The sequence below is a fragment of the Marinibacterium sp. SX1 genome (genome assembly GCF_050389775.1).
In the GTDB taxonomy this organism is placed as follows: Bacteria; Pseudomonadota; Alphaproteobacteria; order Rhodobacterales; family Rhodobacteraceae; genus Marinibacterium.
In genome coordinates this window covers 228,975-285,951 of the sequence record NZ_CP177145.1, presented here as the reverse complement: position 1 = coordinate 285,951, position 56,977 = coordinate 228,975, and the positions used below count along the sequence as shown (strand labels likewise).

Annotated in this window: 49 protein-coding genes and 1 pseudogene (2 of these 50 only partly in view); 34 read left to right on the top strand and 16 right to left on the bottom strand. The window is 68.1% G+C overall.

The annotated features are described in order from the left end of the window. The 16 genes from ACK3BB_RS22650 to ACK3BB_RS22575 form a co-directional block, all read left to right on the top strand. Window positions 1-1,065, top strand: the final stretch of a protein-coding gene (locus tag ACK3BB_RS22650) for a hydantoinase B/oxoprolinase family protein (RefSeq protein ID WP_428928912.1). It extends 2,730 nt beyond the left edge of the window; only the last 1,065 of its 3,795 coding nucleotides appear in the window; its start codon lies off the left edge, out of view; it ends in the stop codon at window positions 1,063-1,065. Between the two features lie 72 nt (window positions 1,066-1,137). Then, window positions 1,138-1,833 carry a helix-turn-helix domain-containing protein gene (locus ACK3BB_RS22645; RefSeq protein ID WP_428928911.1) on the top strand — a complete coding sequence of 232 codons (696 nt, stop codon included), beginning with the start codon at window positions 1,138-1,140 and terminating at the stop codon, window positions 1,831-1,833. Beyond that, window positions 1,830-2,327 (top strand): GAF domain-containing protein, encoded by a 498-nt coding sequence (locus ACK3BB_RS22640; protein WP_428928910.1) that lies wholly within the window; start codon window positions 1,830-1,832, stop codon window positions 2,325-2,327. Before ACK3BB_RS22645 ends, ACK3BB_RS22640 begins: the two co-directional genes overlap by 4 nt. Then, window positions 2,324-4,426, top strand: a complete 2,103-nt coding sequence (locus tag ACK3BB_RS22635; RefSeq protein WP_428928909.1) for a hydantoinase/oxoprolinase family protein — start codon at window positions 2,324-2,326, stop codon at window positions 4,424-4,426. Before ACK3BB_RS22640 ends, ACK3BB_RS22635 begins: the two co-directional genes overlap by 4 nt. Beyond that, complete coding sequence (locus tag ACK3BB_RS22630; RefSeq protein WP_428928908.1) at window positions 4,426-6,084, top strand: hydantoinase B/oxoprolinase family protein; 1,659 nt, start codon at window positions 4,426-4,428, stop codon at window positions 6,082-6,084. The genes ACK3BB_RS22635 and ACK3BB_RS22630 overlap by 1 nt, the downstream gene beginning before the upstream one ends. Further along, entirely contained in the window at window positions 6,084-7,187 is a 1,104-nt protein-coding gene (locus tag ACK3BB_RS22625; RefSeq protein ID WP_428928907.1) for a M24 family metallopeptidase, read from the top strand. The genes ACK3BB_RS22630 and ACK3BB_RS22625 overlap by 1 nt, the downstream gene beginning before the upstream one ends. Window positions 7,188-7,190: 3 nt before the next feature. Then, window positions 7,191-8,189 (top strand): zinc-binding dehydrogenase, encoded by a 999-nt coding sequence (locus tag ACK3BB_RS22620; protein ID WP_428928906.1) that lies wholly within the window; start codon window positions 7,191-7,193, stop codon window positions 8,187-8,189. Beyond that, a complete protein-coding gene (locus ACK3BB_RS22615; RefSeq protein WP_428928905.1) occupies window positions 8,189-9,769 on the top strand; it encodes a hydantoinase B/oxoprolinase family protein in 1,581 nt (526 codons plus the stop codon). The genes ACK3BB_RS22620 and ACK3BB_RS22615 overlap by 1 nt, the downstream gene beginning before the upstream one ends. Window positions 9,770-9,812: 43 nt before the next feature. Further along, window positions 9,813-11,396: an ABC transporter substrate-binding protein gene (locus tag ACK3BB_RS22610; protein ID WP_428928904.1), complete on the top strand. Its 1,584-nt coding sequence runs from the start codon at window positions 9,813-9,815 to the stop codon at window positions 11,394-11,396. Between the two features lie 61 nt (window positions 11,397-11,457). Then, window positions 11,458-12,231, top strand: coding sequence for an aspartate/glutamate racemase family protein (locus tag ACK3BB_RS22605; protein WP_428928903.1), 774 nt, complete (start codon window positions 11,458-11,460; stop codon window positions 12,229-12,231). Between the two features lie 3 nt (window positions 12,232-12,234). Then, entirely contained in the window at window positions 12,235-13,269 is a 1,035-nt protein-coding gene (locus ACK3BB_RS22600) for an ABC transporter permease (protein WP_428928902.1), read from the top strand. Beyond that, window positions 13,266-14,114, top strand: a complete 849-nt coding sequence (locus ACK3BB_RS22595) for an ABC transporter permease (RefSeq protein ID WP_428928901.1) — start codon at window positions 13,266-13,268, stop codon at window positions 14,112-14,114. Before ACK3BB_RS22600 ends, ACK3BB_RS22595 begins: the two co-directional genes overlap by 4 nt. Window position 14,115: 1 nt before the next feature. Next, the gene (locus tag ACK3BB_RS22590; protein ID WP_428928900.1) at window positions 14,116-15,000 is read left to right on the top strand and encodes an ABC transporter ATP-binding protein; all 885 of its coding nucleotides are present in this window, start codon (window positions 14,116-14,118) and stop codon (window positions 14,998-15,000) included. Then, window positions 14,997-15,815, top strand: coding sequence for an ABC transporter ATP-binding protein (locus ACK3BB_RS22585; protein ID WP_428928899.1), 819 nt, complete (start codon window positions 14,997-14,999; stop codon window positions 15,813-15,815). The genes ACK3BB_RS22590 and ACK3BB_RS22585 overlap by 4 nt, the downstream gene beginning before the upstream one ends. Window positions 15,816-15,833: 18 nt before the next feature. Next, window positions 15,834-17,855, top strand: coding sequence for a hydantoinase/oxoprolinase family protein (locus ACK3BB_RS22580; RefSeq protein ID WP_428928898.1), 2,022 nt, complete (start codon window positions 15,834-15,836; stop codon window positions 17,853-17,855). Between the two features lie 3 nt (window positions 17,856-17,858). Next, window positions 17,859-19,580: a hydantoinase B/oxoprolinase family protein gene (locus tag ACK3BB_RS22575; protein ID WP_428928897.1), complete on the top strand. Its 1,722-nt coding sequence runs from the start codon at window positions 17,859-17,861 to the stop codon at window positions 19,578-19,580. Window positions 19,581-19,592: 12 nt separating this feature from the next. On the opposite strand, the gene ACK3BB_RS22570 is transcribed toward ACK3BB_RS22575, so the two are convergent. Both ACK3BB_RS22570 and ACK3BB_RS22565 read right to left on the bottom strand, forming a co-directional pair. Continuing rightward, window positions 19,593-21,386, bottom strand: coding sequence for a gamma-glutamyltransferase family protein (locus tag ACK3BB_RS22570; protein ID WP_428928896.1), 1,794 nt, complete (start codon window positions 21,384-21,386; stop codon window positions 19,593-19,595). Between the two features lie 203 nt (window positions 21,387-21,589). Beyond that, window positions 21,590-22,123: pseudogene (locus ACK3BB_RS22565) on the bottom strand (TetR/AcrR family transcriptional regulator); the annotation flags it as partial. 86 nt (window positions 22,124-22,209) lie between these two features. Here ACK3BB_RS22565 and ACK3BB_RS22560 point away from each other — a divergent pair. Then, the gene (locus tag ACK3BB_RS22560; protein WP_428928895.1) at window positions 22,210-23,694 is read left to right on the top strand and encodes an MFS transporter; all 1,485 of its coding nucleotides are present in this window, start codon (window positions 22,210-22,212) and stop codon (window positions 23,692-23,694) included. Between the two features lie 233 nt (window positions 23,695-23,927). On the opposite strand, the gene ACK3BB_RS22555 is transcribed toward ACK3BB_RS22560, so the two are convergent. Continuing rightward, the gene (locus ACK3BB_RS22555) at window positions 23,928-24,719 is read right to left on the bottom strand and encodes a molybdate ABC transporter substrate-binding protein (RefSeq protein WP_428928894.1); all 792 of its coding nucleotides are present in this window, start codon (window positions 24,717-24,719) and stop codon (window positions 23,928-23,930) included. Between the two features lie 649 nt (window positions 24,720-25,368). Between ACK3BB_RS22555 and ACK3BB_RS22550 the strand changes: the two genes are divergently transcribed. From ACK3BB_RS22550 to ACK3BB_RS22505, 10 genes are all read left to right on the top strand, one after another. Next, window positions 25,369-26,202 carry a transporter substrate-binding domain-containing protein gene (locus tag ACK3BB_RS22550; protein ID WP_428928893.1) on the top strand — a complete coding sequence of 278 codons (834 nt, stop codon included), beginning with the start codon at window positions 25,369-25,371 and terminating at the stop codon, window positions 26,200-26,202. A 122-nt stretch (window positions 26,203-26,324) separates the two neighbouring features. Next, window positions 26,325-27,062, top strand: a complete 738-nt coding sequence (locus ACK3BB_RS22545; RefSeq protein ID WP_428929050.1) for an amino acid ABC transporter ATP-binding protein — start codon at window positions 26,325-26,327, stop codon at window positions 27,060-27,062. Then, the gene (locus ACK3BB_RS22540) at window positions 27,059-27,727 is read left to right on the top strand and encodes an amino acid ABC transporter permease (protein WP_428928892.1); all 669 of its coding nucleotides are present in this window, start codon (window positions 27,059-27,061) and stop codon (window positions 27,725-27,727) included. The genes ACK3BB_RS22545 and ACK3BB_RS22540 overlap by 4 nt, the downstream gene beginning before the upstream one ends. A 2-nt stretch (window positions 27,728-27,729) precedes the next feature. Then, window positions 27,730-28,398 carry an amino acid ABC transporter permease gene (locus ACK3BB_RS22535; RefSeq protein WP_428928891.1) on the top strand — a complete coding sequence of 223 codons (669 nt, stop codon included), beginning with the start codon at window positions 27,730-27,732 and terminating at the stop codon, window positions 28,396-28,398. 22 nt (window positions 28,399-28,420) lie between these two features. Beyond that, entirely contained in the window at window positions 28,421-29,347 is a 927-nt protein-coding gene (locus ACK3BB_RS22530; RefSeq protein WP_428928890.1) for a nitrilase-related carbon-nitrogen hydrolase, read from the top strand. Between the two features lie 143 nt (window positions 29,348-29,490). Next, window positions 29,491-30,945, top strand: a complete 1,455-nt coding sequence (gene hydA, locus ACK3BB_RS22525) for a dihydropyrimidinase (protein ID WP_428928889.1) — start codon at window positions 29,491-29,493, stop codon at window positions 30,943-30,945. Further along, a complete protein-coding gene (locus ACK3BB_RS22520; protein WP_428928888.1) occupies window positions 30,945-31,601 on the top strand; it encodes an aspartate/glutamate racemase family protein in 657 nt (218 codons plus the stop codon). Before hydA ends, ACK3BB_RS22520 begins: the two co-directional genes overlap by 1 nt. Then, on the top strand, window positions 31,598-32,539 hold the full coding sequence (locus tag ACK3BB_RS22515; RefSeq protein WP_428928887.1) for a LysR family transcriptional regulator: 942 nt from the start codon (window positions 31,598-31,600) through the stop codon (window positions 32,537-32,539). Before ACK3BB_RS22520 ends, ACK3BB_RS22515 begins: the two co-directional genes overlap by 4 nt. Window positions 32,540-32,606: 67 nt before the next feature. Continuing rightward, the gene (locus tag ACK3BB_RS22510; protein WP_428928886.1) at window positions 32,607-33,530 is read left to right on the top strand and encodes a dihydrodipicolinate synthase family protein; all 924 of its coding nucleotides are present in this window, start codon (window positions 32,607-32,609) and stop codon (window positions 33,528-33,530) included. Then, on the top strand, window positions 33,530-34,279 hold the full coding sequence (locus tag ACK3BB_RS22505; protein ID WP_428928885.1) for an SDR family oxidoreductase: 750 nt from the start codon (window positions 33,530-33,532) through the stop codon (window positions 34,277-34,279). Before ACK3BB_RS22510 ends, ACK3BB_RS22505 begins: the two co-directional genes overlap by 1 nt. 287 nt (window positions 34,280-34,566) lie before the next feature. On the opposite strand, the gene ACK3BB_RS22500 is transcribed toward ACK3BB_RS22505, so the two are convergent. The 8 genes from ACK3BB_RS22500 to ACK3BB_RS22465 all read right to left on the bottom strand — a co-directional run bounded on the left by ACK3BB_RS22500 (window position 34,567) and on the right by ACK3BB_RS22465 (window position 43,041). Next, window positions 34,567-35,871 carry an NAD(P)/FAD-dependent oxidoreductase gene (locus tag ACK3BB_RS22500; protein ID WP_428928884.1) on the bottom strand — a complete coding sequence of 435 codons (1,305 nt, stop codon included), beginning with the start codon at window positions 35,869-35,871 and terminating at the stop codon, window positions 34,567-34,569. 4 nt (window positions 35,872-35,875) lie between these two features. Next, entirely contained in the window at window positions 35,876-36,637 is a 762-nt protein-coding gene (locus ACK3BB_RS22495; RefSeq protein WP_428928883.1) for a DUF1028 domain-containing protein, read from the bottom strand. 15 nt (window positions 36,638-36,652) lie between these two features. Then, a complete protein-coding gene (locus tag ACK3BB_RS22490; RefSeq protein ID WP_428928882.1) occupies window positions 36,653-38,020 on the bottom strand; it encodes an amidohydrolase family protein in 1,368 nt (455 codons plus the stop codon). After that, on the bottom strand, window positions 38,017-38,790 hold the full coding sequence (locus tag ACK3BB_RS22485; RefSeq protein WP_428928881.1) for an ABC transporter permease: 774 nt from the start codon (window positions 38,788-38,790) through the stop codon (window positions 38,017-38,019). Before ACK3BB_RS22485 ends, ACK3BB_RS22490 begins: the two co-directional genes overlap by 4 nt. Next, window positions 38,790-39,632 (bottom strand): ABC transporter permease, encoded by an 843-nt coding sequence (locus tag ACK3BB_RS22480; protein WP_428928880.1) that lies wholly within the window; start codon window positions 39,630-39,632, stop codon window positions 38,790-38,792. The genes ACK3BB_RS22485 and ACK3BB_RS22480 overlap by 1 nt, the downstream gene beginning before the upstream one ends. Window positions 39,633-39,722: 90 nt before the next feature. Continuing rightward, window positions 39,723-40,856: an ABC transporter substrate-binding protein gene (locus tag ACK3BB_RS22475; RefSeq protein ID WP_428928879.1), complete on the bottom strand. Its 1,134-nt coding sequence runs from the start codon at window positions 40,854-40,856 to the stop codon at window positions 39,723-39,725. A gap of 65 nt (window positions 40,857-40,921) precedes the next feature. After that, complete coding sequence (locus ACK3BB_RS22470) at window positions 40,922-41,992, bottom strand: ABC transporter ATP-binding protein (RefSeq protein ID WP_428928878.1); 1,071 nt, start codon at window positions 41,990-41,992, stop codon at window positions 40,922-40,924. A gap of 119 nt (window positions 41,993-42,111) precedes the next feature. Then, window positions 42,112-43,041 carry a LysR substrate-binding domain-containing protein gene (locus ACK3BB_RS22465; RefSeq protein WP_428928877.1) on the bottom strand — a complete coding sequence of 310 codons (930 nt, stop codon included), beginning with the start codon at window positions 43,039-43,041 and terminating at the stop codon, window positions 42,112-42,114. A gap of 99 nt (window positions 43,042-43,140) precedes the next feature. Between ACK3BB_RS22465 and ACK3BB_RS22460 the strand changes: the two genes are divergently transcribed. The 4 genes from ACK3BB_RS22460 (at window position 43,141) to ACK3BB_RS22445 (ending at window position 47,131) form a co-directional block, all read left to right on the top strand. Further along, on the top strand, window positions 43,141-44,076 hold the full coding sequence (locus tag ACK3BB_RS22460; protein ID WP_428928876.1) for an N-carbamoyl-D-amino-acid hydrolase: 936 nt from the start codon (window positions 43,141-43,143) through the stop codon (window positions 44,074-44,076). Continuing rightward, a complete protein-coding gene (locus ACK3BB_RS22455; protein WP_428928875.1) occupies window positions 44,073-44,744 on the top strand; it encodes a DUF1028 domain-containing protein in 672 nt (223 codons plus the stop codon). The genes ACK3BB_RS22460 and ACK3BB_RS22455 overlap by 4 nt, the downstream gene beginning before the upstream one ends. 188 nt (window positions 44,745-44,932) lie before the next feature. Beyond that, window positions 44,933-45,748: an SDR family oxidoreductase gene (locus ACK3BB_RS22450; protein WP_428928874.1), complete on the top strand. Its 816-nt coding sequence runs from the start codon at window positions 44,933-44,935 to the stop codon at window positions 45,746-45,748. Window positions 45,749-45,898: 150 nt separating this feature from the next. Continuing rightward, window positions 45,899-47,131, top strand: coding sequence for a multidrug effflux MFS transporter (locus ACK3BB_RS22445; RefSeq protein WP_428928873.1), 1,233 nt, complete (start codon window positions 45,899-45,901; stop codon window positions 47,129-47,131). Between the two features lie 70 nt (window positions 47,132-47,201). Here ACK3BB_RS22445 and ACK3BB_RS22440 read toward each other — a convergent pair whose 3' ends face one another. The 5 genes from ACK3BB_RS22440 to ACK3BB_RS22420 all read right to left on the bottom strand — a co-directional run bounded on the left by ACK3BB_RS22440 (window position 47,202) and on the right by ACK3BB_RS22420 (window position 53,908). Next, window positions 47,202-48,395 carry an amidohydrolase gene (locus tag ACK3BB_RS22440; RefSeq protein ID WP_428928872.1) on the bottom strand — a complete coding sequence of 398 codons (1,194 nt, stop codon included), beginning with the start codon at window positions 48,393-48,395 and terminating at the stop codon, window positions 47,202-47,204. A 14-nt stretch (window positions 48,396-48,409) separates the two neighbouring features. Next, window positions 48,410-50,242: an ABC transporter ATP-binding protein gene (locus tag ACK3BB_RS22435; protein ID WP_428929049.1), complete on the bottom strand. Its 1,833-nt coding sequence runs from the start codon at window positions 50,240-50,242 to the stop codon at window positions 48,410-48,412. Window positions 50,243-50,379: 137 nt separating this feature from the next. Further along, entirely contained in the window at window positions 50,380-52,008 is a 1,629-nt protein-coding gene (locus tag ACK3BB_RS22430) for a peptide ABC transporter substrate-binding protein (protein ID WP_428928871.1), read from the bottom strand. A gap of 54 nt (window positions 52,009-52,062) precedes the next feature. Beyond that, complete coding sequence (locus tag ACK3BB_RS22425; protein WP_428928870.1) at window positions 52,063-52,944, bottom strand: ABC transporter permease; 882 nt, start codon at window positions 52,942-52,944, stop codon at window positions 52,063-52,065. Between the two features lie 10 nt (window positions 52,945-52,954). After that, window positions 52,955-53,908 carry an ABC transporter permease gene (locus ACK3BB_RS22420; protein WP_428929048.1) on the bottom strand — a complete coding sequence of 318 codons (954 nt, stop codon included), beginning with the start codon at window positions 53,906-53,908 and terminating at the stop codon, window positions 52,955-52,957. A 467-nt stretch (window positions 53,909-54,375) separates the two neighbouring features. Between ACK3BB_RS22420 and ACK3BB_RS22415 the strand changes: the two genes are divergently transcribed. The 3 genes in view from ACK3BB_RS22415 to ACK3BB_RS22405 are tightly spaced (at most 25 nt apart) and all read left to right on the top strand, a layout consistent with a single transcriptional unit that may run on beyond the window. Further along, complete coding sequence (locus ACK3BB_RS22415; RefSeq protein WP_428928869.1) at window positions 54,376-55,152, top strand: IclR family transcriptional regulator; 777 nt, start codon at window positions 54,376-54,378, stop codon at window positions 55,150-55,152. Between the two features lie 25 nt (window positions 55,153-55,177). Then, entirely contained in the window at window positions 55,178-56,776 is a 1,599-nt protein-coding gene (locus ACK3BB_RS22410; RefSeq protein WP_428928868.1) for an FAD-dependent oxidoreductase, read from the top strand. Continuing rightward, on the top strand, window positions 56,769-56,977 hold the 5' portion of the coding sequence (locus tag ACK3BB_RS22405) for an NAD(P)/FAD-dependent oxidoreductase (RefSeq protein ID WP_428928867.1). It continues 940 nt past the right edge of the window; 209 of the gene's 1,149 nt are visible here — the first part of the coding sequence; it begins with the start codon at window positions 56,769-56,771; its stop codon lies off the right edge, out of view. Before ACK3BB_RS22410 ends, ACK3BB_RS22405 begins: the two co-directional genes overlap by 8 nt.

Here is a 56,977-nt window from a genome sequence, read left to right as displayed (position 1 = left end):
TACGGGCTGCGCGACCTCAGGGCGCTGGCCGCCGTGTTGCAGGACCGGTCCGAAGCGGCGATGCGCGCGGCGATCCGGGCGCTGCCCGACGGCACCTATCGCTCGACCGTCGATTTCAACCCGCTGGGCACGCGGATGACCCTGCCGATGGCCCTGACCGTGGCCGACGACCGGATCGAGGTCGATTTCGCCGGCGCTCCGCCGCAGGTGCCGCTGGGAGGGATCAACTGCACGCTCAGCTATACCGAGGCCCATGCGACCTATCCGCTGAAATGCATGCTGACGCCCGGGGTGCGGGGCAATGCCGGCTGTTACCGGGCGTTCACCGTCAAGGCGCCGGAGCGGTCAATCCTGAACTGCGCCCATCCAGCACCGGTCAGCCTGCGCACGCGGACGGGCTGGTATTCCTCGCCCAACATCTTTCGGGCCATGGCCGAAACCGTGCCCGGCGCGGTGCGGGCCTATTCCGGCCTGCCCAGCGTACTGACCTTCTGGGGCACCGATGCCGAGGGCCAGCCGTTCTCGGAAATGCTGCTGATGGGCGGTGGCCAGGGTGCGGGGCAGGGGCTGGACGGGCGCGGCGCGCTTCTCTGGCCGACCTCGGCGGCCTCGTCCTCGCTGGAGCTGCTGGAACAGCGGCTGCCGATCATCGTGCAGGAAAAGGGCTTTGTGACCGACAGCGGCGGGCCCGGCGCGGCCCGGGGCGGCCCGGCCACGCGCATCCGCGTGCGCCGGCGCGATGCGGCGGGCGAGATGACCTGCCAGGTTGCGCCCGAAGGCGTCGACCTGCCCGTCGAGGGGCTGCATGGCGGCGCGCCGGGGCTGAGCGCCCGGGCGACGATCACCTCGGGCGAGACGGTCACCGATTGCGGCACCGGCGGGATGTTCCCGCTGGCCGGGTGCGACGACGAGGTCGAACTGATCCTGAGCGCGGGCAGCGGCTTCGGCCCGGCGGCCGAGCGCCCGGTGCCGGATGTCGAGCGCGATGTGCGCCTGGGGCTGGTGTCGCCCGAGATGGCCGAGACCGCCTATCAGCTGGGCGCCCGCAAGGAGAAAGCTGCCTGAACGGGCAGTTTTCCTTGACGGAATCAGGGAAACCGTCACAAAATTTTAGTATTACTTAAAAACGGGTATCTCTTGGCAGATGAATCGACACAGAATCCGGGCAAGCCGGACGCGGGGCGGCAGGACCCCGGCAAGCCCGCGATCGGGGCCAAGCTGCGGGCCCGGCGCCGGGCGCTCAAGCTGACCCTGCAGGAAGTGGCCGAGGGGGCGGGCCTGTCGACAGGGTTCATGAGCCAGGCCGAACGCGACATCGCCGTGCCCTCGCTGACCTCATTGCACCGGATCTGTGGCGTGCTGGGCATTGCCGTGCATGATGTGCTGCCCGGCTCGGGCCCCGCGCCCGAGGCCACCCGCCACGACGCCCGGCCGAAACTGTCGCTGGGCCAGCACAACCCGGCCGTCACCGCCTATGAGCGGATCTCGACGACCTTCCCGGGATCGGTGCTGAACGCGGTCATCATCCGCGAGGCGCCGGGTTATCGCAGCGAACCGCAGAGCCACGAGGGCGAAGAGATCTTCTTTGTGCTCGAAGGCGCCTGCACCGTCGAACTGGAAGGCAACCGGGTGGTGATGGAAGCCGGCGACAGCCTGCATTTCTCGTCCCAGCGGCTGCATTCCACCTGGAACCACACCGACAGCGAAACGGCGATCCTTCATGTCTGCACGATGGATGTCTTCGGCGATCGCATCACCTCTGCCGAAGACATTCCCGGCGTCCACGCCGGCCACGAAGCCGCCCTTTTGCAAGCCGCCGGAGAGCAGGAATGACCGCCTGGACCCAATTCGCCCAAGCCGCCGCCGGCGATGACCTCGACGCGCTCTTTGCCGCGCTCTGCGCGCTGGTGCAGGAGGAAATCGGCGCCGGGCTGTTCACCGTGATGACCTTTGATCCCGGTACCCGGCTGGCCCGCCGGCGCTGGTCGAACATGGCCGCCGAATACCCGCCCGGAGGCACCAAGCCTATGCCGCCGACCGATTGGGGCACGCAGGTCCTGGACAACCACCAGCCCTTCGTCGCCCATGTCCCGGCCGATTTCGCGCCGCATTTCCCCGATCACGAACTGATCGTCAGCCTGGGTTTCGAAAGCTGCCTGAACCTGCCCGTCGTCGTCAACGGCGAGGTGCTGGGCACGCTGAACTGCCTGGACGTGGCGCACCATTACACGCCCGAAAAGGTCGCCCGCGCCGCGCGGCTGATCGCCCCGGGCGCGCTTTGCCTGATGCTGGAACGCAGGGCCAACCCGGAGGAGACATCCGCATGACCAAGACCACGACCCGTGTGGCAACCGACGTGGGCGGCACATTCACCGACATGGTCTGTTTCGAGACCGATCTCGACACCGGGGAAAGCCGCATCACCACGGCCAAGTCCGACACCACGCCGCCGAATTTCGAACAGGGCGTGCTGAACGTGCTGGCAAAGGGTGGGGTCGATCCGGCGGGCGTCGATTTCATGGCCCATGGCACCACCGTCGTCATCAACGCCCTGACCGAACGCAAGGGCGTCAAGGTCGGGCTGATCACCACCGAAGGCTTCCGCGACACGCTGGAAATCGCGCGCGGCAACCGGCCCGATTTCTTCAACCTGCATTACGAAAAGCCCGAACCCTTCGTGCCCCGTTACCTGCGTTGCGAGGTCCCCGGGCGGATCAGCTACCAGGGCGCCGAGACCGAGGCCCTGGACCTGTCGGGCCTGCCCGCGATCCTCGATGGCTTCAAGGCCGACGGCGTGCAGGCGGTGGCCGTGTCGCTGCTGCATTCCTATGCCAACCCGACCCACGAACAGGCCGTGCTGGAGGCGATCCGCGCCCATTGGCCCGAGGTCTCGGCCGTGGGATCGCACCAGATCAGCCGCGAATGGCGCGAATACGAACGGGGCAATTCGGCCGTGCTGTCGGCCTATGTCCAACCCGTCGCCGAACGCTACCTGCGCCGGCTGGAATCCGGTCTGACCGAGGGCGGCTTTGACGGCCAGCTTTATGTCATGCAGTCCAATTGCGGCGTCGACACGTTGGATGCCACCTCGCGCATCCCGATCACCATGGTCGAAAGCGGCCCGGCCTCGGGGTTCTGGGGCGCGGCCGAGCTCGGCAAGCTGATCGGCGAGCCCAACGTGCTGGCGCTGGATATCGGCGGGACCACCGCGAAATGCTCGCTGATCGAGGACGGCGAGGTCAAGATCATGACCGACTACTGGATCGAGCGGGACCGGACCAGCGCCGGCTACCCGATCATGGTGCCGGTCGTCGACCTGGTGGAAATTGGCAATGGCGGCGGGTCGATCGCCTGGGTCGATGATTTCGGCAAGCTGCACGTGGGCCCGCAATCGGCCGGCGCCATGCCGGGCCCGGCGGCCTATGGCAAGGGCGGGACCGAGGCCACGACCACCGACGCCAACCTCTGGCTGGGCCGGATCAACCGCGATTACTTCTGCGGCGGCGCGGTCGAGGCCGACATGGAAGCCACCGGCGCGGCCCTGCAAAAGGTCGCCGACAACCTGGGCGTCGACCGCGACCAGGCTGCGCAGGGCATCGTGCGGATTGCCAACAACAACATGGTCAACGCGCTGAAGCTGGTCTCGCTCAACCGGGGCCACGATCCGCGCGACTTCGTGCTGGTGGCCTTTGGCGGCGGCGGTGCAATGCATGCTGTGGCGCTGGCCCAGGAGCTGGGCGTCAAGAAGGTGGTCATTCCTACCGGCGCGTCGGTGTTCTCGGCCTGGGGCATGATGATGTCCGACCTGCGGCGCGACTATTTCCTGACCGCGCTGGCCGACATGGGCGACGGTGCGGCCGAGGGGCTGGAGGCCCGCTTTGCCGAGACCGAGGCCCAGGCCCGCGATCAATTCGCCGCCGAGGGCGTGGCCGCGGAAAAGGTCATCCTGAAACGGTTCGGCAAGTTCCGTTACCAGAACCAGGAACACACCGTTGAAGTCCCCATCGACGGCACCGTGACCGAAGCCGCGCTGGCCAAGATCGCCGCCGATTTCCACGAGGCCTATGAAAAGGAATACACCTACCGCCTGTCCGCGCCGGTCGAGATGGTGGGCATCCATGTCATCGCCTCGGCCGAGGTCGGCAAGCTGAAACCGGTCGAACACGCCCTGACCGACACGCCCGCGAGCGCGGCGCAGAAGGGTACGCGCGATGTCGACTACGCCACCGAGGGCACCCACGCGGCCGCGATCTATGACGGCGAAAAACTGTTGCCGGGCATGGCCTTCGATGGCCCGGCCATCGTCGAGGACCCGGGCACGACCATTGTCATCCATCCGGGCAACCGGGTCGAGGTCGACCGCTGGGGCAACCTGCACATCCTGCTGTCGGTCGCGGCCGAAACCCCCGTGATGGAGGCCGTCTGATGGCGCTTGATCCGATCACTTCCGAGATCATCCAGAACTCGCTGCAGGCCGCCGCCGACGAGATGTTCGTGGCAATGAAGAAGACGGCCATGTCGTCGATCATCTACGAGGTGCTCGACATGGGCACCGGCATTCTCGATGCGCAGGGCGAGATCGCGTCTTCGGGCGCGGGCATCCCGGCCTTTGTCGGCGTGCTGGACAAGGCCGTGAAGGTCATCGCCGCCAAGTTCCCGGCGGATGTGGTCAAGGACGGCGACGTTTATGCCACCAATGATCCCTTCTACGGCGGCGTCACCCACCTGAACGACATCATCGTCGCCATGCCGGTCTTTGCCGAGGGCAAGCTGGTCGCCTGGACGGCCAATATCGCGCATAACTCGGACGTGGGCGGCATGGCCCCGGGCTCGCTGACCGGCGAGGCGACCGAGATCTTTCAGGAGGGTCTGCGCCTGCCCGCGATCCAGCTGGTCGAGGCGGGCAAGCCCATCGCCTCGGTCTTCGAGATCCTGACGGTCAACAGCCGCATGCCAGACGTGCTGGAAGGCGATGTCTGGGCGGCGATTTCGTCGGTGCGCGTGGGCGCCCGGCGGCTGACCCAGCTGGCCGACAAATACGGCGTCGCGGCGTTCGAACAGGCGCTGGCCGACTTCATGGATCACGGCGAAAAGGTCTCGCTCGCCGCGCTCGCCGATCTGCCCAAGGGCAAGTTCGAGCTGGACGAGGAACAGGACGACGGGTCCGTCTTCAACGTCAAGATCGAGATCACCGACGACAAGTTCATCGTCGACCTGCGCGACAATCCCGACCAGTCGCCCGGGCCGACCAATTCCTGCCGTGACGGGGTGATGGTGTCTGCGCAGATGCTGTTCAAGTCGCTGACCGATCCGCGCGGGCTGGCCAATGCCGGGTCGTTCCGCCCGATCGAGCTGCTGACCCGCAAGGGCAGCGTCTTTGACGCGCAGGAGCCGGCGGCGATGGGGTTCTACTATGAACTCGAACTGCGCGCCTATGACATCATGTGGCGTTGCCTGGCACCCTACATGGCCGACCGGCTGGGCGCGGGGCATTTCGCATCCGTCTGCGGCACCTTCATCGGCGGCGTGCACCCGGATACGGGCCGGCATTACACGATCATCGAGCCGCAGGTCGGCGGCTGGGGCGCGGCGGCCGGGCGCGACGGCAATTCGGCGATCTTCTCGTCCTTCCACGGCGAGACCTACAATTGCCCCGCCGAGATCAACGAGGCCCGCAACGGCGTCATCATCGACCGGATGGAGCTGAACTGCGCGCCGGGCGGCGAAGGCCGCCTGACCGGCGGGCGCGGCGTGGTCATCGACTACCGGACGCGCTCCGAGGATGGCTATGTCACCATCGGCTATACCCGTTCGAAATTCCCGGCCTGGGGGCTGGACGGAGGCCATGACGGCAGCGCCAATTACGTGCGTTTCATGCCGGCTGAAGGCGAGGCCAGCGAATTTGCATTCGTGTCGAACAAGAAGACGAAACCGGGCGATGTGATCCGTGTGATCACAGGCAATGGCGGCGGGCTGGGCGATCCCAAGGACCGGCCCCGCGACATGGTCGCCCGCGACCTGCGCGACGGGCTGATCAGCCCGGAAACCGCAAGGACAATATACGGATACGAGGGAGAGGCGTGATGCCCAAGGATGTGATCACAAACCGCATGGCGGCCCTGCGCGCGTCGATGAAGGACGAAGGCGTCGAGCTGCTGGCGCTTGGTCCCGGGCCGCATATGCAATGGCTGCTGGGCTTTCAGCCCCATGGTGACGAACGCCTGCTGCTGCTGCTGGTCACCCAGGACGGTGCCGAATTTGCCATGCCCGCGCTCGAAGCCGACAGCGCCGGCCAGCACACCGACCTGCCGATGCACCTGTGGGCCGATGCCGAAGGCCCGGGCGCGGCGCTGGATGCGACGCTGGCGGCGGTCAAGGGCCAGGGCGCGATGGTCGTGGCCATCGACGAGGGCATGCGCGCCGATTTCGCGCTGACCCTGCTCGACCTGCTGCCCGGCGCAAAACATGTCTTCACCACCTCGACGCTGGGCCGTCTGCGGATGATGAAGGATGCCGACGAACTTGCCCGGCTGAAGACCAGCGCCCTGCTGGCCGACGAGGCGATGAAAACGGCCTTTGCCGCGATCAAGCCCGGCATGACGGAAAACCAGGTCAAGCAGATCGTCATCGACCGGTTTGCCCAAGACGGCGCCAAGCTGGAATTCGGCATCATCGGCACGGGCGGCAACGGGGCCTTCCCGCACCACCAGACCGGCGAGACCGTTATCCAGAAGGGCGATGCCATCGTCATCGACATCGGCGCGCGGCTGGATGGCATGCCATCCGACATCACCCGCATGTGCGTCGTCGGCGACAAGCCCGAAGGCTATGACGAGATCCATGCCATCGTCGAAGGCGCCGTCCAGGCCGCCATGCGAGCCGCCAAACCGGGCGTCACCGCGCGCGAGATCGACGAGGCCGCGCGCAATCACATCACCCAGGCGGGCTATGGCGATTTCTTCCTGCACCGGACCGGCCACGGGCTGGGGATCGAGGTGCATGAACCGCCCTACATGACCGGCTCGTCCGATACGGTTCTCGAAGAGGGCATGGTGTTTTCCATCGAGCCGGGCATCTACCTGACCGGCCGGTTCGGCCTGCGGCTTGAGGAAATCGTCTACCTGACCAAGGACGGCGCGGTGAAATTCTCGGAACTGCCGCGCGACGTGGCCGTGGCAGGGGCCTGAGACATGCCCCGCGCCTGGCAGATCCACGATTACAGCGGCTACAAGAGCCTCTCGCTTGACACCGTGCCCGCACAAGAGCCGGGGCCGGGCGAGATCCGCATCGCCATCGAGGCCTTTGCCCTGAACTGGGGCGACATGAACCTGATGGAGGACAAGTATTCGTTCTCCTTCCCCGGGTTCCCGGCCCGCGTGGGCATCGAGGCCTGCGGCGTGATCGACGCCATGGGCGCGGATGTCGCGGGCTATACGGTCGGTGACCGGGTCTGCACGCTGCCCTATTTCTACTACGACAAGGGCGCCAGCACCGAGAGCCTGGTGATGGACCCGGCCTATGTGACCAAGGCGCCCGAGGGGCTGAGCCCGGTCGAGGCGGCGTCGGTCTGGATGCAATACCTGACCGCCTATTTCCCGATCTCGGAAATCACGCCGCTTGGCGCGGGGGATTTTGCGCTGGTCACGGCCGGCACCTCGACGGCCGGCAGCGCCATGCTGGAAATCGGCAAGGCCCGGGGGGTAACGATGATCGGCACCACCCGGTCGCCCGCCCATGCCGAGTACATGCGCGCCCGGGGCGCCGACCATGTCATTGTCACCGGCCAGGACGACGTGGCCGCGCGGATCGCAGAGATCACCGGGGGCCGGGGCGTGAACCTGGTCTTCGATCCCGTGGGCGCCGGGCTGATCGGGCAATACGGGCCGGGCCTGGCCCGGGATGCGCGGGTCTATTACTACGGCTCGCTCGATGGCGAACGGCCCGAGCTGCCGTTCACCGATCTCTTCCAGGCCAACGCGGTGTTCCAGGCCTATTCGGTCTTCAACTACGTGCAGGACCCGGTGCTGCTGCCCAGGGGCATCGATTACGTGAAGGCGGCGCTGGCCGGCGGCGACCTCACGCCCAATGTCGACCGGGTCTATCCGATGGAAGACTACATCAAGGCCTGGGATTACCTCAGCCAGCCGCGAACCAGCCACGGCAAGGTCGTGATCGAGACGGGGCTCTGATGACCGACGATCCCTTCACACGCGCGGTCATCCAGGCCGGTCTGACGGCTGCGGCGGACGAGATGTTCGCCGTGCTGAAAAAGACCGCCATGAGCCCGATCATCTACGAGGTGCTCGACGTGGGCACCGGCATCACCGATGCGGCCGGAGAAATCGTGTCCTCGGGCGCGGGTATCCCGGGCTTTGTCGGCGTGCTGGACAAGGCGGTGAAGCGGATCGTCGACTTGCACGGGGACAGCGTGCAGGACGGTGATGTCTTTGTGACCAACGATCCCTACTGGGGCGGGGTCACCCATCTGAACGACGTGGTGGTGGCGCAGCCGGTCTTCGTGAAGGGCGAGTTGCTGGCCTGGACGGCCTCGATCGCCCATTGGAACGACGTGGGCGGCATGACGCCCGGGTCGATGCCCGCCGATGCGGTCGAGATCTTTCAGGAGGGCCTGCGCCTGCCCTGCATCCGGCTCTTTGATGCCGGGCGCAAGATCGACGCCGTGTTCGACATCATCGCCACCAATTCCCGCCTGCCGGATTTCTGCATGGGTGACCTCTGGGCCCAGATCTCGGCCGGGCGGCGGGCGGCAAAGCCCATTGCCGAGATGGCCGCGACCCATGGCACCGATACCTTCCGGGCCGCCATTGCCGCGGCCTTTGCCGAGGGCGAGCAGCGGGCGCGCACGGGCCTCGCCACTCTGCCCCGGGGGCGCTATCCGGTGGCCCAGGAACAGGACGAGGGCGAGACCTGGCATGCGGTGATCGAGATCACCGACGAGGCCTTCGTCATCGACCTGACCGAGGCCCCGGCCCAGAAGCCCGGGCCGTTCAACACCTCGCGCGATGGCACGCTGATCGCCTGCCAGCTGATCTTCAAGGTGCTGACCGACCCCGAGCTTTACGCCAATGCCGGGTCGTTCCGGCCGCTTCGGGTCATCACCAGGCCCGGCACGATCTTCGAGGCCACGGCCCCCGCCCCGCACGGCTATTATTCCGAAACCCGCATCCGCCTGTCGGACATGCTGTGGCAGACCATGGCCCGGGTCATGCCCGACCGCCTGCCCGCCGGGCATTTCGCCTCGATCTGCGGGACGGTCATCGCCGGGGTCCATCCCGACACCGGGCGGCGCTACACGATGGTCGAACCGCAGATGGGCGGCTGGGGGGCGACGGCCGAGCGCGACGGGCTGCATGCCATGTATTCGACCAATCACGGCGACACGTTCAACTGCCCGGTCGAGATCTGCGAGGCCCGCTATGGCATCGATGTCGGCTGGCGTCGGCTGTCGGACAGCGACGCGGGCCAGGGCCTGCACAAGGGCGGCATGGGCATGTCGACCTGCTATCGCCCGCGCGGCACCGCCACGCTGGCCGCCGGCTACAGCCATGTGCGCGTGCCCGTCTGGGGCGCCAATGGCGGCGACCAGGGCGGGCTGAACCGGATTTCCGTGCGCCGCAAGGATGGCACGGGACAGGACTTCTCCTTCGCATCGGGGGTCGTCCTGGCCCCGGGCGACGATCTGCTGATCGAAACCGCGAACGGAGGGGGCTGGGGCGATGCCGCCCCCAACAAACCTATCGAACAATGACCCAGAAGACCCGCACTCACGGACCAACAGAGGAAGTAACCAGATGAAGAACCTGACGAGGCTCGGCCTCCTTGCCTGCTCGACCGCGATGCTTCTCGCGGCCCCTGTCACCGCCCAGGAGCGCCCGTTGCGGCTGGATGAATCCGCCGTCGGCGAGATCGACCCGGCCAAGGGCACCGATTATGCCGATACCGTGCTGGGCGTGAACCTCTACGAGGCGCTTGTCTATCCCAAGCAGGGCGGCGCGGGCGTGCAGCCCTGGCTGGCCAGCGATTGGACCATCGATGGGCTGGATTACACCTTTACCATCCGCGACGGCGCGACCTTTGCCAGCGGCAATCCGGTGACGGCGGCCGACGTGGTCTATTCCTTCGACCGGCTGATGGCGTTGGGGCAGGGGCCGTCGTCGCTGTTCGAAGGCCGGGTGGCCGGGATCGAAGCGGTCGACGACAGTACCGTCAAGATCACCCTGACCGAAGCCTTTGCGCCCTTCCTCGCCTCGCTGGTGCAGCTGTCGGTCGTCGACAGCACGCTGGCCAGGGAACATGAAGTCGACGGCGACCATGCCTCGGCCTGGCTGTCGGAAACCTCGGCCGGTTCGGGCGCCTACGTGATCAAGGAACATGATCCGCAGATCGAAACGGTCATGGTGCCCAATCCCAATTACACCGGCCAGGCCATGGATGACCTGGCGCCCGACGAGGTGACCTATCGCTATTCGCTGGAAGCCTCGACCGTGCGCGCGCTGATGTCGCGTGGCGAACACGACATCTCGTCGCTGTGGCTGCCGCCCGAAGTGCTCAAGGCGATGGAAGCCGATGGCACCGTGCACCTGGCCGCCGAGCCGGGCGGGACGGGCGAATACATCATGCTCAACACCCAGCGCCCGCCGCTGGACGACGTGCATTGCCGGCTGGCGCTGACCTATGCCTACGATTACGCGACCACGCTGCAGCTGCTGGCCGTGACCGACGACATGGCCCAGGGCATCGCGATGAACGGGGCCACGCCGCAGGGGCTTTACGGGGCCGATCTCGACCGGCCGATGCCCGCGCAGGACATGGAAAAGGCCAAGGAAGAGCTGGCAGCCTGCCAATACGCGCCCGACGAATACGAACTCGACCTGGCCTGGATCGCCGAGGTGCCGGCCCGCGAACGGCTGGCCCTGCTGATGCAGGCGACGTTCACCCAGCTGGGCATGAACGTGAAGGTCACGCGCACGCCCTGGGCGCTGATCACCCAGCAGGTCACCGAGCCGGCCACCGCGCCCCATGCCATCGAGATCGCGGTGTCGACGCGCACCCCGGACACGGATTCGCTGATGTACAACATGTACAGCTCGACCGTGCCCCATACCTGGATGTCGGCATCCTACCTGGCCGATGACGAGGTCGACGGCTATCTCGAAGCCGGCCGGACCGAGACCGACCCCGAGAAGCGGGCCGAGATCTATCGCAACCTCAACGGCCGTCTGCGCGACCTGGCGCCAGCGATCTATGCCTACGAGTTCACCGGTGTCTACGGCATCCGCAACGGGGTCGAAGTGCCGAACCTGATGGATGACAGCAAGCGGTATTCGATCTCTGCGTTCTCGATGCTGTTCAAGGACATGCGCGTCACCGACTGAGGCCCTCGCGCCGCGGGGGGCATCGTTCCCCGCGGCCAACCGACCAACCCGGGAGATCCCCATGCGACTACTCTGGGTCAATCCTGTCGGCACCGACAGGGATGACGAACCGATGGCCGAGGCGCTGAAGGCGGCCGGGCGGCCGGGGCTGACCGGCACGGTGATCTCCTTCGCGCCGGGCAGCGTGCCGGCGCACCTGGAATACGATGCCTTCGAGGCCATGGCGATCCCGCAGGTCGTGCGCACCGCGCTGCATTTCGGGCGCGCGGGCTATGACGCCATGATCATCGGCTGTTTCTACGACACCGCCCTGGAAGCCGCCCGCGAAGTGTCCGGCCCGATGCTGGTCACCGGGCCCTGCATCTCGGCGCTGGAAATCGCCGGGGCCCTGTCGGCCCGGTTCTCGGTGCTGTCGCCCACGGCCAAGGCCGCGGGCCATTCCCGGCGGCGCATTCGCGGTTACGGCGCCGAAGGCCGGCTGGCCTCGATCCGGCCGCTCGGCATCCTGACCGACCAGCTGCTGACCGATCACGCCACGACCGAGGCGCGCATCCTCGAAGAAGCCACCCGCGCCGTGCAGGACGACGGGGCCGAGGCGATCCTGATGGGCTGCACGCTGGAATACCAGGCGGCGATGAAGATCGGCGACCGCCTGGGCGTGCCGATGATCGACGCCGTGCGCGCCCCCCTGATCCAGGCCGAGGGGCTGGCCCATGCCAGCCGCGCCTTCGGCTGGACGCCCGGCCGCATCGGCGGGTCGGTCGCGCCATCCGGCCCCGAGATCGAGGCCGCTTCCCTTTCCCCGCCCGATATCGGCAACCGCGTGGAGTTCTGAACCATGAACCCCGTCCTTCGACTTCTTCTGCACCGGCTGGCCATTTCGGTTCTCGTGCTGGTCGGCGTTTCGACCCTGATCTTCTTCATCGCGCGCATCGTGCCGGGTGATCCGGCGCGGATCGCCCTGGGGCCGAACGCCAGCCAGGCCCAGGTCGACGCCCTGCGCGAGGCCCGCCACCTGAACGACCCCATCGTCGTGCAATACGGCTGGTTCATCCGCGACCTGCTGCATGGTGACCTGGGCACCTCGCTTTACACCAAGCGGCCCGTGACACAGGACATCGCCACCTATTTCCCGGCCACGCTGGAACTGGTGCTTTATGCTGGGGCGATGATGATCCTGCTGGGCCTGCCGCTCGGCCGGCTCGCCGCGCGGTTCCAGAGGCGCTGGCCCGATCATGTCGCCCGGCTGTTGTCGGTCATCGCGGTCTGTACGCCGGCCTTTGTCTGGGGCGTCATCCTGCAGCTGACATTTGCCTATATCTGGCCGATCTTCCCGCTTGAAGGCCGGCTGTCCAACGGCATCGACGCGCCGCCCCTGATCACCGGGTTCTACACGATCGACGCCCTGCTCAACGGCCAGGTCTCGACGTTCTTCAACGCGCTCTACCACCTGATCCTGCCGGCCACGGCCCTTGCCCTGTCGGGCATCGGCCAGACCGCCCGGCTGACCCGGTCGTCGATGATCGAGACCTACCGCAAGCCCTTCATCGGCATGTCCCGGGCCTATGGGTTCCGCGAAGACCGCATCTCGCGCCGGTTTGCCTTCTGGCCGTCGCTGATCCCGACACTGACCATCTTGGGCCTCGATTTCGCGGCCATGCTGGCCAATGCCTTCCTGGTCGAACGGGTCTTTGTCTGGCCCGGCCTGTCGCGATACGGCGTCGAGGTCATCCTGCGCAAGGACCTGGATGCCATCGTCGGCGTCGTCCTGGTCATCGCGGCGATGTTCCTGATCACCAACCTGATCGTCGATGTCATCGTGTCGATCATCAATCCCCGCATCCGGCTGGCCGAGAGAAAGGCAAAGGCATGAGCACGAAATCCTCGTCCGTCGCCTGGACCGAATTCCGGTCCAACCCGATTTCCATCCTGGGCCTCGTGCTGGTGGTGTTCTGCATCGCCCTGGCCGTCTTTGCCGATTTCATCACGCCCTATCCGGCGCATGTCGGCCCGATCGGCGATTTCACGGCGATCAACCAGGCGCCCTCGGCGGCGCATTGGTTCGGCACCGACACCATCGGGCGCGACCTGCTGACGCGCATCGTCTACGGGTTCCGCCTGTCGCTGCTGATGGCCGTGCTGGTGCTGTCGATCTCGATGCCCGTGGGGGTGATCCTGGGGCTGCTGGCCGGCTATCTCGGCGGTTGGGTCGAATTCGTGCTGATGCGCCTGACCGACATCTTCCTGGCCATCCCGCCGCTGGTGCTGGCCATGGCCATCATGGGTTTCCTGCCCGCCACGCTGACCAATGCCATGCTGGCCGTCACGGTCATGTGGTGGCCCTGGTACACCCGGCTGGTCTACAACGTCGTCCGGTCCGAGGCGCGCGAGGGTTACGTGCTGGCCGCCGAGGTCATCGGCGCCTCGCCGCTGCACATCATGTTCCGCGAGATCCTGCCCAATTGCGCGCCTGCCGTGCTGACCAAGCTGACGCTGGATATCGGCTTTGTCGTGCTGATGGTCTCGTCGCTGTCCTTCCTGGGCCTTGGCGTGCAGCCGCCCACGCCGGACCTGGGGTCGATGGTGGCCGACGGGGCGAAATACATGCCCGACGCCTGGTGGCTGTCGATCTTCCCCGCGCTGGCGATCATGCTCCTGGTTCTGGGGTTCAACCTGCTGGGCGACGGCCTGCGCGAAGCCTTCGATGCAGAGGTGTAAGATGGCTGTCCTGACAATCCGCGACCTGGAACTGGGCTTTCGCAAGGGCCGCCAGACGGCGCAGGTGCTGCACGGGATCTCGCTGCATGTGAATGCCGGGGAAAAGGTGGCCCTCGTCGGCGAAAGCGGCTCGGGCAAGTCGGTCACCGCCCAGCTGGCGCTTGGCCGGTTGCAGCAGGAGCGTGGCACCCGGGCCAGCGGCACGATCGAGGTGGTCGGCCACGACCTGATCAAGCGCCCCGAGGCCATGGCCCCCGAGCGCGGCCACCGGGTGACGATGATCTTCCAGGATCCGACCTCGGCCCTGAACCCGGTCTTTCGCATCGGTGAGATCTTTACCGAGGTGCTGCGGTCCGGCGGGCGCAAGGTGCCCGACGCCGAGGCCCGCGACCGCGCGCTCAAGGCGCTGGCCGAGGTGCATATTCCCGATCCGGCGCGGGCGCTGGACAGCTATCCGTTCCAGCTGTCGGGCGGCATGAACCAGCGGGTGATGATCGCCATGGCGCTGGTCAACGAACCCGAGCTGCTGCTGGCCGACGAACCGGGCACGGCGCTGGACGTGACCGTGCAGGCCCAGACCCTGCGGCTGATGGATGACCTGGTCACCGAAAAGGGTACGGCGGTGCTGTTCATCTCGCACAACCTGTCGGTCGTGCGCGAATTCGCCGACCGGGTCTACGTGATCTATCGCGGCAAGATCGTCGAGCACGGGCGCACCGACCAGCTGTTTGCCGATCCGCGCCATCCCTATACCCGCGCGCTGCTGTCGGCCGCGCCCAGGCTGGTGGGCGGTGGCCTGCCGGACCTGCCCGAACATTCCGACGCCTTCCGCGATCCGCTGATCGTGCATCCGGGCTGCGGCGAACCCCACGAGGTGAGCGCATGAGCGATGTCCTTCTCCGCGCAACGCGGCTGAGCAAGATCTTCCAGACCGGCGATCACCAGGTAAAGGCGCTGGACGATGTCGATTTCGATGTGCGCCGGGGCGAATGCCATGCCGTGGTGGGCGAAAGCGGCTCGGGCAAGTCGACGCTGGCCAACATCATCCTGGGCATCCATGCCTCGAGTTATGGCGAGGTGCATTTCGACGGCAAGCCGCTGTTCCAGGACCGCCCCCGGGCCATGAAACGACGCATCCAGCTGGTCCAGCAGAACCCGCTGTCCTCGCTCAACGGGCGGCGGCGGATCGGCAAGTCGATCCGGCTGCCGATGGATGTGCACGGGCTGGGCGAGGCGCGGCACCGCAACCGCAAGGTCGAAGAACTGCTGGTCGAGGTGGGGCTGGAACCCGACATGGCCCGGCGCACGCCCTCGTCCCTGTCGGGCGGCCAGCGCCAGCGCGTGGCCATTGCCCGGGCCCTGGCGGCCGAGCCCGACCTGATCGTGCTGGACGAGCCGACATCGGCGCTCGATGTGCTGGTGCAGGCGCGGGTGCTCAAGCTGCTCGACCGGCTGCGCCGGGACCGGGGCCTGACCTACGTGTTCATCACCCATGACCTGGCCGTAGTGCGGGCGCTGGCCGACCGGATCAGCGTCTTTGCCGAGGGCCGCCGGGTGGAAACCGGGCTGGCCGACCAGATCTTCTCGGCCCCCCGGGCCGAGTTCACGCGCCAGCTGATCGGGGCCGTACCCGTGGCCAGTACCGAGGAAGAAGCCATGCGCGACGCGATCAGGGAAACCGGCCGCGCACCGCTGGCCTGAAGACAAGGAACTCCCCAAGTGGCAACACGTATCGGCGTCGACATCGGCGGCACCTTCACCGATCTCATCTATTACGACGAGACCACCGGCGAGACGGTCGAGGGCAAGGTGCCCACCGTCCCCCATGCCCCCGAGGAAGGGGTGATCAACGCGGTTCAGGCCCATGTGCCGGAAAAGGTCATCGCCGAGGCGTCCTATTTCCTGCACGGCACGACCGTCGGCCTGAACGCCCTGCTGGAACGCCGCGGCGCCGAGGTCGGGCTGCTGGCGACGGAGGGCTTCCGCGACGTGCTTGAGATCCGGCGCGGCGACCGGGCCGAGATGTACAATCTCTTCTGGGAACAGCCCCCCGCGCTGGTTCCGCGCCGGCGGCGGCTGGAGGTCCCGGGCCGGATCATGGCGGATGGGACTGTCCATGCGCCGGTCGATGAAGAGGCCACGCGGGCGGCGATCCGGGCTCTGATGGGGTTCGAGGTCGATGCCATCGCCGTGGCGCTGATCAATGCCTGGGCCAATCCCGAACATGAACTGCTGGTCGAAAAGCTGATCCGCGAGGAAGGCTTCGAGGGTGGCATTTCGCTCTCGCACCGGATTTCCGGCGAGTACCGCGAATTCGAACGCACCTCGACCACCGTGATCGACGCCTTCGTGCGCGGGCGGATGTCGAACTACCTGCGCCGGCTCGAAACCCGCCTGCGGGACCTGGGCTTTACCGGCATGGCGCTGATCACCCGGTCGGGCAGCGGGTCGATGACCTTTGCCGAGGCCGAGGACCGGCCCTTTGAAACCATCATGTCCGGCCCCGTCGGCGGGGCGCATGGCGCGTCGGAATTCGCGCGCGGTCTCGGGATCGAGGCGCTGATCACGGCGGATGTGGGCGGCACCAGCTTTGATACGGCGCTGATCCTGGATGGCGAGCCGCAGGTTCTGTACGAAGGCGTGATCGACGGCATGCCGGTGCAGACCACCTGGGTCGACGTGCGCTCGATCGGGGCGGGCGGCGGATCGCTGGCCCATGTGGATCGCGGCGGGCTGATGCGCGTCGGGCCGCAATCGGCGGGCGCCGTGCCCGGCCCGGCCTGTTACGGCAAGGGCGGCACGCAGCCGGCACTGACCGATGCGGCGGCTTACCTGGGCATGCTGGGGCCGGGCGAGCTGGCCTCGGGGATCACGCTGGACATCGCCGCCTCGCATTCCGCGCTGGCCAGCGTGGCCGACGCCCTGGGCCAGGATGTCGAAACGGTGGCCACGGGCGTCATGCGCATCGCCGCCGCCGCCATGGGCGGGGCCATGCGCGAGGTGACCGTCGAACAGGGGTTGGACCCGCGCGGCATGACGCTTCTGCCCTTTGGCGGGGCCGGGCCGCTGATGGCCTGCCTGCTGGCCGATGACCTGGGCATGAACCGCATCGTGCTGCCGCCCTTTGCGGGTAATTTCTCGGCCTGGGGTCTGCTGGGGGCCGACCGGGTGCAATCGGCGGCGCGCACGCTGGTCACCGATCTCGACGATGCCGGGCTGGCCCGGGCACAGGCCCTGCTGACCACCCTGCTGCAAGAGCTGGTCGACCGGGGCGCCCGGCCCGACCGGGCCACGCCCTCGGCCCGACTGGATCTGCGCTACAAGGGCCAGGAACATTCGCTGTCGGTCGATCTGCCCCTGTCGGGCACCGCGATCGCCATCGACGTGGCGGCCATCGTGCAGGGCTTTGCGACCGAATACGACAAGACCTTTGGCGGCACGCTGGACGAACAGGTCGAAACCGTGGCCGTGCGCGCGACCTATACCGAGGCCCTGGCCCCGCGCGAGGTCCGCGTGCCGGCGCCCGAACCGGCTCCGGCCACGCCGGGCAGCGTCGAGGCGCATTCCTTTGCCCTGGGCCGGCGCATGCCCTTTGCCATCATCCCGCGCAACACCATCGCCGGGGACGTGGCGGGGCCCTGCATCGTGACCGAAACCACATCGACGCTCTATGTCGACGCGGGCTGGACGATCCGTCCGGGCGCGCGCGGCGAGCTGATCCTCGACCGCAAGGAGACCTGAGCCATGGACACCATCCTGCACAAGGCCGGCCAGTCGCGCACAACGCAATCCGACCCGGTCGATCCGATCACCACCGAGGTCGTGCGTCATGCGCTGAACTCGGCGGCCAACCAGATGAAACGCGCGCTGGTGCGCACGGCCTTTTCGCCGGTGATCTACGAGGTGCTCGATTTCGCCGTGGCGCTCTACGACAAGGACGTGCGTCTGCTGGCCCAGGCGCCGAGCCTGCCGATGTTCATGGGCACGCTGAACTTCTGTGTCATCGAGGCCGTCAAGGGCATCGGCGGGGTCGAGAACCTCAACGAAGGCGACATCATCATCTATAACTGGCCCTATGGCACCGGCTCGCATCCGCAGGACCTGGCCGTGGTCATGCCGGCCTTTCACGAAGGCGAGCTGGTGGGCTATGCGGCGATCAAGGGCCATTGGCTCGATATCGCGGGCAAGGATCCCTATTGCACCGACACGGTCGATGTCTTCCAGGAAGGCACGATCTATCCGGGCGTGAAGATCGTCGAGGCGGGCAAGCTCGTTGATCCGATTTACCGGATCATCCTCGCCAATTCCCGGGTGCCTAAGATGATCGCCGGCGACCTGAATGCCGAGATCACCGGCGTGCGCACCGGGGTCCGGGCGCTGCTGGAGGTGGTCGCGCGCCACGGGGTTGCCGATTTCGGGCGGGCTGTGGAACAGATGTTCGACCATGGCGAACGGGTCGTGCGGAACTATTTTGCGGCGATCCCCGATGGCACCTATGTCGGCTCGGGCGTGATGGACGACAACGGGGTCGAACCGGGCCAGGTGCCCTTTGACATCACCGTCGTGGTCGAAGGCGATGCCGTGCGGCTGGATTATTCCGCCGCCCCGCCGCAACAGGCCGGGCCGATCAACTGCCCGGTGCCCTCGACGATTTCCACCAGCCGGGTGGCCATTTCCATGCTGGCCGGCATGGGCGAGGCCCCGAACGAAGGCCATTTCCGGGCCATCGAAGTGGTGACCAGACCCGGCACCATGTTCCACCCGCTGGCCCCGGCGCCCTGCTTCCTCTACGGCTGGCCGGCCGTGCAGGCGATCGAGGCGGTCTACCAGGCGCTGTCGCAGGCCTCGCCCGAGATCGTGCCGGCCATGTCGGGCGGCTGCATCTGTTCGCTGGTCCATTGGGGCACGCGCGAGGCGAGCGGAGAGCCCTGGGCCGACGGCGCGCCGCATCCCGTGGGGCAGGGCGCGTGGAAGGGCCATGACGGGGGCACGATGCTGCATATCTCGGAAAGTGCGACGCGGTTCTCGCCCGTCGAGGTCTGGGAAAGCCGCAACCCCTGGCTGGTCGAGCGGATGGAGCTGGTGCCGGACAGCTGCGGGCCGGGCGAATGGCGCGGGGGCATGGGCGTCGATTTCGCCTTCCGCATGCTGGAAGACACCTATGTGACCACCTCGGTGGAACGTACGGAAAACGGGCCCTGGGGTCTGGAAGGCGGTCTTGGCGGGCGGGCCAACGCGGTGCGGATCGACCGGGCCGATGGCAGCGTGGACAGCAGCCGGCCCAAGGCCACGCGCATCCCGATGCCCAAGGGCGACCTGCTGACCCTGCGCACCGGCGGCGGCGGCGGGTATGGCGATCCGGCCGCGCGGTCGGCCGCGGCCGTGCTGGCCGACCTGGAAGACGGCTATATCACCCGGGAGTATGCCCGGGCCCACCATCCGCAGGTGACGCTGCCCGAAGGCTAGGGCCTTCGGGGCCTAGCGGCCCACGGCATAGGCCTGCATCAGCCGGGGCGTGGCCGCCGCGCGCAGCATCCCGTCGGGATCGCGGGCGGCGGCGGTGAGCCGGCCGATCGACCAGGGCTCCGAGACCTCGATCTCGTGGCCCCGGGCGCGCAGGTCGGCGATGACATCGGCGCCGGCGGACGGTTCGATCATCATCCGCCCGGGGTTGGCCTGGCGCGGATAGAACGACGCGCTGAAATGCATCGAGTGATAGAGCGGCGCGTCGATGGCTTCCTGCAGGTTCTGGCCGCCATGGGCCAGGCGCAGGAAATAGGCCAGCTGCCACTGGTCCTGCTGGTCGCCTCCGGGCGTGCCGAAGGCCAGCCAGGGCTTGCCGTCGCGCAGGGCCAGCGAGGGCGACAGGGTGGTGCGCGGCCGCCGGCCGGGGGCCAGGCTGGTGGGCAGGCCCTCGTCCAGCCAGAACATCTGGGCACGCGAGTTCAGGGCAAAGCCCAGGCCGGGCACGACGGGCGAGGATTGCAGCCAGCCGCCCGAGGGTGTGGCCGAGACCATGTTGCCCCAGCGGTCGATGACATCCACGTGCACGGTATCGCCACGCCGGTTGGACAGGTGGGCCATGGTCGGCTCGCCGCCGTCGCTGCCGACCTCTGCCTCGTGCCGGGCCGCCGCCCGGTCGATGGCCGCCCGGGCCAGGTGGTCCAGCCCCGGTACCCGGCCGGGGCGCTGGTCGAACGAAGCCCGGTCGGTGATCAGCGCCGCGCGGTCGGCAGCATAGGCCGGCGACAGAAGGTGCTCCATCGGAATGTCGAAATGATCGGGATCGCCGTAATAGGCCTCGCGGTCGGCATAGGTCAGCTTGATCGCCTCGATCACGGTGTGGATATAGGCGGCGCTGCCCGGTTCCATGTCGGCGATGCCGGCCTCGCGCAGCAGGGCCAGCGATTGCAGCAGCACCGGGCCCTGGCTCCAGGGGCCGGGCTTGCACAGGGTCCAGCGGTCGTGATCCAGGGTCAGCGGGTCTTCCCAATGGGCCTGCCAGCCGGCCATGTCCTGGCCGGTCAGCACGCCCTTGCGCCGGGCGCCGGCGCCATCCATCACGCAGGCCTCGCGCAAGTAGGCATCAATCGTCTCGGCCACGAAGCCCCGGTAGATGCAATCGCGCGCCCGGTCGACCTGGGCCTCGCGGCCCCGGGCGGTTTCGGCCTCGCGCAGGATGCGGTCCCAGGTGTCGGCCAGAACGGGGTTGCGGAACGGCCGGCCGCCGGTCGGCACCGCTCCGCCGGGCATCCAGGTGGCGGCCGAGCTGGGCCATTCGTGGCGGAACAGGTCGGCCAGGCTGGCGATGCTGTCGGACACGCGATCCAGCAGCGGATGGCCGTGGCGGGCATAGTGGATCGCCGGTTCCAGCACGTCGCGCAGGGGCAGCGAGCCATAGTCGCGCAGCATCAGGAGCCAGCCGTCGAAGGCCCCGGGAATGACCGTGGCCAGCAGGCCCGAACCGGGGATCAGCGTCAGGCCCTGGTCGCGGTAATGGGCGATGGTCGCCCCCGCCGGCGCCGGGCCCTGGGCGCAGAGCACGCGGATGCGGTCTTCGCGGGCGGAATGGATGATCGCCGGCAGGTCGCCGCCCGGCCCGTTGAGATGCGGCTCGACCACCTGTAGCACAAAGCCCATGGCCACCGCCGCGTCAAAGGCGTTGCCGCCCTTTTCCAGCAGCCCGAAGCCCACGGCCGAGGCGATCCAATGGGTCGATGTGGCGACCCCGAAGGTGCCGGTGATCTCGGGGCGGGTCGTGAAGGCGGCCATGGTCTCTCCGAAAGGGCAGGGGGGATGGGTCAGTCGGCGGGCCAGTCGGGTGGCGTGCCGTCCGGGGTCTCGGCTGGCACGTCGCCGGGCGTTGCGGGGCCTGTGTTGCCTGGCGCAGCCTGGGGCGTGTCGCCGGGCGCAATGGGGCGCGTGCCGTCTGGCGTGGCGGAGGGCATATCGGGGGCGCCGGCCGTACCATCGGCCAGCAGCAGGCCGCGGATGTCCTCGGCGATGCCGGCCCATTCCGGTTCGGTCATGTCGCGCAGGCCGAGATAGCGCAGGAAAAACGCGCCTTCGGTGGCCAGGAAGGCCAGCCGCGCCCGCCGGCCGGCCGGGCTGTCGGGATCCAGCGCGCCGATCAGCCCGGTGTACCAGTCGCGGGTCGATCGCATGTATTCCGGCGATTGCAGCATGTTGGCCATCAGGCTGGCGGCCTTGGCCTGCGAGGTGTCCGGCTCGACGAAGGTGGCCCCGACATGGGCCCGGACCACATCGGCCGGCGTCGGATCGGGCGGCACGAGGGTCTGGAACAGGGTGTCGTAGCTCTGGAACCAGCGGTCGCACAACGCTTCGATCAAGGCGCCCTTCGAGGCAAAGGTGTACTGGATGCCGCCCTTGGTCACCCCGGCCGCCCGGGCCAGCGCGTCGATCGTCAGGGCCGCCGCGCCCTGTCCCCGCACGATGTCCTCGGCCAGGTCCAGCAGCTTTTCGCGGTCGATCGTCTTCTGTCGCGGCATATTTGCTCTTTCATTCCATACGGACGTATTTATATGAGGGTCCAAGGCCCGGCAATCCGCGGGCCGGTGTTTTCTTGGAGTACGATATGTCCCTGCACAACAGGTGGCTGGTTCTGGCGGTGATCTCCAGTGCCCTTCTGCTGATCGTGATCGACATGACGGTTCTTTACACGGCGCTGCCCCGGATCACGGCAGACCTGTCGGCCACGCCGTCAGAGAAGCTGTGGATCGTGAATGCCTATGCCCTGACCATGGCCGGGCTGTTGCCGGCCTCGGGCGCCCTGGGCGACCGGTTCGGCCCCCGGGTGATGTTCCTGGGCGGGCTGCTGGTCTTTACCGCCGCATCGCTGGTGGCCGCGCTGGCGCCCACGGCCGAAGTGCTGATCGCCGGGCGGGTGCTGCTGGCCTTCGGGGCGGCGGCGATGATGCCCGCCACCTTTGCCATCCTGCGCCACACGTTCGACGACCCGGCCGAGCGCAACCTGGCCATCGGGATCTGGGCGGCCGTGGCCTCGGGCGGGGCGGCCTTTGGTCCGGTGCTGGGCGGCGTGCTGCTGGAATTCTTCTGGTGGGGCTCGGTCTTTCTGGTCAACGTGCCGATCGGGCTGGCCGGTGTCGTGCTGGCCCGCCGGCTGATCGCCGCGCGGCCGGGCGGGGCGGGTCATCCGTTCAGCCTGCTGGGGTCGCTGCAGATCATGATCGGGCTGGTCGCCGTGACCGTGGCCATCAAGGAGCTGGGCAAGCCCGCCCCGTCGCTGCCCCTGGCCCTGGGCGGGGTTGTGCTGGGCGGGGCCTTCATCGCGCTGTTCATCCGGGGTCAGCTGCGCGCGCGCCAACCGATGCTGGACCTGCGCATGTTCGCCAACCCGGCCTTCAGCGGGGCGGTGCTGGCCGCGCTCTTTTCCTCGGCTGCGCTGACCGGGCTGTCGCTGGCCATGACCCAGCGGTTCCAGCTGGTCATGGGGCTGAGCCCGTTGCAGGCCGGGCTGGTGCTGGCGCCGCTGCCGCTGGCCTCCTTCGTGGCCGGGCCGGTGGCCGGGCGGTTGCTGGCCCGGGGCGATTGCACGCGGTTCATGATCGCCGGGCTGGGGCTGATCGCCCTGGGGCTGGGGGTCTACATGGCCGGGCTGCATTCCTGGCCGGTGCAGATCGCGGCGATGGCCGTGATCGGCGCGGGGATCGGCACGGCCATGACATCGGCCTCGGCGGCCATCATGCAAAGCGCGACCGACGACACCGCCGGCACCGCTGCGTCGGTCGAGGAAGTGTCCTACGAGCTGGGCGGCGCCCTGGGCGTGACGATCTTCGGCAGCATCCTGGCGGCGGTCTATACCCGCAGCTTCACCGCCCCCGAGATCCCGGCCCAAGCCGGCCAGATGGGCCAGGCCGCGCAGGGCATCGACCAGGCGCTGAGCCTGGCCGCACGGATGACAAGCCAGGCGTCGGCCCGGCTGGTCGAGGCGGCGGGGCAGGCCTTTGACCTGTCGTTCATGGCCGTGCTGGTCACGGCCTGTGCCCTGCTGGCCATGGCGGCCGGCCTTGTTGCGGTGATGAACCGGCGGCGGGGCTGACACGCGGGCGGGCCGGGATAGCCGGGCCGCCCGAATTGGTGTGGTCAGGCGCGGTTGGGCCGCCCGGGTTGGCGTGGTCCTGTCTTGTCGGGCCTGCCGGGTTGGGCTGGTTGGTCTGTCCCGACTGGCTTTACGCCCTGTTGGTCGCCCCGGCTGGGTCCGGCCAGCCGGGTTTGGCCGGCGGGTGCCAGCCTGCCGCAAATGTCGGACCGGGTTGGAGCCGCCGGGTGCGATCAATCGGGCTGGGGCAATCCGCCGGCGACAAACCCGTATTCGGCCAGCACGGCCTGGCCGGCCGGCGACAGGATGTACAAAGCCAGCTCTGCCGCTGCCTCGGGCGCGTCATCCATCACGATCAGCCCGTAATCGGCCCCGACCGACAACGCCTCGGGGATCTGCACGATCTGCAGGCCGGGCACTTCCTTGCGGGCCAGAACGGCATTGGTGCAATAGGTCAGGAACACGTCGGCCTGGTCGCTGTCCAGCACCCAGCCATAGGTGTTGCGCCCCTCGGGGGCGGGCGGGCTGTCGGGCCCGCCGGTCAGCTGCAGGGCCTTGGCGGCCAGGGCCTCGGCGCGGTCGGTCAGGCCGAAGAGTTCAAAGGCATAATCGCCCGAGGGATCGGCCTTGGGTGTCGAAGTGCCCAGCCGCGTGCCGGGGTCCAGCATGACATCCAGCAGGGTCTCGCTGGTGACCGTGACCTCGGGCCGGGCCAGCGCGCAGAGCCGGTTGCGGGCAAAGAGCACGACCGGCCCGCCCTTGCCGGCGGCCTCCAGCGTCATCGGGTGGCGCATGTTGGCCGAGGCGAAGACATGGGCCGTCTCGCCGCTCTCGATCCGTTCGCGCATCAGGCCCGAAGGCCCGAACCGGGTGGCAACCGCCGTGCCGGTGGCCTCGCCATAGCCCGCCACGACATCGGTCAGCGCGGCCTTGAGGCTGCCGGCGGCAAAGAGTGTCAGGTCATCGGCCATGGCAGGGGTCGTGGACAGGGCAAGCAGGGCGGCCAGCAGGGGGGGTAGGCGCATCGTGTTCCTCCCGGGGAATGCGTCAGGATCGGCCCGGCAAGGCGCCGGGGCAGGGCGGACGATCGATCCCGGCCGCTGCGGGTAGAGTCGAAAGAACAAAACACCACGTAACAGCACAAAACAGCGGTCCGGAATCGACCGGGATCAAGAAGTAGACGGAAAATCAGCGTTGTGCCAGAAAAATGACCGCCAGCTTGGTGGTTTCATCGGGATAAAATGCGCCATTTCGCGTGATTTCGACATTCTGCGGTGAGTCTCGCGGTGGCCGTATGGCGGCGGGCTTAGGGGGCCTGGCCGGCGGGTGGCCCGATCAACTGCCTCTTGAATGGGCATTTGGCCGAAGTGCCTGTTTGACGGGCATCGGTGCTGTGCGGGGGATCGCCGTGTATGGCCCGTAGTGGTGTGCAGGGGAGGGGGGTGGGATAAAAATAATAAAAACAGTGGCTTATTTGGTTGTCATCGCGCGACCTGAAGACGAACCACCGGACTGGCGCCGCCTGGATGTATAATCAAGCTTTATAATTATAGATGTATTATAATCTATCTTTCTATTGCTGCTCCCCGGGGCCGGCGGCTTTCTGACGGCACGCACCGCGTCGACCGACGCCGCCAAGACCACAAGAAACGCCTCACCAACTCGGAGCTTCCCATGATCCCCAAACACATCCTCCTGTCGGCCGGCCTGGCCGTTGCCGCCCTTCCCGCGCTGGCCGACGGTTACAAGGTCGCGCTGGACGGCACCTTTGCACCCCACGCCATGCCCAGCCTGTCGGGCGGGGTCGAAGGCTTCAACATCGACCTGGCCGCGGCCATCGGCGAGGCGCTCGGCACCGACATGGAGGTTGTCGCGGCGCAATTCTCGGGCCTGATCCCCGCGCTGCAGGCCGGCACCTACGATTTCCTGGTCGCGCCGACCACCGTGACCGAGGAACGCGCCGCCAACCTGCTGTTCACCGAAGGCTTCATGGACACCAACTTTGCCTTCACCGTGCCGACCGGGACCGACCCGATGGAAGGGCTGGACGCCTTCAAGGGCAAGACCATCGCCGTCAACAAGGGCTCGGTCTATGAAAGCTTTCTGAACGACCGCGCCGAGGAATACGGCTGGGACGTCGTGGCCTATGGCACCAACACCGATGCCGTCGAGGCCGTGGCCACGGGCCGGGCCGATGCCAACCTGGCCGGGGCCACCGTGTCGGCATGGGCGGCCAAGCAGAACCCGCGCATCGACCTGAGCTATGAATACCCCACCGGCCTGGTCTGGGCCTTCCCCTTCCGCAAGGACGATGCCGAGACGCGCGACAAGATCGACATGGTGCTCGAATGCCTCAAGACCGATGGCACCATGGCCGCGCTGTCGGAGAAATGGTTCGGCGTGACCCCGGCCGAAGGCACGACGATCGTCACGCCGACCCCGGGCTACGGCACGCCGGGCTTCGACGGCTATGACGACACGGCCCATGACGTGACCTGCGACTTCTGAGCCAATCCCGAAACACCGGGCGGGGCGCCTGTCGTCCCGCCCGCCCATCCGAAAGCCCGGCCATGTCCGCAGACCCGCACACCGCCCCGACCCGCCCGGCAGGCAAGGTCCATGCCCGCCCGATGCTGGAAATCACCAAGCTGGAAAAATGCTTCGGCGACACCAGGGTCCTGACGTCGATCGACCTGAGCGTGAAGGCCGGCGAACTGGTCTTTGTCATCGGCCCGTCGGGCTCGGGCAAATCGACCATGCTGCGCTGCTGCAACCGGCTGGAGGAACCGACCTCGGGCACGATCCTGCTGGACGGCGAACATGTCACCGCCTGCCAGGGCCGGGCGCTGGACCGGATGCGCCTGAAGATCGGCATGGTCTTTCAGGGGTTCCACCTCTACCCGCACAAATCGGTCCTGGCCAACGTGATGCTGGCCCAGGTCAAGGCGCTGAAACGCGACAAGGCCACGGCCCGCGAGCGCGCGATGGAGATGCTGGAACATGTCGGCCTGGCCCACAAGGCCGATGCCATGCCCGGCGAATTGTCGGGCGGGCAGCAGCAGCGCGTGGCCATTGCCCGGGCGCTGGCGCTGGATCCCAAGGTCATGCTGTTCGACGAACCGACCTCGGCGCTTGATCCCGAGCTGGTCGGCTCGGTGCTGAAGGTCATGAAACAGCTGCGCGACGAGGGCATGACCATGGTTGTCGTCAGCCACGAGATGGATTTCGCCCGCGAGGCCGCCGACCGGGTGGTCTTCATGGACGGCGGGGTCGTCGTCGAAAGCGGCCCGCCCGAAGAGATCTTCGGCAATCCGAAATCCGACCGGCTCAAGGCGTTCCTGTCCCGCCTGAACAAGGGCGCGGCATGAGGTTTCTGGATACATTCTTCGATGGCGCGGTCATGGCCCGCTATCTGCCCGACCTGCTGGCCGGCATCGTCACAACCCTGTGGCTGAGCGTCGTGATCGTCGTGGGCGGGCTGGCCGTCGGGCTGGCGCTGGCCTGCCTGCGCACGCTGGGCCGCTGGTACCTGACCGCGCCGATCGTGGTCTTTGCCGATCTCGGCCGGGCGCTGCCGCCGCTGGTCGTCATCCTGATCTTCTACTTCGGCCTGCCCGGCCTGGGTATCAGCCTGTCCGGCCCGATGGTTCTGATCCTGGTTCTGGGTGGCGTGCTGGCCGCCTTTGCCGAGGAAATCTTCTGGGCCGGGCTGACCTCGGTGCCCCGTGGCCAGTGGGAAGCCGGCCGGGCCACCGGGCTGAGCTTTGCCCGCACGTTGTTCGAAATCGCCCTGCCGCAGGCCGTGCGCATGGGCATCCCGCCGCTGGTCAACCGGGCGCTGGCCATCACCAAGATGACCGCGCTGGGATCGGTCATCGGGGTCAAGGAAATCCTGGCCGTGTCGTCCTCGGCCCAGAGTTTCTCGGGCTCGGCCACGCCTCTGACCATGGCCGCGCTGGCCTATCTCGCCATTTTCCTGCCGGCCGTGATCCTGTCGCGCCTGCTTGAAAAACGCTTTGCCTGGGCGGTGTGATCATGGCCAATTTCATCGATCTCTTCTTCAACATCGACATCATGATGAAGGCCTGGCCGCTGCTGCTGAAAGGCCTGGTCGTCACGCTCAAGCTCTGCGCCGTGGTCATCGGGCTGGGCCTGGTCGGCGGCCTGATGCTGGCGCTCTGCGCCCTGTCGCCGGCCCGCGCGCTGAAATGGCCGGCCATCGGTTTCATCGACCTCTTTCGCGCCCTGCCGCCGCTGGTCCTGCTGGTCTTCGTCTATTCCGGCCTGCCCTTCGCCGGGCTCGAACTGACGCCCTTTGTTGCCGTTGTCGTGGCCTTCTTCCTCAACAACTCGGCCTATTACGCCGAGGTCTTCCGCGCCGGGATCCAGTCGATCCCAAAGGGCCAGGCCGAGGCCGCGCGCGCCACGGGCCTGAGCCAGGGGCAATGCATGGTCCACGTGATCCTGCCCCAGGCCGTGCGCAACGTGCTGCCCGACCTGCTGTCCAACACGGTCGAGGTCGTCAAGCTGACCTCGCTGGCCTCGGTCGTCTCGCTGTCCGAGCTGCTCTACTCGGCCAACATGGCCCGCTCGGTCACATACAATTCCTCGCCGCTGATCCTGGCCGCGCTGATCTACATCGCCATCCTGTGGCCGCTCGTCCGCCTGATCTCGCGCTACCAGCGCGGGCTGGCCGTTCATTGAATACCCCTGAAAGGACTCTCTCATGACCAAACTCATCATCGGAGGCGCGCAGATCGGCGGCATCCAGAAGGACGAGACCCGCGCCGAGGTCGTCGCCCGGATGCTGGCCCTGATGGACGCGGCCCATGAGAAGGGCGTCCAGTTCCTGGCCTACCCGGAAATGACGCTGACCACCTTCTTCCCGCGGTTCTATGTCGAGGACCGGGCCGAGTTCGACCATTGGTTCGAAACGGCCATGCCCAACGACGATGTCCAGCCGCTGTTCGACCGGGCCCGCGACTATGGCATGGGCTTTACCTTCGGCTATTGCGAGCTGACGCCCGAGGGGCTGCATTACAACACGTCGGTCATTGTCTCGCCCGAGGGCGAGATCGTGCTGAAATACCGCAAGACCCACCTGCCGGGCCATGCCGAATACGAGGCCGAGCGCACCCACCAGCACCTGGAAAAGCGCTATTTCCTGCCCGGCGACACCGGGTTCAACGTGGTGCGCAACCAGGGCGCGATCATGGGCATGTCGATCTGCAACGACCGGCGCTGGCCGGAAAGCTGGCGAGTGCTGGGCCTGCAAGGCGTGCAGCTGGTGGCCATCGGCTACAACACGCCGTCGCAGAACAACCTGTCGGCCGAGGAAGGCATCGAACGCCGGGTCTATCACCACGAATTGTCGGTCTGCGCCGGGGCCTACCAGAATGCCACCTATGCCGTGGCCGTGGCCAAGTGCGGGCTGGAAGACGGCAACCACATGTTTGCCGGATCGATCATCGTCGATCCCGACGGGTTTGTCGTGGCCCGGGCCGAAGGCGAGGGCGACGAGCTCATCACCCACGAGGCCGATTTTGCCAAGTGCGATTTCGGCAAGTCGACGATCTTCGATTTCGCCGCCCACCGGCGGATCGAACATTACGGGCTGATTTCCAGCCAGACCGGTGTGAAACTGCCCGAATAGGGCGCGGCGACCGCAGCAGCGATCCGGGGCACATCGGGGCAATCCGGCCCCGGGCCCATATCATCGGGACGCGGCCCGGACCCGGGGCCGCGCCACCCGAACCCACAGACCCCGCCCGGGCGGGGCGGAAGGAGCAGGACAGGATGCAATTCGACACGGTGATCCACGGCGGCACCATCGCCACGGCCGATTACGTGACCAGGGGCGACATCGGCATCAAGGACGGGCGCATCGCGGCCCTGGCCGAAACCCTGCCGGGCGGTGACCGGCGCATCGACGCGGGCGGGCGCATCGTGATGCCCGGCGGCATCGAGGCCCATGCCCATATCGCCCAGGAAAGTTCCTCTGGTGTGATGAGCGCCGACGACTACCTGTCGGGCTCGATCTCGGCGGCCTTCGGGGGCAATTCGTCCTTCATTCCCTTCGCCGCCCAGCACCGCGGCCAGTCGGTCGACGAAGTCATCGCGACCTATGATGCCCGCGCCGCGCGGTCGGTCATCGACTATTCCTATCACCTGATCATCTCCGACCCGGCTCCGGAAGTGCTGGAAGACCAGCTGCCCCGGGCCTTTGCCCGCGGCATCACCAGTTTCAAGGTCTTCATGACCTACGACCTGATGAACCTGGGCGATGGCGGCATGCTGGACATCCTGTCCGTCGCCCGCGAGCACGGGGCGATCACCATGGTTCATGCCGAGAACAACGACATGGTCAAATGGATGAACAAGCGCCTGGCCGCCAAGGGGCTGACAGCGCCGAAATACCACGCCATCTCGCGGCCCGAACTGGCCGAGGAAGAGGCGATCAACCGGGCGATCCAGCTGGCCAAGCTGGTCGATGCGCCGCTCTTCATCGTCCATGTCTCGACCGCCGGCGGCGCCGAGATCGTGCGGCGCGAGAAGTTCAACGGGGCCAAGCTCTTTGCCGAAACCTGCCCGCAATACCTGGCCCTGACCCGCGACGACCTGGACCGGCCGGGCATGGAAGGGGCGAAATACATCTGTTCGCCGCCCCTACGCGACCATGCCACCCAGGACGTGCTGTGGCACCATATCGCCCAGGGCACCTTTGAAAGCGTCAGCTCGGACCACGCGCCGTATCGCTTTGACGAAACGGGCAAGTTCCTCAACGGGTTCGACGCGCCCTATCCCAAGATCTCGAACGGCATGCCCGGCATCGCCGCGCGGCTGCCCTATCTCTTTTCCGAAGGGGTGGCCAAGGGCAGGATCACGCTGGAACAATTCGTGGCGCTGTCCTCGACCAACGCGGCGAAGACCTTCGGCTGTGACACCAAGGGCCGGATCGCACCGGGCATGGATGCCGACATCGCCATCTGGGACCCCGAGGCGCAGGTGACCGTGACGGCGGCCGACCAGCATGACAACATGGATTACACGCCCTTCGAGGGGATGGAGCTGACCGGCAAGCCCGAGATCGTCATGAATCGCGGCGCGGTGATCGTCGAGAACGGTACGCTGATGGCGCAGGAAGGCCAGGGCCGGTTTGTCGCCCGCCAGCCCGTCGACCTGCGCGGCAAGCCGGGCTTCACGGCCAAGGAACTGGACCCGCAACAGAATTTCGGATCGGAGCTGCGCTGATGTCTGACCGGATCGTCATCATCAATCCCAATTCCTCGGCCGCCGTGACCCAGGGCATCCGCGAGGCCATCGCCCATCTTGCCCCGCCTTCGGGCCCGGCCTTCGACGTGTCGGACCTGCCCGACAGCCCGGAAACCATCATGTCCAGCGAAGACGTGGCGGTGGCCGGGCTGGGCTTTGCCGATGCGCTGCGGGCGCGGCCCGATGCGGCGGCCTATGTCTCGGCCTGTTTCTCGGACCCCGGGGTCGAGATGTCGCGCCGGCTGGTGCCCGCGCCGGTCATCGGCATCCAGGAAGCCGGCATCCTGACGGCCATGGCCGTGGCCGATCTGTACGGCATCATCGCCCTGTCGCCCATGTCGGTCGCCCGCCACCGGATCAAGATCCGCTCGATGGGCGTCGAAAGCCGGCTGGCCGGCGAGCTGGCCCTGCCCGGCGTGTCGGCCGAGGCCTCGGGCCGCGATCCGCAGGTCTATGACCTCTGTGTCGATCTTGGCCGCCAGCTGCGCGAGATGGGCGCGGGGGCGGTCGTGCTGGGCTGCGCCGGCATGGCCCCGATCCGCGCGCGGTTGCAGGACGACATCGGCATCGCCGTGATCGACCCGGTGCAGGCCGCGGCGGCCATGGCGCTGGGGCTGGTCGGGGCGGTCGGATGACCTCCGAGGCCGGGCTGCCCGATGTTTCCCTGCGGCTGCTCGAGATCTTCGCCGCGATGATGCGCTGCGCGACGACGGTCGAGGCGGCCGAACAGCTGCGCATCTCGCAGCCCGCCGTGTCGGCCGGGCTGCGCCAGCTGGAAACGCAGCTCGGCCTCACCCTGTTCGAACGGACCGGCCGGCGGCTGCAGCCCACGGCCGAGGCTCAGTCGCTCTACGAAGAGATCCGTCCGGTCTTCAGCCTGATGCGCGGGTTTTCCCAGCGCGCCCGCGACATGAAGCTGGGCATGGCCGGCCGGCTCAAGGTCATCGCGACGCCCCCGCTGGGTTATTCGGTGGCTCCCGTCGCCCTGCGCCGGTTCCTCGACAACCGGCCCGACGTGTCGGTGGCCTTTGACGTGCGCCGGCTGGAACAGGTCAAGGACGCGGTGCAGAGCGGGCAGGCCGATATCGGCCTGGCCCTGGACCATGACCGCGACCCGACGATCAACACCGATGTCCTGCAACGCGCCCACATGGTGGCCCTGGTGCCCCGGGGCGGCGCCCTGGCCGCGCGGCCCAACCTCACCGCGCTGGACCTGCAGGACCAGCCGCTGGTCGGGCTGGAAATGGCGTCGAACATGGGCCAGCTGGTGCGCATGGCCTATGAACAGGTCGGCGCGACCTATGCCCCGCGGATCGAGGTCCGCTATTGCGCCACGGCCACGGCCCTGGCCGCCCAGCACCTGGGCGTGACCGTTGTCGATCCCTATTCGGCCAGCACCCAGGCCACCGATGCGCTCGTCTGCAAGCCCTTCCTGCCGGCCTGCGAGGTCAAGGCCGTGATGTACACCCGCCGGGGCGTGCCCCATTCGGGGCTGCTGCACAGTTTCATGGCCGACCTGCGCGCGGCCTTTGCCGACAGCGATCTGCTGATCGCCGAACCCCAGACCGCGTGACGGCCGCCGTCGCGCCCGACCAAGCCTCGAAACACTCCCTCAAGCAACAATCCGAGGAGCAAGACCCATGACACTGACCGCGGAGGCCCGTGGCGTCTACGTGATTTCCGTCACCCCGTTCACCGACAGCGGCGAGATCGATTTCGACAGTCTCGACCGGGTGGTCGATTTCTATTTCGACAAGGGCGCCGACGGGCTGACCATCCTGGGCATGATGGGCGAGGCGCCCAAGCTGACCCAGGCCGAAAGCCGGGCCGTGGCCGAGCGGGTGATCCGCCGGGCGGGGGGCAAGCCGGTGGTTGTCGGTGTCTCGGCCCCCGGGCTGGCGGCCATCGGCGAGCTGGGCCGGGCGGTGATGGACATGGGCGCGGCCGGCTGCATGGTCACGACGCCGGGCAGCCTCAAGACCGATCCCCAGATCCACGGCTATTTCGCCCAGGTCGCGCGGACGCTGGGCGAGGACGTGCCCATCGTGCTGCAGGATTTCCCGCTGTCGACGGGCGTGCATATCTCGGATGACGTGCTGGGCCGGATCATCGACGACGTGCCCCAGGTGGTCATGCTGAAACACGAGGACTGGCCGGGCCTGGCCAAGATCTCGCGCATCCGCCAGGCCGAAGCCGCCGGCCAGCGCCGGATCTCGATCCTGTGCGGCAACGGCGGCATCTTCCTGCCCGAGGAAATCGCCCGGGGCGCCGACGGGGCGATGACCGGGTTCGGCTATCCCGAGATGCTGGCCGACGTGGTGCGGCTGGCCGCGGCCGGCGAGATGGACCGGGCGCAGGACATCTTTGATGCCTACCTGCCCATGGTGCGCTACGAACAGCAGCCCGGAGCGGGGCTGGCGGTGCGGAAATACGTGCTGGCCCGGCGCGGGGCGATCGCCTCGGCGGCGCGGCGCGCGCCGGGGGCCGGGCTGGCGCCCGAGGCCATGGCCGAAGTCGAGCGGCTGCTCGCCCGGCAGGACAAACGACTGAAGGAGCTGAACTGATGGATCTGGGACTGACGGGCAAAAAGGCGCTGGTGCTGGGCGCCAGCCGGGGATTGGGCGCGGCCAGCGCCACGCTGCTGGCGGCCGAGGGCGCGCAGGTCATCGCCGCCTCGCGCAGTGGCACGGCCCCGGCCGAGGGCATGCAGGCCATGGCGCTGGACCTATCCGACGCGGCCAGCGTGGACGCCCTGATCGCCTGGCTGGGCGACAACCCGGTCGACATCCTGGTGGCCAATTGCGGCGGGCCGGCGGCCGGCCCGGCCCGGGGCCAGACCACGGCGGCCTGGGCCGCGGCCTTCGACACGATGGCCGCGCCGATCTTTGCCATTGCCGATGCGGCCCTGCCGGGCATGATCGCCGGGGGCTGGGGCCGGATCGTGACGATCGGTTCGTCGGGCATTGTCCAGCCGATCCCCAACCTGGCGCTGTCGAACACCGTGCGCGGGGCCGTGGCCGGCTGGTCAAAGACCCTGGCCGAAGAGGTCGCGCCCCATGGCATCACGGTCAACATGGTCCTGCCCGGGCGCATCGCGACCGACCGCCTGGCCCAGCTGGACGGGATCAAGGCCGACAAGACCGGGGCGTCGTTGGAACAGGTGCAGGACGCCAGCCGCAAGACCATCCCCGCCGGGCGCTATGGCCGGCCCGAGGAATTCGGGGCCATGGTGACGTTCCTGTGCTCGCAGCAGGCGGGCTATGTCACCGGCGCGATGATGCGTGTCGATGGCGGGATGATCCGCGGGCTGTAAGGCCCCGTCCCCGCGGTCGGCCCACCCGGCCGCGGGGATGTGACACTGCCTGCGTCGCCCGGGCGGGTGGCGCAGGTGTCGTCCGGCGCGTGTCAGGGGTGTCATCCTAAGCGGATGGTGGGGCGCGGAAGCGTCCTCCGACCCGAGGAACGCAGGGCTGGGAAATGTACCCGGACAGGCGGCCTCGCGTCGCGCGAAACCACTGCAGGCCAGGAAACGGCTGACAGGGAAAATTCACCCGCACGGGTGACCTCGCGTCGCGCGAAGTCACCGCTGGGCAGGGGCCCTCAACCCTCGGCGGCGGCGGCCCGGCGCAGGTCGCGGGCGTCCTGCCAGGCGTACCAGCGGGTCAGCAGCGCCGCGCCCTGGCGCGAGAACGGGCTGAAGGGCACCTTGTCGAAGGGCAGGTCGTCGAGCGCCGTTTCCGCCCCGGGCTGGCCCAGGATCCGCCGGGCCAGTTTCATCCCCAGATAGACGCTGCGCGTCACGCCCGACCCGCAATAGCCCCCGGCCAGCCAGACCCCGTCGACCATGCCCAGGTGCGGCGAATGATCGGGTGTGTAGGCAATCTGCCCCGACCAGGCATGATCGAACCGCACGCCGTCCAGCTGGGGAAACACCCGGGCGACCGAAGGCGCAAAGGCCGCCTTGCAGGCCTCCGGCCCGGCCCCGGCCCGGGCCAGGCGCCCGCCGAAGATGAACCGCCGGCCGTCCGGCGTGGGGCGATACCACATGAACACCCGCCCGGTCTCGCCGAACATCCGCCCCCGGGGGGTCAGCTCGGCCATGCGCTCGGGCGACAATTCCTCGGTGGCCACGACAAAGGTCTCGATGGGCACGACCCGCCGGGCCATGGCCGCGCTGCGCCGGTCGGCATAGCCGTTGGTCGCCAGCACGACCTCGCCCGCGCGCAGGGAGCCGCGTGGAGTGGCCAGCGTCACGTCGGGGCCGTCGTGGCGCAGGGCGGTGACCGGGCAGCCGGGCACGACCACGGCCCCGGCCGCATCGGCCAGCCGGGCCAGTTCCAGCACCAGCTTGCGCGGATGGACCCCGCCGTCGCGCAGGTAGACCACCCCGCCGCGATAGGTGTCGCTGCCGATCTCGTCGCGCTGGTCGGCGGCATCGACCATCCGGCTTTCCAGCCCGAGGTTGCGGTGCAGCCAGTCACATTCACGGGCCATGGACTCGCGGTCGGCCAGGGTGCGTGCGCCGCGGAACCGGCCGCGCATCTGCAGGTCGCACTGGATCCCCTCGTCGCGGATCAGCGCCTCGAAATGATCCAGCGCGTGCAGCCCCTCGCGCATCAACGCCAGGGTCTTGGTCTCGCCGTAGCGGGCCAGCAGCCCGGCCGAGCCAAGCTTGTGAAAGCTGGGGCCGACCATGCCGCCATTGCGCGACGAGGCCCCGGCCCCGATGCGCCCGGCCTCCAGCACCGCCACGCTGCGCCCGCCCCGGGCCAGGTGCAGCGCCGCCGACAGGCCGGTGAACCCGCCGCCGACCACCGCCACGTCGACCCGGTCGGGCAGGGGGGCCGCGCCGTGAAGGGCCGGCTCGGGCAGGTCCCGGTCCCAGAAGATCGACTGGCCCTTCATGCCGTCAGTCCCTCAATGTCCAGTTGGCCCGCTGCTGCGCCGTGGGAAAGCGCGCTTCCAGGCCCAGCTCGGCGATGCGGTCGATGCTCTTTTCGAAGAGCCCGCGCATGACCGGCAGCCCGTCAGGTTCCAGCGCCACCTGGCGCAGCACGCCCGACCGGTCGCCATAGGCGGTGTAGAGCGCGCGCAGGTCCTCGATGGCCCGGCCGTCCGAGATGTCGACGCGCAGGTCCATGGCGTCGATGCCATGTTCGCCGGTCACCCGGATGGCCGCCGATTTCATCGGGTCCAGCACCTCGCCCCCGGCATCGCGCCCGGCTTCCAGCGCCTGCATCAGGCGTTCGCCCAGCGGGGCCTCGGCCGCCGCGACAAAGGCCGCGGCCATGGCATCGGTCACGCCGTCATTGTCCAGGATGTTGCCGAGCGCCAGGCAATCGGTGTCGATGGAATGGGTATAGATCGAATACATCCGCCGGCCGTGATAGACCGCCGCCCGCCCGCGGGCATCCAGCGCGCCCAGCTGGCGCCATTCGATGTCATCCGACGAGGCCGAGACGCGCGACACCGTGTCCTCGGCGCCCTGGCCAGCGGCCAGCAGCGAAATGCCCAGGTCGCCCAGCCGGCTGTCGGTGCGGTGCTGGGACAGGAAGGCGCCCTTGCCATGGGACAGGCGCAGGCAGCGGCTGCCCACGGCCAGGTCCGAGGTCGAGATCGCCCCGCCGAAGGCGCCGGTGCGCGGGCAGCGGCCGATGATGGAATAGGTCATGGGGTCTCCTCCTCGTCAGGCCGGGTCGGTGGCCGGCAGCGGCACGCCCCGGTCCTCGGCAGCGAACTTGCGCCAGAGGCTTTCGGTGGCGGCCTGGCCGGCGGCCAGCACCTCGGCTTCGTCCATTGTGGTCAAATGCCCGTCGCGCATCAGGAACCGGCCGTCGACCATCGTGTCGGTGACCAGCCCGGGATGGCCGTAATGCACCAGGTTCGACAGGGCCGAGACCCGGGGCGTCATCGCCGGGGCCATCAGGTTGAACACGGCGAGGTCGGCCTTCATGCCGGGCGCGATGCGGCCGATGCCGGGATGATCCAGCGCCCGGGCGGCATTGACCGTGACATAGTCGAACACCGTCTGGGGCGCCGGCGTGACCGACCGGCCATAGGCCCCGCGATGCAGGGTCATGGCCATCTTCATGGCGTGGAACATGTCCTCGGTCATGTTGTCGGTGCCCAGCGTGATCTTGACCCCGTGATCCAGGATCGCCTTCATCGGCAGCGGATGCGGGCCCTTGGCCGACATGGACGCCGGGCAATGGGCCAGCCAGGTGCCGGTTTCGGCCAGCCGGGCCACGTCGCCTTCGGTGCAGAAGGTCCAGTGCACGGCCAGCAGGTCGTCGCCCAGGAAGTCGTTGCGGTCGAGATATTCGGTCGAGGTGCAGCCATGCAGCTGTTCCACCTGTTCCTTCTCGCTGATGATCTGGCTCAGGTGCACCGTCCGGCGCAGCCCGTGGCGGCGGGCCATGTCGATCAGCTGACCCAGCATCCAGGGCGAGCAATTGTCGGGCGCATGGGCCGCGATCATCACGCGGACCCGGTCGTTTTCGGCCCCGTGGAAGCGGTCGATCAGGGCGCGGGTGCGGTCAAGGAAGGTCTCGCCGAAAGCCCGGTCGAACCGGTATCCGCCGCCCGCCACCTCGGTTGTCACCGCGTCGGCGCAGCTTTCGGCCAGCCACAGGCGCATGCCGGTTTCGATCATCGCCGGCGCGTAATCGGCCACGTGGCGCAGCGGGTCGACCATGGTTGTCGTGCCCGAGCGGATCGCCTCGGCGCAGGCGAGTCTTGCAATGGCCGCCCGCTCGGCGGGCTCCAGCAGGTAGGAGGCCGGCACCATGTACTGGTAGACCAGGTTGCCTTCGATATCCTCGATCGTGCCGCGCAGGGCCAGCAGGACGGCATGGGTATGCGAATTGATCAGGCCGGGCGAGACCAGCCGGCCGGTCATGTCGACGGGCTCGAAATCGGCGAAATCGGTGCCGGCCAGGGCTTCGGGCAGGGCGACGATGCGGTCGTCCTCGATGGCCACGTGGGCGGCGCGGATCTCGGGCGCTCCGCTGTCGTGGCTGACGATGCGGGCGTTCTTCAGAAGCAGGCGTGTCATGGGCGGCGCAGCGCTCCGATGGCCGTCACGATCAGGGTCAGGATGACCAGCAGCGTCGCGACCGAGGCAATGGTCGGATCGATGTTGTCCTGGATGCCTTCCCAGATCTTCTTGGGCAGGGTGGTCACCCGGCGCACGGTGATGAACAGCACGCCGACGATCTCGTCAAAGCTGACGATGAAGGCAAAGACAAAGCCGGTCAGCATGCCCGGCTTGGCCGCCGGCACGACAACGGCGATCACCGTCTGGCGGATCGAGGCGCCCAGCGACCGGGCCGCGCGGGGGATGTTGCGATCCAGGTTGGCCAGCGCCGCGAAAACCGAGATCGAGACATAGGGCAGCGCCAGCAGGGTATGGGCCAGGATCACGCCGAAGGACGTGTCGATCAGGCCCAGCTTGACCCAGAACCGGTAGAAGCCCAGCGATTGCACGACGGGGGGCACCAGGATCGGGGTGATCAGCACCCAGCGCGCGATCGAGGACGCCCGGTCGGACAGGAACCAGCAGCCGATGGCAAAGCTGGTGCCCAGCACGGTGGCACAGCTGGCCACGACGGTGCCGATCCAGATGCTCGACCAGGTGGCGGCCAGCCAGTCGGGCGAGGCAAAGTAATTGGCGTAGTGCTGAAGCGACAGGTGCTCCTTGGGCAGGCCGATATAGGACGTATCGGTCAGCGACACCGGGATGACGACCAGCAGGGGCAGGACGAGGAAGGCCGTGACCATCCAGGCACCGGTCTGGAAGAAGATGCGGAAGGGCGAGACGGGCATCATTTACGCTCCAGTAGCGCGTTGCGCAGGTTGACGAAGCGCGAGGCCACGAGCAGCACCAGGGCGGTGGCGATCAGCAGCATGACCGACAGCGCGGCGCCCAGGCCCCAGTTCAGAAATTCCTGGATCTGGTAGGTGATGTATTCCGAGATCATCAGCACGCGACCACCGCCCAGCAGGGCCGGGGTGACGTAGAAGCCCAGCGACAGGACGAAGACCAGCAGCGCGCCGGACATCACGCCGGGCACGGTCTGGGGGAAATAGACCTGGCGGAAGGCCGTCCATTCGCTTGCGCCCAGCCCGCGGGCGGCCTTGACAAAGGCATCGGGGATGCCGCGCATGTTGGTCAGCATGGGCAGGATGGCGAAGGGCAGCATGACGTGGATCATGGCCACCAGGACGCCGAATTCGTTGTGCATCAGGCGCAGCGGGCTGTCGATCAGGCCGGCGCCGCGCAGGCTGTCGTTGACCAGGCCGGACCGGCCCAGCAGCACGATCCAGCTGAACGAGCGGATCAGCACCGAAACCCAGAAGGGCAGGATGACCAGGGCCAGCATCAGGGGCGTCAGCCGGCCGGCGTAATTGCTGATCGCATAGGCCACGACGTAACCCAGCAGCACGCAGCCGATTGTCGTGACCGCGGCGATGCGGAAGGTCAGGATGAAACTGGTCTGCACGGCGCTCGATCCGGCGGCCTTGGCGAAATTGCCGAAACCGCTGGCCGGCTCGGTCACCGAGATCTGCCAGATGCCCAGCACGGGCACGATGTAGAAGATGACCATGATCGCCAGCGCCGGCAGAACCAGCATCCAGTATCGGGCCTTTTCACCAAGACGAGGCATGGCACCTCCGGGGTCGTCGTGTCGTCGGAGAAGGGGCGGGCCCGGGCGCCGGCGCATTGGCCGGCCCCCGGACCCGGGCGTGGTCGGGGATCAGTTGATCAGCGCGTCGACATAGGCCTCTTCGGCGGCGATCTGGTTCTTCGCGTACCATTCGTCGTTGTAGAGGATCTGGGTGGCCAGGTTCTCGGGGCTCGACGGGTTCCAGGCGGCCAGCTCGGCGGGCACCAGGGCAGCGGCCTCGGGGTTGATCGGACCCGAGCCGATCATTTCCAGCCACTTGACCTGCAGCGCCGGATCCTGGGCATGGGCGATGAACTTCATCACTTCCTCGGTGCCGGCCGGGTTGTCCTTGGGCACGACCCAGATGCCCGGGGCGATGACGCCGCCGTTGAACGAGACCTGGAAGGCGCCCTCGTCCATCTGGTCCTTCAGCAGGTGGGCACGGGTCGACCAGATGTTGCCGATGGCCACTTCTTCCTGCAGGAACAGGTTCTGGCTGTCGCTGCCCGAGCCCCAGACGATGATGTTGTCGCGCAGCTCGCGGAACTTGGCGATGGCCGCGTCGATGCCATCCTGGGTGCCCAGCACCTCATAGACATCCTGAGGGGCGACGCCCTGGGCCATGGTCGCGCTTTCCAGCTGGCCGCGCACCGACTTGCGGAAGGTCCGCATGCCCGGGAAATCCTTGACGTTCCACACGTCGGCCCAGTTTTGCGGCACGTTGCCGCCCAGCATCTTGGGGTTGGTCGCCAGGACGTAGGAATAGACGTAATTGCCCACGCCGTTGTTGTAGGCCGTGCCGTCCAGCACCTTGGACTTGTCGACGATCGAATAGTCGATCGGCTGGGTCATGCCCTGCTGTTCCAGGATGATGGCCGAACCCGCGCCGCTGTCGCACAGGTCCCAGACCACCGCGCCGCTTTCGACCATGGCCCGGATCTTGCCCGCCGAGGGGCCCGAGCCGTCGACGACAACCGGGATGCCCGTGGCTTCGGCATAGGTGTCGCACATCACTTCCTGCAGCACGTCGGCCGCCGTGCCGCCCCAGTTGACGACGACGATTTCCTTGGCCTGGGCCAGCGCGCGCGAATTCAGCGCGGGCAGCACGCCCAGGGCGCCCATCGCGGCGATGAAGCCCCGGCGGGTCAGCCGGCCCTGCTTGTAACGTTCGGCCGCGATCAGGGCGATGTCGCGCTTGGCCTCGAAATCGGTGGTATCGGTCATGGTCTTCTCCTTGTCGGGGTGCCTTGTTGTTCGGCTTTGGTGGTCGTCTGGGTCTGTGTCCGGGGTTATTCGGGGCTGAGCAGCACGCAGGCGTCGCGGTCCCAGCCGATCGACACCGGCAGGTCGGGCGCCGGGGTCAGCCCGCTTTTCCACGTCGGGCAAGAGACCAGCAGGTCGCCCAGCGTGTCATGGGTCACGATCACCTGGCAGCGTTCGCCCAGGTAGCTCACCTGGCGGACACGGGCGGGTAGGAATTCCTCGCCCGGGGCGGCCAGCCGCAGCCGTTCGGGCCGCAGGGCCACCCGGGCCTGGCCGCTGCGCGGGCCGTTCTCGGTGGCGATGGCCGGAAAGCTGGTGCCCTTGGCCTCGCAATGCAGCAGGTCGCCTTCGGTGCTCGTGACGGTCACGTCGATGAAGTTCGACTTGCCCAGGAAATCGGCGACAAAGGCATTGGCCGGCCGGTTGTACAGCTCGCCCGGCTTGCCGTCCTGCTGGATCCTGCCGTCCTTCAGGATGACGATCCGGTCGGACATCGACAGCGCCTCTTCCTGGTCGTGGGTGACATAGATGAACGTCACGCCCAGCCGGTCATGCAGCGCCTTCAGCTCCCATTGCAGATCGGCCCGCAGTTTCTTGTCGAGCGCCGAGAGCGGCTCGTCGAGCAACAGCACCTGGGGGTTGAACGACAGGGCCCGGGCAAGCGCCACGCGCTGCTGCTGGCCGCCCGACAATTGCGAGGGCATGCGGTCGGCGTACTTGCCCATCTGCACCAGGTCGAGGCATTCCTCGACCCGTGCCCGGATCTCGGCGGCCGGCCGTTTGCGCACCTTGAGCGGAAAGGCCACGTTGTCGCGCACGGTCATCGTCGGGAACAGGGCATAGCCCTGAAAGACCATGCCGAAATCGCGATGTTCGGGCGGCTGGCGGGTGATGTCGCGGTCGCGCAGGGCAATGCGCCCCTCGTCCAGCGTGATGAACCCGGCAATCGCGCTGAGCAGCGTTGTCTTGCCCGAGCCGGACGGGCCCAGGAGGGTCAGGAACTCGCCGTCGGCAATGTCCTGGCTGACATGGTCGAGCGCATGCACATCGCCATAGCGTTTCACGGCGTTCTGGACGGACAGGATGGGTGTGGTCATGAAATCCCCGGTCGGCTGGCGGCCCGGCCACAGGTGGGTTGCGGCCGATTACCGGGTCATCGGAACACGGGGGGTCAACACAATGAAATAAAAATTTCACGCCGTGAAATAATGCGCGGTTATACAGTCCGGCCCGTGGCAGCGGCCGGATCGGCCCCGGTCGGGTCTTTGGCCAGGTAGCCCGCCACGAATTCCTGGAACTGGATGGCCAGGTTCGATGTGGGGAACAGGTTCGACGTGATCGCATGCATTTCCAGCGGCAATTCCGGCTCGGTCGGACGTATCGCCGTGCCCTCGTGGCCCAGCCCGAGCAGGGCGAAGCTGTCGACCAGCGCCACCCCCAGACCGCTGCGCACCAGTTCCAGGGCGGTGGCCGTGTGACGGACCTCGCAGAAATAGCGTCGTTCCAGCCCCTGGGCCGAAAAGACCGCATCCACCGCCTGTCCCAGCGGCGTGCTGCCAGCATAAGAGATGTGGCGGACGTGGTTCAGGTCGGTGATGCGGATGCGCTGCGACAGGGCCAGTTCGTGGCCTTCGGGGCAGACGCACATCATCCGGCCCTGTCCCAGCGGCCGGACGGACAGGGCCGAGCGCCGCGGACCGGTGATCGACAGGCCCAGGTCGGCCCGCCCGCTGAGCAGCAGGCGGGTGATGACCTCGATGTTGCCCAGTTCGATCGACAGCTGAAGTTTTGGGCGGGTGCGCACGAAATCGGCCAGGACACGGGGCAGGATGCCATGGCCGATCGACGGTGTGGCCACGATGTTGAGCCGGCCGATTGTGCCTCCGCGCAGCTCGTCGATGATGTTGGCCACGCGTTTCTGTTGCATGAACAGGTGCTGGGCCTCCTGCGCGATATGCAGCGCCTCGCGGGTGGGCACCAGCCGGCCATGTTCGCGTTTGAACAGCGGGAAACCGACCAGATCCTCGGTGTGGCGAATCATGTTGCTGACCGCCGGCTGGCTGACCGACAGCAATTCCGCCGCCCGGGCCGTGGTGCCCACTTCGATCACCGTGGACAGCACTTCCAGCTGGCGGGCGTTGATCATGTCGATAACCTCAGTTTATTCCATCTGCGACAAAAATAATTTCACACTGATAGGGGCGCTGTCTAGCAACAAGGGGCAGACCCAGAACAGGAGAGTGAGATGAGCCGCAACGTGGTTTTCGCCGTGGCCCAGATGGGGCCGGTGCACCTGGCCGACACCCGGGCCCAGACCGTCGGCCGGCTGATCGAGATGCTGCGCGAGGCCCATGGCCGTGGCGCACGCTGGGTGACCTTTCCCGAGCTGGCGCTGACCACCTTCTTCCCGCGCTACATCTACGACACGCCCGAGGAATACGACCAGTTCTACGAAGAGGGCCTGCCCTCGCCGGCGATGAAGCCGCTCTTTGACGAGGCGGCCCGGCTGGGCGTGGGGTTCTACCTGGGCTATGCCGAGAAGATCACCGAAGGCGGCCAGGTGCGGCGGTTCAATACCTCGGTTCTGGTCGGGCCCGATGGCGGGATCCTGGGCAAGTACCGCAAGATCCACCTGCCGGGCACCAAGGATCCCATCGGCGATATCGAGTTCGAACACCTGGAGAAACGGTATTTCGAGGTCGGTGACCTGGGTTTCCCGACCTATGCCACCCAGGACGGCCGTTTCGGCATGTGCATCTGCAACGACCGGCGCTGGCCCGAGACCTTTCGGGTCATGGCGCTGCGCGGGGCCGAGGTGTTCATGCTGGGCTACAACACGCCGACCCGCAACATCCACCATCCCGAACCGGCCCACCTGCGCGAATTCCACCACCGGCTCAGCCTGGAATCGGCGGCCTACCAGAACGGCGCCTGGGTCATGGCGGCGGCGAAATGCGGATCCGAGGACGGCTTTGCGATGATCGGCGGCTCGGCCATCGTGTCGCCCACCGGCGAGGTCGTGGCCCGCGCGGCGTCGGAAGACGACGAGGTGATCACCTATTCCTGCGACCTGGACCTGGGCGCCTATATCCGGCGCTCGGTCTTCGATTTCGCGCGTCACCGGCGGATCGAGCATTACGGGCCGATCACGTCGCAGACCGGCGTCGAGGTGGAGGAATGACCTTTTCCATCGCCGGGCGCTGCCCCGATACCGGCCAGATCGGCTATGCCGTGACCACCTCGTCGGTCTGTGTCGGCGCCCGGGTGGGGGCCGTGGCCGATGGCTGCGTGGTGTTTTCCCAGGCCCGCACCGATCCGCGGTTGCATGCGGTCGGGTTGGCGGCCTGGGCCGAGACCGGCGATGCGCAGGCCACGTTGCAGGCGATGCACGGCGCGGCCGTGGCGCCGCACTGGCGCCAGCTGGGCGTGTTGGCGATGACCGGGCCGGGGTGGCACCTGACCGGCGAAAGCTGCCTGCCGCATTGCGGCGGCATGCTGGGCGGCCACAGCCTGGCCCTGGGCAATTTCCTGGGCAGCGCCGATGTGCTGCCGGCGATGATCGAGGGCTTCGAGACGGGCAGCGGATCGCTGGCCGAACGCCTGCTGGCCGGGCTGAAGGCGGGTGAGGCCGCGGGCAGCGAGCGCGATCCGCTGCAATCGGCGGCGCTGGTCGTGCTGGGCGCCGAGGGGCTGCGCGATGTCGACCTGCGCATCGATGCCTCGTCCGATCCGCTGGCCGCGATGGGCGAGCTGCTGGCCGACTGGCTGCCCAAGGCCCCCGCCTATCGCCTGCGCGCCCTCGATCCCGATGCGGCGCCGTCGTCGAGCAGCGTCGAACATTCCGGCTGAGGCACCTGGCCGGGCCGGACGCGATGGGGTGGGATGCCCCGCGCAACATGATCATCCGACATGAAAGGCCCGGCGAACCCGGGCCTTTCATGCATCAGGCGTATAAAGCCTTGTGGCCTGATCCGTCTAATCCCGGCGGCGAAAGCCGTTAGATCCCGTGGCAACACACCCACGAAAGGATCAGGATCATGACGGATGTCACCGTTGTTGTCGGCGCAGGATCGATCGGCCAGGCCATTGCCCGGCGTGTCAGCTCGGGCGCACATGTGGTGCTGGCCGACCTCAAGCGCGAGAGCGCCGAGGCCGCCGCAGGCGTTCTGGAGATGGCCGGGTTTCGCACGACGGCCACCGTTGTCGACGTGTCCGACCGTGCGTCGGTCCGGGCGCTGATCGCCCTGGCCCAGGGCCTGGGCCCGATCCGCAGCCTCGTCCAGGCCGCCGGCGTGTCGCCCTCGCAGGCGCCGGTCGCAACCATTCTCAAGGTCGATCTCTACGGCACGGCGATGCTGCTCGAAGAGTTCGGCCAGGTCATTGCCGAAGGCGGCAACGCGATCGTCATCTCCTCGCAATCGGGCTATCGCCTGCCCGCGCTGACGGCGGAAGAGGTCAGGCAGCTGGCCGTCACGCCGGCCGAAGACCTGCTGGCCCTGCCCGTCGTGGCCGGGGTCGAGGACACGCTGCACGCCTACCAGATCTCGAAACGCTGCAATTCGCTGCGCGTGCGGGGCGAGGCTCCGAAATGGGGGCGGCGCGGGGCGCGGGTCAATGCGATCAGCCCGGGCATCATCGTGACGCCCTTGGCCCATGACGAGCTGAACGGCGAGCGGGCGGCGTTCTATCGCGACATGCTGGCCCGGAACCCGGCCGGCCGGGCGGGCACGCCCGACGAGGTTGCCGCTCTGGCGGCGCTGATCATGGGGCCCGAAGGCGGCTATATCACCGGCAGCGACATTCTGATCGACGGCGGCGCGACGGCCAATTTCTATTTTGGTGACACGGATTGAGCCCCGGTCCGTCCGCCGTCGCCTGCGCCTCTGGGCAGGCTGCCCGGTCCCCGGCCGACCCGCCTGTCGCCCGGGGGGCATCGCCGGTGTGGAAACTGGCGGGGCATCCGGCCCCAACCACCCAACCCAGCCGATCCAAGGAGCCCGGACATGAGCGCAACATGTGAACAGCCCAGGACCACCATGGCCCCGGCCCGACCGGCGCCGGCCGTCTGGCATGCGATGGTAGTTCTGGCCACGCTGATGGCCTTTGCCGGGCTGTCGACCGACATCTACCTGCCCGCGATGCCGCGCATCGCCGAGAGTTTCGGCGTTGCCCACGGGGCGATGGAATTCACCGTGACGGCCTTTCTCATCGGCCTGTCGCTGGGCCAGCTGGTCTGGGGCCCGATCGGAGACCGCTATGGCCGCCGCTGGCCGGTCGCGCTGGGGCTGGGCCTGTTCCTGGCCGGCACCGCCGGCTGTGCGCTGGCGGGGGGTGTGCAGCAGATGATCGCCTGGCGGGTGGTGCAGGCGGTCGGGGCCTCGGCCAGTGTCGTGCTGTCGCGGGCCATGGTGCGCGATCTCTATCCCGGGGCACGCGGGGCCCAGATGATGTCGCTGCTGGTGGCCGTGATGACCATCGCGCCGCTTGTGGCCCCCAGCATCGGCGCGCAGGTGGCCGGGCTGCTGGGCTGGCGGGCGGTGTTCGTCGTGCTGGGCGCCATCGGCCTGCTGGCGCTCCTGGGCCTGCTGTCGCTGGGCGAGACCCTGCCGCGCGCCGATCGCAGCGACCGGGGGCTGGGTGCGGCCTTTCGCGACTATGGCAGCCTGCTGGGCAACCGCCACGTGATGGGCCACGCGCTGGTGGTTGGCCTGTTCTACATCGGGATGTTTGCCTATATCGCCGGGTCGCCGGCCGTGTTCATCGACTATTTCGGTGTGTCACCGCAGGGTTACGGGCTGGTGTTCGCCAGCGGGATCGTCGGCGTTTTCGGCATGAACCTGGTCAACGGGCGTCTCGTGGCGCGCACCGGCACCACGCAGCTGTTGCGCATCGGGGCCAGTGCGGCGCTGGTCCTTGGCCTGGTCTTCGCCGTGACGGCCTTTACCGGGATCGGGGGCCTTTGGGGGATCTACCTGCCGCTGATGGGTTTCGTGGCGATGGGCGGGCTGATCATGCCTAGCGCGCTGTCGGGGGCGATGGACGGGGCCGGGCGCAATGCCGGGGCGATTGCGGCCCTGTGCGGAGCGATCCAGTATGGCGGCGGCATCTTGGGCTCGGCCCTGGCCGGGGCGCTGGCCGATGGCACGCCCCGTCCGCTGGGGGGCCTGTTGCTGGTGGCTGGCCTGGTCACCTTTGCGGCCAGCCTTCTGTTGCGAGGGGGCGGGGTGAAGGGCTGATGGCGCGCGTGTAATCATGATTATGTGAACAAATCATGTGCCCGGCGACCGGTGCCGGGCACACCCCGCCTCAGGCCGGTTGCGCGGCGTCTTCTTCCAGGCAGGCCGCGATGGTCTCGGCGAAAAGCCGGATGCCGACGGGGATCAGGTCGTCGCGGAAATCGTAATGCGGCGTGTGGACCGCGGCGCAATCGGGCCCTGCGCCCAGGAACACCATGGCCGACCTGGCTCCGGCCAGCCCGAACCGGCCGAAATCCTCGGACCCGACGTTGGGAGCGTCCTGCACCACCTGCTGCACCCCGGCCCGGGTCAAACCGGTGGCCAGCACCCGCGTGGCGTCGGGGTCGTTGACGCTGGCCAGGAAGACATCGTCATAACCGCAGGCACAGGCCAGCCCGTGGCGCGCGGCGATCGACTGGGCCAGGGCCTCGGCCCGGGCCTTCAGCGCGTCCATCTCGTCGTCATGGACCGTGCGCAGGGTGACGAGGATGCGCGACTCGCCCGGGGCCACGCCGTAATTGGGCCGGCCCAGGGTGGCATGGGTCACGGTGACCAGCGCATAGCCCGGGCCGAGGGGCAGGTCGCTGGTCAGGGCTTCGAGGCCGGGCATGATCTCGGCCATGGCGTTCAGCGGCGACAGCCCGTCCTGCGGGCGCGAGGCATGGGCCGTGCTGCCCGTCAGGGTGATCCACATCCCGCGCGAGGCGCAATTGGCCGGGCCGGGGCCCAGCTTGCCCTGGCCCATGGGCACATCGGGGGCGTTGTGCAGCGAAAAGGCCCAGTCGGGGCGGATGCGGGCATAGGCCGGGTCGGCCACCACGGCCGCCGCCCCCGCGCCATCTTCCTCGGCCGGCTGGAACATCAGCACGACCCGGCCGCGCGGCGGGCGCATCCGGCCCAGCAGGCGGCCGAGGCCGACAAGGATCGTCGAATGGCCGTCATGGCCGCACAGATGCGCCTTGCCCGGCACGGTCGACCGATGGGGCACCTGGCCCAGCTCTTCGATGGGCAGGGCGTCGAGCTCGGAGCGCAGCAGGATCACCGGCCCGGGCAGGCCGCTGTCGTAGACCGCCGCGACGCCATGCCCGCCCAGCCCGGTCAGGATCTCGTCGGGCCCGGTCGGCTGCAGGGCCGCCACGACCTGGCGGGCGGTCTCGCGCTCTTCGCCCGACAGCTCGGGCGTGCGGTGCAGCTGGTGGCGAAAGGCGGTCAGCTCGGCGATGTCCGCGGCGGTGGGCAGCGGGAAGGGGCAGGCATTGTGCATCGGGCAGGTCCGGTTCAGGAGGCGGGCCCGGCCTGCAGGTCGTCCTGCATGACCAGGTGGCCCTTGGAAAGTTCACGATAGATCCGTTTCGGCGGCTGGTAGTCGGGGGCGCGGATCGGGCTGCGGATCTCGCCGGCGGGTACCTGCCGGGGGGCATGGCGGCGGGCCGGATCGGGCACCGGCACGGCATCGAGCAGCCGGCGGGTATAGGGATGGGCGGGCCGGCCAAAGATTGCCTCGCGCGGGCCGATCTCGACGATTTCGCCCAGGTACATCACGGCCACGCGGTGGCTGATGCGTTCGACCACGGCCATGTCGTGGCTGATGAACAGGTAGGCCAGGCCCAGCTGTTCCTGCAGGTCGAGCATCAGGTTGACCACCTGGGCCTTGACCGAGACATCCAGCGCCGAGACGGCCTCGTCGGCGATGACCAGCTGCGGATCGGCGGCCAGGGCTCGGGCGATGCAGATCCGCTGGCGTTGCCCGCCCGAGAATTCATGGGGAAAGCGGCTGGCCATGGACGGGTCCAGCCCGACCTGCCCCAGCAGGGCGGCCACCCTGTCGGTGCTTTCGCGGCTGGTGGCCGTGCCGGCAATGGCCATGGGCTGGGCGATGGCCGCGCCGATGGTCATGCGCGGGTTGAGGCTGGCAAAGGGGTCCTGAAAGATCATCTGCATCTGCCGCCGCTGCGCGCGCAACTCGGCTTCGGGCAGGTTCAGTACCTGGCGGCCGTTGAACCGGACCGATCCGTCGGTCGGTTCGGTCAGGCGCAGGATCGACCGGCCGGTGGTCGACTTGCCACAGCCGGATTCCCCGACCAGCGCCAGGGTCTCGCCGGCATGCAGGTCGAAGGACACGTTTTCGACCGCATGCACCTTGCCCCGCACCCGGCCCATCAGCCCGCCGCGGATCTCGAACCGGGTGGTCAGGCCTTCGACCTGCAGCACCGGCGGCGCCTCGGCCCGGACGGTCGGTTGCGACGGCGCGGGCGGGGTGGACAGGCCGGTGTCGCGGTCGACATGGGGAAACCGCAGCGGCAGGGTCTCGCCGCGCATCGAGCCCAGCACCGGCACGGCCGACAGCAGCGCCCGGGAATAGGGCCGTTCGGGCGCGCGGAACAGGGTATCGGTGGCATTCCGTTCGACGACATCGCCGTGATACATCACCACCGTCCGGTCGGCGATCTCGGCCACCACGCCCATGTCATGGGTGATGAAGAGCACGGACATGTCCTCTTCCTGCTGCAAGTCGCGGATCAGCTGCAGGATCTGGGCCTGGATGGTCACGTCCAGCGCGGTTGTCGGTTCGTCGGCGATCAGCAGGCGCGGCCGGCAGGCCAGGGCCATGGCGATCATCACCCGCTGGCGCATGCCCCCGGAGAACTGGTGGGGGTAATCGTCGTAGCGGGCGGCGGCCGAGGGGATCCGCACCCGATCGAACAGGCGGATGGTCTCGGCCCGGGCCTCGGCGGCGGTCATCGCCCGGTGGGTGACCAGCACCTCGGCCACCTGCGTGCCGACCCGGTGCACCGGGTTGAGCGAGGTCATCGGCTCCTGGAAGATCATCGCCGCCTCGTTGCCGCGCAGATCCTGCATCCGGGCTTCGTCCAGCGCCAGCAGGTCGCGCCCGTCCAGCCGGATGCGCCCGCTGACCCGGCAGCTGTCGGGCGGGTTCAGCCCCATGACGGACAGGGCGGTGACGCTCTTGCCCGATCCGGATTCCCCGACCAGAGCCAGGGTCTCGCGGCGGTTGACGTCGAAGGACACGTTGCGCACCACCTCGCGCCAGCCCCGGTCCGTGCGAAAGGCCACCGTCAGATCGTCGACGGAAAGCAGCGGGTCCACCATGGTCGTTCCTTTCAGGTCGGGTGCCCCGGCCGGGGCGGTCTGGCCCGGCCGGGGCTGATGGGCGGGCAGGCCGCCGGGCAGGCCGGTTTCGGCCCGGGCGGCGGGCGCCCTGCCCGCCCCGCCCTGCGGCCCCCGGTTCAGCCCCATGACCATTCGTGCACGTTCCAGGCCGCGTCGGTCACATATTGGTTGGGCTTGATGCCCTGCAGGGCCTCCTTGCGCAGCCCGCCCTGGTTCAGGGCCATCTGCGGGGCAAAGGGCACCTCGTCCAGCAGGATCGCCTGGACCTGGCCATAGGTGTCGCGGCGCTCTTCCATGTCTTCCTGCGACGCGCCCAGGTCGAGCAGCCGGTCGACCTCGGGGTTGGAATACAGCGTGTAATTGGCGCCCGAGCCGATGGCATCGGTGTGGCAGCGGGCCGAGTAATCGGGATCCATGCCCATCGTCGGTTCCCAGGCCACCAGCAGCGTGTCGAATTCCGACTTGGTCGTGTAATCGCCCCAGACCACCGATCCGGGCATGTTGCGGATCTCCATCTCGACGCCGATGTCCTTCCAGTTCTGCTGGAACATCGCCTGTGTGGCCTGGCGCGAAGGCACGCCGGCCGTGGTCGACATGGTGAATTTCAGCTGCACGCCGTCCTTGGCCCGGATGCCGTCGGGCCCGCGGGTCCAGCCGGCGTCGTCCAGCATCCGTTCGGCCCGGGCCGGGTCGGCGGTTTCCTCGGGCAGGTCGCCATTGTAGGCCCAGTGCAGCGGCGACAGATAGGACATCGTGCGCAGGTTGGTGCCAAAGGTGATGTCGTCGATGGATTTCTGCATTTCCAGCGCCACGTAGAGCGCCTTGCGCACGCGCGGGTCCGAGAACTGGGGCTTTTCGCAGTTGAAATAGATGAACTGCACCCAGGGCATGGGCGTTTCCATGAAGACCCGGCCCGGCAGGGCCTTGGCCTCGTCCCAGCGGTCGGCCGGCACGCCGGACAGCGTGAACATGTCGATCTCGCCGGTCCGCGCCTGGCCATAGGCCACCAGCTGGTCGGGGATGAAGGCATGGATGAACTGGCCGATGGCCGGCCGGCCCCGGTGATAGGTTTCGTTGGCCGCATAGATCATGTGGCTGCCGGCCATCCGGCTTTGCAGGGTATAGGGCCCGGTGCCGACCGGCTGGGCGTTGAACCCCGACGTGTTGATGTCGGTCTCGCCTTCCAGCAGGTGGCGCGGCACGATGTGCATGGCCTGCCAGGCCCAGTAGAAGGGCACGTAATTGGTCGACAGGCGCATCTCGACGGTGTGGTCGTCGATGACCTCGAAGCTCTCGATCAGGTCGAACCCCGAGCGCATCCGCGCGGCCACCGCCGGATCGACGATCGTGCGGTAGGTGAATTCCACGTCGCGCGCGGTGAAGGGCTGGCCGTCCGACCAGGTCACGTCGCGCTTGAGATGCACCCGCCAGACCCGGCCATCGGGCGACACGTCACCGTTTTCGCGGGTGGGCAGGCGGGCGGCCAGGTTGGGCACGAAATCGCCCTTTTCGGTCACGTCCCACAGCGCGTCGAACATCAGCGCCTCGGGGATCGTTTCGGTGCCGCCGTTGGAATAGAGCAACGGGTTGAACTGGGCCGGTTCCTGGGTCGCGCCCAGGATCACCCGGTCGGTGCTGCGCTGCGCCAGTGCCGGGGCAAAGAGCCCCGTGGCCGGCAGCACCAGGCCCGAGGCCGCGGCCCCCTTGATCAGACCGCGCCGGGTCAGGTTGGATGTGCGTGTCATCTGTGTCTTCCCTGTTGTCTTGGTTGTTCTTGGTTGCCGTTGGTCCGGCCCCTTTCAGGGGTCGAGCTTGAGCCGTGCGTCGAAGGCATCGCGCAGGCCGTCACCGAGGAAATTGAAGCTCATGACCGTGATCGTGATCAGCACGCCGGGCAGGATCGCCAGGGCGGGCACGGTGTCAAAGAAGCCCTGGGCATTGGTCAGCATGTTGCCCCAGCTGGCCATCGGCGGCTGGACCCCGTAGCCGAGGAAGCTGATGTAGCTTTCCATCAGGACGGCGGTGGAGACCTTGAGCGTGGCCGCCACCAGCACCGGGGCCATGATGTTGGGCATGAGCTCGACGAACATGATGCGCCGGCCCGAGGCGCCAAAGCCGCGGGCGGCCTGGATGTAATCCATGTCCTTGATCGAGGCGACCTGGGCGCGGACGATGCGGGCGACCTCCATCCACGAGGTCAGGCCGATGATCAGCGAGATCGACAGGATCGTCGGCGGCACGAAGGCCGCGACGACCAGCAGCAGAAAGACCTGGGGGAAACACAGCAGGGTGTCGACCAGCCGCATCAGCAGGTTGTCGATGATCCCGCCGTAGAAACCGGCGGCCAGCCCGATGACCGTGCCGGTCAGCATGGTGGTGATCATCGACACGATGCCCACGGTCAGCGACACCTGCCCGCCGTAAAGCAGCCGGCTGAGCGTGTCGCGGCCCAGCTCGTCGGTGCCCAGCGGATAGGTGGCATCGGTGAACGGCGCGATGAACCGCAGGCTGGTGTCCAGCCGCAGCGGGTCGTGCGGCGCGATGGCCGGCGCGAAAAGCGCCGAGAGGCACAGCGCGACGACGACCATGCCGCCGACAACGGCCAGCCGGTGGGTCATGAACCGCGCGGCCAGGATGGCGGAATAGGATCGGGCGGGGCGGGACAGGCTTGAGTCGCTCATGGTCGGGCCCTCAGCGCAGCTTGGTGCGCGGATCGATCAGCGCAATGGCAATGTCGGCCAGCAGGTTGGCCAGGATGACCAGCAGGGCGGTAAAGACCACCATGCCCAGCAACACCGAGTATTCGTTCATGCTGAGCGCATCGATGAACAGCCGGCCCATGCCCGGCCAGCTGAAGATCGTCTCGGCCACCAGCGCCCCGGAAAAGACCGCCGGCAGCTGCACGCCCAGCAGGGCGATCAGCGGGATCACGGCATTGGGAAAGGCATGCCGGCCCATGACCCGGCGCGGCGACAACCCCTTGGACCGGGCCGTGCGGATGTAATCCTGCTGGATGACCTCCAGAAAGCTCGACCGGGCATAGCGGCTCCATTGCGCGACCAGCACCATGGTCAGCACGCCGACGGGCAGGACCAGGTGGCGCAGCAGGTTGGCCAGGTTGCCTTCCATGCCGAAATCATACATCCCGCCCGACGGCAGCCAGCCCAGTTGCAGCGAGAAGACATAGATCGCCATCAGGCCGAACCAGAAGGTCGGAAAGGATAGGGCCAGCATGGCGCCCGTCGTGGCCAGGTGGTCGAACAGCGAATTGCGCCGGACCGCGCCCAGCAGGCCAAGCGCCGTGCCGATCAGCACCGACAGGGCCATGGACGTGCCCATCAGGATCAGCGTGGCCGGCACCCGTTCGAGGATGACATCCAGCACCGGCCGGCCGCCGAACATCGTATAGCCCCAGGTGCCGGTCAGCATCGACCGCGCCCAGGCCAGGTATTGCACGTAAAGCGGCTGATCCAGGCCGAGCGCCGCGCGCAGGCGGTCGAGGTCGGCCGCGGTGATCGTCGGGTTCAGCGTATAGACCGACAGCGGCCCGCCCGGGGCCAGGTGCATCAGCGAGAAACCGATGATCGACACGCCGATGACCAGCGGCACGGAATGCAGGATCCGGCGCAGCGCATAGCCCAGGATGTCAGAGCGCATGGTCCGGCCTCCCCGGTGTCGCGGCGGTGTCCGGGCGGTGTGCGGGGTGATGTTCGGGGCGGTGGTCCTGCCCGTGCTGCTGGCGGCGCAAAGATGGCCTGATCCGGTCCATGGGGTTCCCCTGTTGGCGTCGTTGCGTTCCATATTCTGAATTATGTGAGGCCCCGTTCTGTCAACTCGGCCGGGGCGTTTCCGCAGAAACTGCCGCAAACGCGATAGTATCCGCCATTTCAGCCCGAACTTTGGTCAATTATGACTGTGACAGAAGGGAAATCGCATGGCCCCGGCGGTAAGACGATTCCCATATGTGAATAGCTGGGCGATGGTTGGCCCCATGCAGACCCCCGCGACGACGACAAAGAGATGACGACAAGACGATGCCGACAAAACGATTCTGGGCCCGGCGGCTTTTCCCTATGATCGGTCGGAACGGATCCCGCGGGAGATAGGACAACATGCAGGTGCGCCGGGCGGCCAACGTCATCGAACTACTGGAATTCTTCGCCGAACGCGGCGGGCCGGCCACGCTGGCCGAAATCGCCGACGGGCTGGGCTGGCCGCGGTCGAGCACCTTCAACCTGGTCGGCACCCTGCTCGACCGGGGGTATCTCTATGAACCGTCTCTGCGCGGGTCCTATTACCCCAGCCCGCGCTGGAGCCGCGTCGTCGGGCGTGTGACCGACCGCGACGGCGTGCCCGACCAGCTGCGCGCGGTGGTCGACGAGATCGGCCGGCGCACCGACGAAACCACGGCCCTGGGCGCGCCGGCGGGCAGCTGGGTGCTGATGGTGCATGTGCGCGAATCCCGCCAGATGCTGCGCTATTTCGCCGAAGAGGGCACCCTGGCCCCGATCCATGCCACCTCGGCCGGCCGGGCGATCCTGGTCCAGATGGACCCCAAGGAACGCGAGGCGCTCTATCGCCGGCTCGATTTCACCCGGCCCCAGCCCAACGCCCCCGGCTCGCCCGACGAGGTCGAGACGCGCATCCGCGAAGGCGTGGCGCGGGGCTATCACCAGAGCAATGCCGAGGGCACGCCCGACCTGGCCGGGGTGTCCTTGTCGCTGCCCTGGGGCAACCGGCGCTTTTCGATCGTCGTGTCCGGCCCGGTCACCCGGCTGATCGGCCGGCGGGCCGAAGTCGCCGCGCTGATGGCCGACACCCTGCGCAAGGCCGGACTGGCCAGCGATTATTCCGCCGCCCTGCTGGCCCAGGCCGACAGGTCCCCCTAACGCCTCCACGCTGAAAGGACGCCCCATGACCCAAGACCCCGTATCGGTTGCCGGAAAGGACCTCGTGATTGCCTCCGAGGTCGACATCCTTGTCATCGGCGCGGGGCCGGCGGGCCGGGCCGCGGCGCGACAGGCGGCCGAGGGCGGGGCCAGCGTGATGCTCGTCGACGAGGCGCCGGTGCCCTTCGAGACGATGGGCGAACACGTGCCGCAGATCTGGGGCGGCCGGGCCGGTGGCCAGACGCGCAACCGCCAGGCCATGATGGAGCGCATGCTCGAGGCCCGCCCGGCCCTGGGCGATCTGTTCGAGGCCGGGGTCGATGTCCGGCTGGGCACGGCCTGCTGGGGGCTCTACGTCAACCAGGTCAACATGCGCTGGCTGCCGGGCCGGCTGGCCAGCCTGTCGGGCGGCGACGAGGGCACCCAGCTGGTGCGCTTCGGCCAGGCCGTGGTGGCCACCGGCCGGCGCGACATGGGGCTGGCCTTTCCCGGCTGGGACATGCCGGGGGTGATGGGCCTGCATGCGGCGCTGGTGCTGCACGGGCTCTACGATGCGCTCGACGCGCGGCGCTGCGTGGTTCTGGGCGCGACGGCCGAGGCCCTGACCGGAGCGCTGGCCCTGGCCGATGGCGGGGTCGAGGTGGCCGCGGTGATCGAACGGGCCGAGACGGCGCCGGCCCCCGACGCGCTGCTGGCTCAGCTGGCCGACAGGGGCATCGAGATCCGCACCGGGGCGGTGCCGCGCGGGGTCGATTGCGACATGTCGGGCGTGACCGCCCTGAACCTGGGCGACGGGGCGATTGCCTGCGACGCGGTTCTGCTGGGGGTTGGCGCGGTGCCGGTGATCGACCTGTTGCAGGCCGCCGGCGCGGCGGTGTCCTTCGATGCCGCGCGGTCGGGCTTTGTGCCCCGGCTTGGGGCCGGGCTGGCGACCACGCTGGACGGGGTGCGGGCGGCCGGCGATTGCTGCGGCATCTGGCCGGCCAAGTCGGCCGATCCCGCCCTGTCGGAGGCCGAGGGCCGGCTGGCCGCCGAGGCCGCGCTGGCGGCCCTGGGCAAGGGGCCGGGACCGTCGGCCGCACCCCCTGCCCCGCTGCCGATCCCGCCCGGCGACGGGCCGGACCTGTCGGACTATCGCAAGGGCTGGATCCGCGCGGCGGTGGTCGAGGCCATGGACGAAATGCCCGTCTGTCTCTGCGAAGAGGTCACCGCCCGCGACATCCTGGAACTGCGCCCGCCGCGCTACCTCAACGCACCGGCGCCGGGCAATGCCCCGCGCAGCCTGACCCGGCTGCTGGGCGACGGCCCGCCCGATCCCGACCAGGTCAAGCGCCTGACCCGCGCGGGCATGGGCCCCTGCCAGGGCCGGCGCTGCCGCGAACAGGTCCAGGCCCTGCTGGCCCTGCAAGAGACCCTGGCGCTGGGGGCGATCCCGCTGGCCAGCTACCGCATGCCGGTCCGCCCGCTCAGCCTGGCCGAGGCGTTGTTGCCTGAAACCCCCGAGGTGCTCGACAATTGGGAAGCCTGGTTCGGCATGCCCGGCCAGTGGGCCCCGTGGGAAATCCTGCCCGAGAGCTATACCGTGGCCACCCGCCGGACGGAGGAAGATCATGCCAATGAATGAAGGTGCATCGGTCATTGTCGTCGGAGGCGGGGTGACCGGCCTGTCGACGGGTTTCTGGCTGGCCGAGGCCGGGGTCGACGTGCTGGTGTTGGACCGGGGCGTGCTTGGGCGCGAGGCCTCGGGGCGCAATGGCGGGGGCTGCGCGCATCACCCCAGCCCGCTCTTTTGCGAGGAACAGCGGCTGTGGCCGATGATGGACGA

Excerpts from the sequence above, each read along its gene's own strand:
- ACK3BB_RS22585 (WP_428928899.1), top strand. The coding sequence starts at position 14,997 with ATGAGCGATGTCCTTCTCCGCGCAACGCGGCTGAGCAAGATCTTCCAG.
- ACK3BB_RS22560 (WP_428928895.1), top strand. The coding sequence starts at position 22,210 with ATGTCCCTGCACAACAGGTGGCTGGTTCTGGCGGTGATCTCCAGTGCC.
- ACK3BB_RS22430 (WP_428928871.1), bottom strand. The coding sequence starts at position 52,008 with ATGACACGCACATCCAACCTGACCCGGCGCGGTCTGATCAAGGGGGCC.
- ACK3BB_RS22535 (WP_428928891.1), top strand. The coding sequence starts at position 27,730 with ATGGCCAATTTCATCGATCTCTTCTTCAACATCGACATCATGATGAAG.
- ACK3BB_RS22630 (WP_428928908.1), top strand. The coding sequence starts at position 4,426 with ATGGCGCTTGATCCGATCACTTCCGAGATCATCCAGAACTCGCTGCAG.
- ACK3BB_RS22485 (WP_428928881.1), bottom strand. The coding sequence starts at position 38,790 with ATGCCCGTCTCGCCCTTCCGCATCTTCTTCCAGACCGGTGCCTGGATG.
- ACK3BB_RS22600 (WP_428928902.1), top strand. The coding sequence starts at position 12,235 with ATGAACCCCGTCCTTCGACTTCTTCTGCACCGGCTGGCCATTTCGGTT.
- ACK3BB_RS22540 (WP_428928892.1), top strand. The coding sequence starts at position 27,059 with ATGAGGTTTCTGGATACATTCTTCGATGGCGCGGTCATGGCCCGCTAT.
- ACK3BB_RS22555 (WP_428928894.1), bottom strand. The coding sequence starts at position 24,719 with ATGCGCCTACCCCCCCTGCTGGCCGCCCTGCTTGCCCTGTCCACGACC.
- ACK3BB_RS22480 (WP_428928880.1), bottom strand. The coding sequence starts at position 39,632 with ATGCCTCGTCTTGGTGAAAAGGCCCGATACTGGATGCTGGTTCTGCCG.
- ACK3BB_RS22505 (WP_428928885.1), top strand. The coding sequence starts at position 33,530 with ATGGATCTGGGACTGACGGGCAAAAAGGCGCTGGTGCTGGGCGCCAGC.
- ACK3BB_RS22415 (WP_428928869.1), top strand. The coding sequence starts at position 54,376 with ATGCAGGTGCGCCGGGCGGCCAACGTCATCGAACTACTGGAATTCTTC.
- ACK3BB_RS22530 (WP_428928890.1), top strand. The coding sequence starts at position 28,421 with ATGACCAAACTCATCATCGGAGGCGCGCAGATCGGCGGCATCCAGAAG.
- ACK3BB_RS22620 (WP_428928906.1), top strand. The coding sequence starts at position 7,191 with ATGCCCCGCGCCTGGCAGATCCACGATTACAGCGGCTACAAGAGCCTC.
- ACK3BB_RS22575 (WP_428928897.1), top strand. The coding sequence starts at position 17,859 with ATGGACACCATCCTGCACAAGGCCGGCCAGTCGCGCACAACGCAATCC.
- ACK3BB_RS22490 (WP_428928882.1), bottom strand. The coding sequence starts at position 38,020 with ATGACACGCCTGCTTCTGAAGAACGCCCGCATCGTCAGCCACGACAGC.
- ACK3BB_RS22545 (WP_428929050.1), top strand. The coding sequence starts at position 26,325 with ATGCTGGAAATCACCAAGCTGGAAAAATGCTTCGGCGACACCAGGGTC.
- ACK3BB_RS22465 (WP_428928877.1), bottom strand. The coding sequence starts at position 43,041 with ATGATCAACGCCCGCCAGCTGGAAGTGCTGTCCACGGTGATCGAAGTG.
- ACK3BB_RS22460 (WP_428928876.1), top strand. The coding sequence starts at position 43,141 with ATGAGCCGCAACGTGGTTTTCGCCGTGGCCCAGATGGGGCCGGTGCAC.
- ACK3BB_RS22440 (WP_428928872.1), bottom strand. The coding sequence starts at position 48,395 with ATGCACAATGCCTGCCCCTTCCCGCTGCCCACCGCCGCGGACATCGCC.
- ACK3BB_RS22615 (WP_428928905.1), top strand. The coding sequence starts at position 8,189 with ATGACCGACGATCCCTTCACACGCGCGGTCATCCAGGCCGGTCTGACG.
- ACK3BB_RS22500 (WP_428928884.1), bottom strand. The coding sequence starts at position 35,871 with ATGAAGGGCCAGTCGATCTTCTGGGACCGGGACCTGCCCGAGCCGGCC.
- ACK3BB_RS22625 (WP_428928907.1), top strand. The coding sequence starts at position 6,084 with ATGCCCAAGGATGTGATCACAAACCGCATGGCGGCCCTGCGCGCGTCG.
- ACK3BB_RS22455 (WP_428928875.1), top strand. The coding sequence starts at position 44,073 with ATGACCTTTTCCATCGCCGGGCGCTGCCCCGATACCGGCCAGATCGGC.
- ACK3BB_RS22605 (WP_428928903.1), top strand. The coding sequence starts at position 11,458 with ATGCGACTACTCTGGGTCAATCCTGTCGGCACCGACAGGGATGACGAA.
- ACK3BB_RS22410 (WP_428928868.1), top strand. The coding sequence starts at position 55,178 with ATGACCCAAGACCCCGTATCGGTTGCCGGAAAGGACCTCGTGATTGCC.
- ACK3BB_RS22510 (WP_428928886.1), top strand. The coding sequence starts at position 32,607 with ATGACACTGACCGCGGAGGCCCGTGGCGTCTACGTGATTTCCGTCACC.
- ACK3BB_RS22635 (WP_428928909.1), top strand. The coding sequence starts at position 2,324 with ATGACCAAGACCACGACCCGTGTGGCAACCGACGTGGGCGGCACATTC.
- ACK3BB_RS22570 (WP_428928896.1), bottom strand. The coding sequence starts at position 21,386 with ATGGCCGCCTTCACGACCCGCCCCGAGATCACCGGCACCTTCGGGGTC.
- ACK3BB_RS22435 (WP_428929049.1), bottom strand. The coding sequence starts at position 50,242 with ATGGTGGACCCGCTGCTTTCCGTCGACGATCTGACGGTGGCCTTTCGC.
- ACK3BB_RS22475 (WP_428928879.1), bottom strand. The coding sequence starts at position 40,856 with ATGACCGATACCACCGATTTCGAGGCCAAGCGCGACATCGCCCTGATC.
- ACK3BB_RS22515 (WP_428928887.1), top strand. The coding sequence starts at position 31,598 with ATGACCTCCGAGGCCGGGCTGCCCGATGTTTCCCTGCGGCTGCTCGAG.
- ACK3BB_RS22445 (WP_428928873.1), top strand. The coding sequence starts at position 45,899 with ATGAGCGCAACATGTGAACAGCCCAGGACCACCATGGCCCCGGCCCGA.
- ACK3BB_RS22595 (WP_428928901.1), top strand. The coding sequence starts at position 13,266 with ATGAGCACGAAATCCTCGTCCGTCGCCTGGACCGAATTCCGGTCCAAC.
- ACK3BB_RS22450 (WP_428928874.1), top strand. The coding sequence starts at position 44,933 with ATGACGGATGTCACCGTTGTTGTCGGCGCAGGATCGATCGGCCAGGCC.
- ACK3BB_RS22520 (WP_428928888.1), top strand. The coding sequence starts at position 30,945 with ATGTCTGACCGGATCGTCATCATCAATCCCAATTCCTCGGCCGCCGTG.
- ACK3BB_RS22640 (WP_428928910.1), top strand. The coding sequence starts at position 1,830 with ATGACCGCCTGGACCCAATTCGCCCAAGCCGCCGCCGGCGATGACCTC.
- ACK3BB_RS22590 (WP_428928900.1), top strand. The coding sequence starts at position 14,116 with ATGGCTGTCCTGACAATCCGCGACCTGGAACTGGGCTTTCGCAAGGGC.
- ACK3BB_RS22610 (WP_428928904.1), top strand. The coding sequence starts at position 9,813 with ATGAAGAACCTGACGAGGCTCGGCCTCCTTGCCTGCTCGACCGCGATG.
- ACK3BB_RS22470 (WP_428928878.1), bottom strand. The coding sequence starts at position 41,992 with ATGACCACACCCATCCTGTCCGTCCAGAACGCCGTGAAACGCTATGGC.
- ACK3BB_RS22550 (WP_428928893.1), top strand. The coding sequence starts at position 25,369 with ATGATCCCCAAACACATCCTCCTGTCGGCCGGCCTGGCCGTTGCCGCC.
- ACK3BB_RS22425 (WP_428928870.1), bottom strand. The coding sequence starts at position 52,944 with ATGAGCGACTCAAGCCTGTCCCGCCCCGCCCGATCCTATTCCGCCATC.
- ACK3BB_RS22495 (WP_428928883.1), bottom strand. The coding sequence starts at position 36,637 with ATGACCTATTCCATCATCGGCCGCTGCCCGCGCACCGGCGCCTTCGGC.
- hydA (WP_428928889.1), top strand. The coding sequence starts at position 29,491 with ATGCAATTCGACACGGTGATCCACGGCGGCACCATCGCCACGGCCGAT.